Origin of the sequence: Sorangium sp. So ce204 (assembly GCF_051526795.1) — a bacterium.
GTDB lineage: Bacteria > Myxococcota_A > Polyangia > Polyangiales > Polyangiaceae > Sorangium > Sorangium cellulosum_B.
Genome location: NZ_CP150317.1, coordinates 3,835,172 through 3,892,842, shown reverse-complemented (window position 1 = coordinate 3,892,842; position 57,671 = coordinate 3,835,172). Strand labels below are relative to the sequence as shown.

The following is a 57,671-nucleotide window of genomic DNA, read 5'->3' as shown; positions in this document are numbered from 1 at the left end:
ACGAAGTCGACCCGCAGCGCGCGCCGCCCGCCGGCCACGCCCTGCGCGAGCTGCACCCGCTCGCCGGGCCCGAGCTTCGCGAGGATCTCGGGATCGGCGCCGATGGTCGGCACGGGCGGCGACGGCGCGGCGGCGAGATCGAGCGCGGTGAGCGCGGCGAGGAGCTCGGGCGCCGCCGGCAGCACCGGCTTGCCCTCGGCGAGGGCCCGCGCCCGCTCCTCGATGGACCGGAGCCCGCGGAGCAGCACCTCGATCGACGAGGCGGAGAGGCTCCCGGCCGACCGGTCCGCCGCCCGGAGCACGGTCTCCATCGCGTGGGCGAGATCCACAATCGGCTCCACGCCGACCATGGCGGAGAGGCCCTTGATGGTGTGAAGAGCGCGGAAGAGCTCCCGGATCGCCTTGGGGCTCGACTCGCCGCCGCGGAGGGCCGCCTCGGCGGCGAGGAGGTTGGCCGTCGACGCCGAGAGGTGCTCTTCCACCTCGACGAGGTAGCCGGCCACGAACTCGTTCACATCGAGCGCGCCGCCCATCCGGTCATCCGGCGCTGGCGACGCTGTCCTGCAGGAGCGCGCGCACGCTGGCCAGGATGGCGTCGGGGGTGAAGGGCTTCGTCATGAACTCCGACGCCCCCGCGGCGAGCGTGCGGGCGCGGGACTCCTCATCACCCCGGGTCGTCACCACCAGGATCGGCAGGCTCCGCAGCCTGTCTTGACCCCGGATGAACTCGATCACCTCGAGTCCCCCGATATCGGGCATATTCAGGTCGAGCACCACGAGATCGAACGGCCTGAGCGAGAGCGTCTCAATCGCCTCGAGCCCGCTCGCCGCGTGCGCGAACCCGTGCTGCTCTGCACGCAGGCAGGCCACCACCATCTCGCGCATCACCCGGCTGTCATCGACGACGAGGATCTCTGCCACAGCGGTGCTCGACCGAGGGAATAGCCTTTCCGAATGCGGGGTGTCAATCGCGCTTGTGCGTCCGTGCCAGAATCAGGGAACTCCCGTCAGACACGTCCCGAGCCGCGGATGCCGTGCTCGGGCGTCCAGGCGCTGCCCGCACGTCGAGGGACGCCAGCGCGCCAGCGAACGTCGGCGGACGCGAACGCCCTCGCCATGACAGACGTCGATGGAACCCGGCGAGCGCTGGATGATGCGTGGCGCGATGACCAGAAGCGACCTGACGCGCCAGACGCGAACGGAAGCGAACGGAAGCGAACGGAAGCGAACGGAAGCGAACGGCTGCAACCGACGCAGACAGGCAGAAGAGGGCAACAGGGCGCCTTTCATCGTATTAGGCTTGCATCGTCGAGGGCTCTCCCTCAGATGAGACTGGGCGGTAAAGATGCTTGCGGAACCAACGCGTCTCCGCGCCCGTCCCGCCCCGAGAGGCGCCGCCCTGTGGCGATATGCCTCACGGCCCCTGCTGCTCCTGGAGAACCATGAATCGGTCAATGACGATGGACTTCGTGCTCGCCGACGCCGCGCGCGATGCGAACGGCCCGCCCCGGCGCCCGGCGCCGGCCGCGGGGCGAGGCGTCCGGGAGGGGGGTATGGAGCCTCCGCCGAGCGAGCACGCGCAGCGCGGGGCGGTGTGGATCCTCGACGATTCGTTGCTGGAGGCCGAGATGGCCGCGCGCGCCCTCGCGCCGGGGTACGAGGCCCAGGTCTTCACGGACGCCGCCGCGATGCTCGAGCGCGTGGCGGGGGGCGATGTGCCGGATGTCCTCGTGCTCGATCAGGTGATGCCGGGCATGTCCGGCACCGAGATCTGTGGCCTCTTGCGGTCGCGCGCCGCCACGGTCGGGCTCCCGATCCTCATCCTGACCGTGGCCGGGCAGGAGGAGGACCTCGTCGAGGGGCTCACCGCGGGCGCCGACGACTACGTGGTCAAGCCCTGCCCGGCGGCCGCGCTGTCGGCGCGCGTCGGTGCGCTCCTTCGCTCGAAGCGGCTCCGCGAGCGGGCCGAGCGGGCCGAGCGGATCGCGGCGGTGGAGCGCGATCTGCTGCGGGCGCTCATCGAGCAGAGCGGCGACGGCATCATGGCCGCGGACGCGGGCGGGGCGCTCCGCATCTGCAACGGCGAGGCCCAGCGGCAGCACGGGGTGTACGAGAGCGACGCGCGCGACGCGCTCGAGTCGCTCCGGACCCGCGGGCTGCTCGCGCTGGACGGCCGGCCGCTGCGCCCCGACGAGGACCCGCTCCACCGCGCGCTCCGGGGCGAGAAGGTCGAGAACGCGCGCTGGCTCGTCACGCGCCCGGACGGCTCGATCCGCGCCCTCGCCGGGACGGCATCGCCGCTCAGGCACGCCGACGGCTCGCCCGCGGGCGCGGTCCTGATCACCCGCGACGAGACCGACGCGATCGAGGCGGAGCGGGCGCTCCGGGACAGCGAGGAGCGCTATCGCGTGATCATCAGCGCGCTCGAGGAGGGCATCACGCTCCAGGACGAGCGCGGCGTCATCCGCACCGCGAACGCGAGCGCCGAGCGGATCCTGGGCCTGCCCATGGCCCAGCTCGTCGGGTCCACGATGATGGGCCCGTCGTGCCGGCTCGTCCGCGAGGACGGCTCGCCGTTCCCTCTCGAGATGGTCCCCTCGCAGATCGCGCTCCGGACCGGCGCGCCCCAGTCGGGCATCCTGCTCGGGCTGGAGCGGCCGGACGCCTCGGTCCTGTGGCTCTCGGTGAACGCGCAGCCGCTCCGCGGCACCGACGGCTCGGTCGCCGGCGTCGTCTCCTCGTTCTTCGACATCACCGCGCGGAAGCGGGCGGAGGAAGAGCGGCAAGGCCTGCTCGCCGCGGCGGAGTCCGCGCGGCAGGAGGCCGAGGCCGCGAGCCACCTGAAGGACGAGTTCCTCGCGACGATGAGCCACGAGCTCCGCACGCCGCTCACGGCGGTCCTCGGCTGGGTCCGGATGCTGCGCACCGGCAAGCTCCCCGAGGAGCGCCGCGACAAGGCGCTGGAGACGGTGGAGCGCAACGCCCAGGCGCAGGCGCAGCTCATCGACGATCTGCTCGACATCTCGCGCATCATGGCCGGCAAGCTCCGGCTGGACGTCCATCCGATCGAGCTCGTGCCGGTGATCGACGCCGCCATCGAGGTCGTGCGGCCGGCCGCCGACGCCAAGGGGGTGCGGCTCCTGTCGCTCCTCGAGCCCGGCGTGGGCGCCGTCGCGGGCGACGCGGGCCGGCTGCAGCAGGTCGTCTGGAACCTGCTCAACAACGCGGTGAAGTTCACGCCGCGGGGCGGCGTGGTGCGCATCCGGCTCGATCGCGCCGGCGGGTCCGCCGAGATCACCGTGTCCGACACCGGCCAGGGCATCGAGCCCGCGTTCCTGCCTTACGTGTTCGAGCAGTTCCGGCAGGCCGAGAGCGGCACGACCCGCAGGCACGGCGGCCTGGGCCTGGGGCTCACGATCGTGAAGAGCCTCGTGGAGATGCACGGCGGCACGGCCCACGCGCTGAGCGACGGGGAGGGTCGGGGCGCCACGTTCGTCGTCCAGCTGCCGCTCGCGGCGCCGCCGAGCCACGACCGGGGGCGCCGGCTCGCGGCGCTGCCGTCCGCCTCCGCCGGGAGCGACCGCCCGCCCGAGCTCGCGGCGCTGAACGTGCTCGTGGCCGAGGACGAGGACGACACGCGCGAGCTCCTCGTCACGATGCTCGAGCAGTGCGGCGCGCGCGTGACGGCCGTGTCGTCCGCGGCCGAGGCGCTGCTCGCGGTGAAGGCGCTTCAGCCCGACGTGCTCGTGTCCGACGTCGCGATGCCCGGCGAGGACGGCTACGTGCTGATCCGCAAGATCCGCGCGCTCCCGGCGGCGAGCGGGGGGCGGACCCCGGCGATCGCGCTCACCGCCTACGCGCGCACGGAGGATCGCATGCGCGCGTTGCGGGCGGGGTTCAACACCCATGTCCCGAAGCCCATCGAGCCGGCGGAGCTGCTCGCGGTGCTCTCGACCATGTGCGGCACGAGGGCGGGCTCCTAGGTCGCCTGCGGCGTGCGATCGCGCCATCGCGCCATCGCGCCGCTCGCGCGATCGGCTCGGCGCGGCGCGCCGCCGGCTCACCCCCTCCGGCAGCTCCGCTCGATGGTGTCCATCAGCTTCAGCACGTCGAACGGCTTGCTGAGGATCGCGTCCGCGTCGATGCCGGCGCGCTCCGTCGCGCCGCGCGCGGTCATCACCACGGTGGGCGTGGCGGCGAGCGTCGGGTCGCGCTTCTGCTCGGCGCGAAACTGGAACCCATCCATGACGGGCATCATCAGGTCGAGCAGGACGAGCGCGATGGACGAGGGGTCGTCCCGCAGGCATGCGAGGGCCTCGCGCCCGTTCGCGGCGCAGGCGACCGCATACCCCTCCTCTTCCAGGAGCTCGCTCAACGTCCGGCGGATCGCGGCGTCGTCATCGACGATCAGGATGCGCTTGCTGGGACGGCTCATCGTCATGCGCACTCGCTCCCTCCGCAGGGTGACAGCGACCAGGGCGCCACGACTTCGGGCCGGCCCGCGGGGCCCCCTCGCGCCGGGCGCCTCAGGCGCCCTCGAATCCCGGCAGACCCTGCCGGCCCGAGGCCCGAGGGCCGGCGAGCGGCAGGGTCACCTTGAAGGTCGAGCCCTCTCCCAGGACAGAGCTCACCTCGATCGAACCATCCAGCGCTTCGACCACCTGCGTCGTGATGTAGAGCCCCATGCCCAGACCACCATAGTGCCGCGCCGACACGGCGCGCTCGAACCGCCCGAAGATCCGGCCGATGTGCTCCTGCGCGATCCCGATGCCGTGGTCCGCGATCGTCAACGTGGCCATCGAGCCCATCGAGGCGACGGTGATCTCTATCGGGTTTCCCTGACCATACTTGAGCGCGTTCGAGACGAGGTTTTCGACGACCTGCTCGAGCCGCACACGATCCCAGCTCCCTGCGGCGTCGTCCGCCGCGCTCACGGTGACCCGCGAGCCCGCCTCCGCGATCTCGCCGCCCTCCTGGAAGCGAGACACCACCTGCCGGACGATGTCCGACAGCCGGACTTGCTCGAGCTCCAGGGCGAGGCGCCCCGCGGAAATGCGGGAGATGTCGAGGAGGTTCTCGACGAGCCGCCTCAGCCGCTCGCTCTGCCGGCGAACGAGCCCGAGCCGGTCCATGAGCCACGGGAGGCGCTCCCTGTCGGAGCACAGCTCGGGCGCGCGGCGTATCAGGGTCTGGATCTGCAGCGCGAGCGGGGTGAGCGGCGTCTTCAGCTCGTGGGAGGCGATCGAGAGGAACTCGTCCCGCAGCGCGATCGCGCTCTGCGCGTCCCTGTACAGGCGCGCGTTGTCGACCGCGAGCGCGCAGCGGCGCCCGAGCTCCTCCGCCGCCGCGAGGTCCGCCTGGCTGTACCGGCGCTCGGATCGCACGACCATGAAGGTCAGCGTCCCGAAGAGCCGCCCGCGCCGCGCCAGCGGGACGCACATGAACGAGTGCGCACCGATGGCCCGTATCACCCGGAGGTGCTCGTCGTTCTGCGCGATGGCGCGCATCTGCTCGTCCGTGAAGTGCTCGACGAGCACCGACCTCTGCTCGAGGAGCACCTTGGTCGGCGGGTGCTCCGGGTTGCCGTCGAGCCTGGGCGCGAAGCGCTTCGCCTCCTCGGCCACGGCTGCGAGCGAAGGGTCCGAGTGCGCCACGCCCACCCGCCGGAAGGTGCCGTCCTCCTCGTCGAGCGCGTCGACGACGCAGAAGTCGGCGAGGACGGGCACCGCGAGCTGCGCCACCCGCGCGAGCGTCGTGGAATAGTCGAGAGACTCGGCCAGCACCACGCTCGCCGCGTCGAGGAAGCGGGGCAGCTCCTGCGCGCGCTCCCGCTCCGCGGCCTCGACGGCGCGCCGCCGCATCCGCGCCATCTCGATCTGCGTCCGGACGCGGGCGAGGAGCTCGCGCGGCGAGAACGGCTTCACCAGGTAATCGTCCGCCCCCGTGTCGAGGCCCTCGACGACGGCGTCCTCCCCCGCCCGGGCGGACACGAGCACCACAGGGACGCTGCTCGTCCTCGGGTCCGCGCGGAGCTCCCGGAGGAGCTCCACGCCGTCGAGCTCGGGCATCATCACGTCGCTCACCACGAGGTCGGGCGGGCGCGCGAGCGCGGCCGCGAGGGCCGCCCGCCCGTCCGAGACCGCCTCCACGCTCCACCTCGGCGTGAGCAGGTGGACGAGGTACTCGCGCATGTCCGCGTTGTCGTCGGCGACGAGGATCCGGCCCTCTCCGCCGCCCGGGGCGACCTGCACGTGCGCGGCGTCGGCGCGCGGCTCCGGGCCCGCTGGCGCCGCTGCTTCGCGCCCGGGTGACTGGGGTGAAGACCACTGGGACGCCTCGAGCACGTGGAGGCTCGCGCTCGCCGCCGAGGGCGCCGGCTCCCCGGCGGCGACCACGCGCTCCGGCGAGAGGTGCGCGCGGCCCCTCGGGATCGCCACGGTGAACGCGCTCCCCTGCCCCACCGCGCTCGAGGCGCGCAGCGAGCCCCCGTGCGCCTTGACGAGCTCCTGGACGAGGGAGAGCCCGATCCCGGTGCCCTCGATGCTCCGGCCGCGCGCGCCGTGCACGCGGTGGAACCGCTCGAAGATGCGCGGGAGCTCCTCCGAGGGGATCCCGGTGCCGGTGTCGCGCACGGTCAGCGCGACGTGGTCCGGGTGAGCGCGCAGCGAGACCGCGATCTCCCCCTCGAACGTGAACTTGAAGGCGTTCGAGAGCAGGTTCATGACGACCTTCTCCCATTGCGCCGCGTCGACGTAGACGGGCTCGGGCAGCGGCGGGCAGTCCACGACGAGCGAAAGGCCCGCGCCCTCGATCAGCGAGCGGAAGGAGCTCGCGAGCTCCGCCGTAAGCCGCGCGAGATCGGTGGGCACGAACGACGTCTGGAGGCGCCCCGCCTCGATGCGGGAGAAATCGAGCAGCGTGTTCACGAGCCGGAGGAGCCGGAGCGTGCTCCGGTGGGCCGCGGCGAGGCCGTCGCCCGCGAGCGACCTCGCCGGGCTCGACAGCGCGTCCTCGACGCGCCCGAGGATGAGCGTGAGCGGGGTGCGGAACTCGTGGCTCACGTTGGCCACGAACTCCGTCTTGAGGCGGTCGAGCGTCGCGAGCTCGTCCCGGTGCTGCGCCACCTCGCGCTCGAGCCGCCGCTGCTCGGTGACGTCCCGCCCCTCGGCGATCATGAAGACGACCTTGCCCTGCCGATCCTTCACGGGGTTCAGGTTGAAATCGATCGTGATGCGCTTCTCACCTTCGTTCCCCCCGAGGACCTCCACGTCGTACCTGACGAACTCGCCGCGCGCCGCGCGCCGCACAGCGTCCTTCAGGCGCTCCTGGATCTCTGGCGAGCCCTGCCACCAGCGGCACTCCCAGAAGGGCACGCCGTGCACCTCCCTCCGCTCCACGCCGGCGCCGCGGGTCGAGGTATGGTTCGACTCCCAGCTCGTACCGTGGGCGTCGAGCAGGCCGAAGAACTGGAAAGAGCTGTTCATCGCGACCCGCGCCGCGAGGAGCCGCATCAGCCCCGACTCGCGGCCAGGGCTCGCGCGGGCGAGCTCCTGCTTCAGGAGCTCGGTGTCCCAGAGGAGATGTTCTTCGGAGTCGTCCACAGGTCGCACGATCGCAAGGTCTTCCAGGCATTCGATGAAGTCGCGCCCTTCTGCGCGCTCCTCGCTCGACCGCTGTTTCATCCCTTCTCGCATCACGCTCGCGGCTGCTCGAGGCAGAGAACAGCTCATCCTGAAGCGCTTAGTGGAGATCGCCGACCACGCAAGGGCCGAGCGAGAACCGCCTTGAACTTCCACGGGGGGCCCGCGCGTGGATCCGGATCGTTCGAGCGCACGACCACCCCTGCGCGCGCCGCAGCAGCCGATCACCACCGGCTGCTGCTGAGGCAGCAGCCTCCTCCCACCGCTCCTCCAAGGTGATGGCACGGTGATGGTACGGTCACGGCCAAGGCAGAGCTGGCCCGGTTAGTGCATTTGGCCTGGGAGGGCGGAGCGCGCAATGACCGTCAGCTCATGAGGGCGCGCTGGGCGCCCCAGGACATCTCGGTGGAACCCAAGACCTCTCTGCAGCGCGCCCCCGGCGCTCCGGTGCTCCCGGACACGCCCTTTCGGTTCATCATTCACTTCGTCGGTCGTTACCGCGCCTGGTATCTGGCGATGTTCGTGTTCGAGTCCGCCCACGCCTCGTGCGGGATCATGATCCCGTATGCCATCGGGCAGGTCATCCAGGGGGTGACGCAGGCGTCGGGCGCTGGCCGCGCCGTGCTGAGCGGACGGCTGCGCGACGCGCTGGCGCTGTTCGTCGCGCTCATCGCCGGCGAGTTCCTGTTCAGCCGGATCGCCGGCCTCTGCCAGATCCTCGTCGGGCCGTGGCAGCGCCAGAACGTGACCCGCAATCTGTACGCGTACCTCCAGCACCACTCCCATCGTTACTTCAGCAACAACTTCGCCGGGGCGCTCGCCCACCGGATCAGCGAGACGTCGATGGGGGTCTCGCAGACCCTGTGGGCCATCCTCTTCGACTTCTGGCCCATCGCCATCGTCTTCTCGGTCTCGATCGGGCTGCTCTACCGCGCTCACCCGGCGCTCGCCGCGGTCGTCTCGGCCTGGGCGGTGCTGTTCGTCGGCATCTCCTACTGGCTCGCGACCCGGTGTCAGCCCCACGCGGTGCGCGCCGCGTCCGCGCGGAGCGAGACCACAGGCAAGCTCGTCGACTCCGTCACGAACCTCACGAGCGCGCGGCTCTTCGCCCGGTTCGGCTTCGAGCGCGCGTACCTGGACGAGCAGCTCAAGCACGAGCTCAGCGCGGTGCGCAGATCGAACTGGTACTCCGAGCGCGTGCGCTGGTTCCAGTTCGCGTCCGCCGCGCTGCTCAAGGTGGGGACGCTCTACCAGTCGCTCAGGCTCTGGGAGCGCGGCGACATCGGCGTCGCCGAGTTCGTCATGGCGACGAGCCTGTCGCTCCTCATCATCAACGAGGCGCGCAACCTCAGCCGCCGCTTCCTCGAGTTCTTCGAGTTCGTCGGCAACGTCGCGAACGGGGTGAACACCATCGTCCGCTCCCACGAGCTCGTCGACCGCCCCGAGGCCGTCGCCCCGACGCTCGAGCGCGGCCGCATCGAGCTCCGGAACGTGACCTTCGGGTACACGCCCGATCAGCCGATCTTCGAGGGCCTCGACGTGATGATCCCGCGCGGCCAGCGCGTCGGGCTCGTCGGCTTCTCCGGCTCCGGCAAATCCACCTTCGTCAGCCTCATCCTGCGTCTCTACGACATCGACTCCGGTCACATCTTGATCGACGGCGTGGACATCCGAGACATGACGCAGGACGCGCTTCACGCGCAGCTCAGCCTGATCCCGCAGGACCCGAGCCTCTTCCACCGGACGCTCCTCGAGAACATCCGCTATGGCCGGCTGGACGCGACCGACGCAGAGGTGGTCGAGGCCGCGCGGAAGGCGCACGCGCACGAGTTCATCGTGCAGATGAAGGACCAGTACCACTCCATGGTCGGCGAGCGCGGGGTCAAGCTCTCGGGCGGCCAGCGGCAGCGCATCGCCATCGCGCGGGTCATCCTGAAGGACGCGCCGATCCTCCTCCTCGACGAGGCGACCTCGAGCCTCGACTCGATCACCGAGCAGGCCATCCAGGACACGCTGGACGACGTCATGAAGGGGAAGACGGTGCTCGTCGTCGCCCATCGCCTCTCGACCGTCGTGCACCTCGACCGCATCCTGGTGTTCGACGGCGGCCGGATCATCGAGGACGGCACGCACGCCGAGCTGCTCGCGCGAAACGGGGCCTACAAGCGGCTCTGGAGCAAACAGTCGGACGGATTTCTGCCGGAGAGCGCCGCCGAGGCGCCTGCGTCGATGGGGGCGCCGCCGGCCCGCGGCCACGAAGCACCGCGGCTCCAGCCGGCGGCTGACCGCGCCGACGAGCTCCCGCGGGGAGCTCCGCTGAAAGCGTGGGAGGCGCCGCTCGCCTGAGCGGCCGCGAGATCGAGCAGGCCGCGGGCACTCGCGCTCACCGAGCTCAGGCCGAGGCCGGCTCCTCGAGGCCAGCTTTCCCCGACGCGAAGGCGCTCAGGACTGGAGCGCGCCGGCGCCGGAGAGGCGCGCTTACCGGAAGCTCCACGGCTGCGGCTGACCCATGCGGGCGCGGAGGCCCTCCTCCCAGCGGACGAGCCGCGGCGTGAGCCACGCCGTGCCCACGGCCAGGGCGACGCCGGCGACGACGTCGACCGCGTAGTGCCAGCGGAGGAGCATGGTGGAGACGATGATGTTCATGGAGAAGAACGCGGCCACCACGGCGAGCCAGAAGAGGCGCCGGTCGGTGCGGGCGCGGTGGAACGTGTACAGGGCGAACCAGAGCGGCGCGGCCGTGTGCAGGGAGGGAAACACGTCCTTCATCGCGCCTCCGGCCTGCACGACGCTGCTCACGCAGCCCCAGAAGAAGCCGCCGTCCAGCGGCCCCTGATAGAGGTGGCTCAGCGCCTGGATGGGGCCGTACGCAGGGACCGCCATGTAACCGAGCTGGCCAACACAGTAGACGATCGTGGAGCCGACCGCGTACTCCGTCGTCCCCCGGCCTGGGCGGGCGACCCATACCGCCAGCACCATCGAGAGGAAACAGATCAAGAAGTAGCTGAAATAGAAGAACGAGAACCACTCCACGATCGGGCGCGTGTTGAAGCGCTCCATCCAGAGCGCCGGCTCGACGCGGAAGAGGAGGAGATCGAGGTGGAGGAGCTGCGCGTCGACGCTATCGCTCCGGACCGCCGGCAAGAGGGTCCGGAGCGACAGATAGTTGAGTAGGAAGGCGCCGACGAGCGAGAGTCGGTAAAGGACGCTCCGCAGCAAGGGCGCCAGGAACGTCGCGCGGCGCACGAGCACGCAGACGGACACCAGGGCGGCGATGCCCGCCAGATTGCGGTTCATGCACTGCGCTCGCAGCTCCGTCGGCGGCGCGCCAAGCAGGAAGATCGTCGTCAAGGCGAGATAGCCGATGAGGATCGCGTCGTGGAGAGCGAACACGCCGACCAGGCCGCGCAGAGCGTCCTTCAACAGCGCGCCTTCGGGCTCGACGTCGACCAGCCCGCCGGAGCCGGCGACCTCATCGCAGTCCGTCGTGAGCCTCTCTTGCATTCGGGGATGTTCCAGGGATGGCATGGTGCGCTTGGGCTGATGACGCCGGGCCGCTCTCTATCACGTGTTCGCGCGTGGCGTCACCGTGACATCGGTGACGCTCCAGCGACCGGGAGGCGACAGGCGGAGCAACTCGGGGGCCACACGGATGTCGAGTTTTCGACGGGCTGCTTCGCGCCGCTTGACAGCGGTAGGGGCCTCCACGCCCCCGGCATGGCGCTCGTGCGACAGCCCAACCGCCGCCTCGGCGGACCGCGCGCGTGCGAACGCGGCGACGCAGCGGCGCAGGGTCTACGCGTCACCACGACGCTGTCGCGTCCCAGGTTGGGTTGCCGGGCGCCGGACGCGCAGAATCTGCGCGACGGCGGCGCCCTGGATTCGCGGGACGGCTGCGCCCACAACGCCGGTGGGGGATCGGTGATGGCGATCGAGAACGCGCGCCGTCAAGCACGCTGGGCTCCGGAGCTCATCCTCGCGGCGGCCCGGCGGCCGTGACGTCGGCGACGTCGCGAGCGCTGGAGTCGTCCACACGAGAGGGCGCCGTGGATTTCGACCGCGCGGCGCGGACGAGGCGCGATGGCCCGCGCGCTCACGACCGGTGGGGCAGTCTGCCGCGCGGCGGGGCGTCCGCTGGAACGCCGGTCTCGGCCGGGCTGAGCGGCGCTGGACGCAACGCGACGGGATCGGCGCTCCGCACGTCGGCGCAGAAACCGCGTCTTCCCCGGGCGCGCGCGGAGGATCGCGGTCACCTCACCCTGCTGGAGCGCACCCGGGACGCTCCCGAGCGCTCACGAGAATCCACGGAGGCCCCCGTTGGATCCGCGCCGATGACGTCGCGTGGCGATGGATCCCTCTTCATGGCACTCACGTTGCAATCCCCCGGAGGAGCCGACATCGTTCAGCGACGATCCCACAGGGCACCACGCCTGGGTCACCCCGTGAGGGCGCTGAAGCGATGCGCCCCGACACCAAGGAGACGACTCATGGCACAGCAACACGGTCAGAGCAGCAGTCGTGGGTTCGCCGCGATGGACCAGAAGCAGCAACGCGCGATCGCGAGCATGGGCGGCAAGGCCGCGCACGAGAAGGGCACGGCCCACGAGTTCAGCTCCGAGGAGGCCCGCGCGGCCGGCCGCAAGGGCGGCGCGAGCGTGAGCCAGAATCGCGAGCACATGGCCGCGATCGGCCGCAAGGGCGGCGCGGCCGTGAGCCAGAACCGCGGACACATGGCGCAGATCGGCCGCAAGGGCGGCGAGTCGCGCGGCGACGGACAGAGCGGCGCGCCGGGGGAGAGCGAGCGCGAGGACGAGCAGGGCAGCAGCGCCGCACAGCACGCCGACGCCGTCGGGCCGCGCCACGAGACGAACTGAGCAGCGCTGCGGCACATCGCCGCCGGTGATCGGGCGCGCGGGGGTGCCTGCGCGCCCGGTCGTCCGTCACGGCGACAGGGTGACGAGGAAGACGTCGCCGTTGCTGCGATCGCCCACAGGCGCGCTGTGCTCGACGGCGGGGAGGCCGCCGCCGAGCTCGATCCGCTCGCCGTGGAAGAGGCCAGCGGCAACGGTGTTCCCGCTGCCGGTGACGGCCTGGGCCGTCGAGAAGCAGAAGACCCCATCGCGGTAGACGTCGGACCAGAGCTCCTCGGAGAAGTCCGGACTGAGCTTCGCGACGAACGCGTCGCCCGACTCGGGCGGCACGATTTCCACGGGCGCCCCGCCGAGCTCGAGCGCCTCGGTGAAGTAACCGCTCAGCACGTGGTTGCCCCAGGGGTCCTGCGAGAAGCCCCAGACGAACTCGTCGCCCGCGGACGGGAGCCCACGGGCGGCGAGCGGCTCACCGGTCTCTGCGTCGAGCCGGGCCAGGTAGAGGTCGTAATCCCCGACGGCGGCGCGCTCGATGTCCGTGGGCCCGACGCGGAACGGAGCGCTGTAGTTGCCGAGGATGACCGGATGGCCGTCGAGCCCGAGGCTGATGAACTTGGCGAACTGCTCGCCGGCGGCGCCCAGCGACCGGCCCCAGACGAGGCTGCCCGATGCGAGATCGAACCGCAGGACGAGCCCATCGATGCCGTGGATCGGCTCGTCGTCGCGCGAGCCGTCGACGGCGCTCTCCACGACGTGGCCGTCGATCTCGAGCTTTCCGCCGAAGGCGCCGGCCGCGTAGAGGGCCGACCCGCCGACCGCGATGCTGCGGAAGCGCTGCCAGCTCTCCGCGGACCCGAACCGCCGGCTCCAGAGGTGGCCGCCGCCGGCGTCGAGCTTCGCGACGACGACGTTGGGACCGCCGCTCCCCTCGAGCGCGGTCCCGGGCGCCTCGCTGAAATTGATGCTGCCGTCGACCATGCCGAGGACGATGATCTCGCCCGCCTCGGTGACGGCCACGGCCGTGGCGCCCTGGTCGAGCTCGCCGCCAAAGCGCTTGCTGAAGAGGTGGTTGCCGTCGCCGTCGAGCTTGGCGACGAAGAGGTCCTTCCCACCGGCGCTCACGAGCTCCGTGCTCGCGTCCGCGCCGAAGTTGAGGGTTCCCTCGAACTCCCCGGCGATGACGACGTTGCCGATCGAATCCGTGGCCACCGCGAACGCGACCTGATCGGACTTGCCCCCGAAACGCCTGCTCCAGACGTGGCCTCCCGCCGCGTCGAGCTTCACGACGAAGAGGTCGAGACCACCGTCGCTCGCGAGGGCGTCCGCCTCGCCACCGAAGTTGATCGCCGTCTCGAAGCCGCCGACCAGGACGACGTTGTCGTGCGGATCCGCCGCGATCGCCTCGATTCGCTCGTTCTTCGCCTCGCCGGCGCCGAGCCCCCACAGGGCATCTCCGAGGAACGCCGGAGGCTCGCCGCCGCCACTGCCGCCCGCGCCGCCACTGCCGCCCGCGCCCCCCACTCCACCTGATGCACCGGCGCCCGCTTCGCCACCTTGCCCCCCCGCGCCTCCGACTCCACCGCTGCCACCGGCGCCTCCGACTCCACCGCTGCCACCGGCGCCTCCGACTCCACCGCTGCCACCGGCGCCTCCGACCCCGCCTTGCCCCCCGGCCCCCCCTTCACCGCCTTGCCCGCCGCCGCCTCCGGCCCCGCCCTGCCCGGCGACGCCGCCTTCGCCGCCTTGCCCGCCGCCGCCTCCGACGCCGCTCGTCGACGAGGTGACGCCGTCCTCAGGCTCCGAGTCGCAGCCGTTGCAGCCCAGGGGAAGTCCCATGCTCGTCAGAAGAGCAATCCGAGCCACGTTCGTCACGAAGTGCGCTTTCATCCATCCTCCATGTGTCGACGAAGAGCCCGAGCCGCGGGCGCTCGGTGGAGCCAAGGCCGGTCCGGCACCCCCTCGCTGTGGGCTGTCGAACGTCCTCAATCTGCTGTGTCGTGGACGTCAAGTACGCGTGCGCGCGGATCGAATCAAGCAGCTGTCGCGGCGAATTCGTGGCAACGATCGGCTATCCCTGGATCCGCCGGTAACGACGCGTCCCGCCTGGACGGCGCGCCTCGCCTGGACGGGGCTCCCCGCTGACCAACCGTTCTCTTGCACACGGCCCGCGATGGCCTCGGACGCGCGCCGCGCGCGTCGCAGGTTTGCTTCATCGTGGCAGAATGCCCCACCGCGAGCCCCGCGGCACGTCCACCATACAAGCCGCGCCGGGCTTCGGTGGGCGCGGTACGCGATCTGCATCATCCCGCGAGTCGCGCGCGAACGAAGAGCGCCGCCGGCGCGCGTCCCCCCGCGCGCGCCGGCGGCGCGGCGGCCATGGAGACCGCATCCAGGGCCTCTGGCGCGGCGGATCATCACGCCTCCCGGACGGCGGACCCCACGACCGATCACCGAGACGAAGCGCCGGGCCAAAGCGCTCGGCGTCCAGACGCGGAGCGCCTATGACGGAGCGAGCCTACGACAAGAACACCGCCTGGACCCACGCCGTCATCCCTCCGATGACCCCCCTCGCGACCGACCACGAGGCGGACGTGTGCGTCGTCGGCGCGGGGATCGCCGGGCTGACGACGGCGTATCTCCTCGCGAAGGCCGGCAAACGCGTCGTCGTCCTCGACAACGGCGCCATCGGCGGGGGCGAGTCCGGGCTCACCACCGCGCACATCACGCACGCGCTCGACCGGCGCTGGGCCTCGCTCGCGAAGCTGCACGGCAAAGGCCGCCTGCGCCTCGCCGCAAGGAGCCACACGGCGGCCATCGAGACGATCGAGCGGATCGTCGCGGAAGAGCAGATCGACTGCGACTTCCGGCGCGTCCACGGCTATCTCTTCACAGCCCCGGGATCGCCCCCGGCCACCCTCCGGGACGAGATCGAGGCCGCGCACCGCGCCGGGCTCGGCTCGACCCATTACGTCGACCGCGCGCCGCTGCTCGATTTCGATACGGGGCCCGCGGTCCGCTTCCCCGATCAGGCGCAGTTCCATATCCGCAGGTACCTCGCGGGGCTCGCGCGGGCGATCGAGCGCGACGGCGGCAGGCTCTACACACTCGCGCACGTGGTCGACGTCGACGAGGACACCGTGCCTCACGGGGTGGTCGTCAAGACGGCGCGCGGGCACCGGGTGATCGCCAGCGAGGCCGTGCTCGCCACGAACTCCCCCTTCCTTCCGCGCATCGCCGTGCACCTGAAGCAAGCGGGTTACCGGACCTACGTCGTCGGCCTGCGCATTCCGCGGGGCGCCGTCCCACCGGGGCTCTACTGGGACACGGCCGAGCCGTTCCATTACGTCCGCCTCGCCAACATCAACGGCGCGGACGACCCGGACGAGGTGCTCCTCGTGGGAGGAGAGGACCACAAGACCGGACAGGCCAGCGACGCGGATCAGCGCCACGCGCGGCTCGAGGCGTGGGCGAGAGAGCGCTTCACGCAGGCCGGCGAGGTGCTGCACCGCTGGTCCGGCGAGGTGATGGAGACGGTCGACGGCCTCGCGTACATCGGTCGCATCAAGAAGGGATCGAGGATCCTCATCTCCACGGGCGACTGTGGCAACGGCATGACGCACGGGACGATCGCGGGCCTCGTGATCTCCGACCTCGTGCAGGGCCGCGAGAGCCGGATGGCGTCGCTCTTCGATCCCACCCGCGTCAACCTGAGCCTGGCCGCCGTTTCCGAGTACGCGAAGGAGAACCTCAATGTCGCGTGCCAGTACGCCTCGTGGCTCGGCAAGGGCGATGTCCCTGACGTGGCGCAGATCGCGCCCGGCGCCGGCGCCGTCGTGCGCAGGGGCCTGAAGAAGCTCGCCGTCTACCGCGATCCGCAAGGGCAGATCCACGAGATGTCGGCCATGTGTACCCACCTCGGCGGCGTGGTCTCGTGGAACTCCGCGGAGCGCAGCTGGGACTGTCGCTGTCACGGCGCACGCTTCGACGCCATGGGCCGCGTCCTCCGAGGCCCGGCGACGGCCGATCTCACGCCGATCGCGCCGAGCGAGGCGCCTCTCGGCGCCGGAGGATCGGTCTCGCCGCCGAGGGAGCGGGAGGGGGTCGCCGGCCAGCCGGCGGCCGTGCCCTTGCCCCAGAGTCGCCCGGCCACGTGAACGGAGCGAGTCGCGAGCGCCAACAACCGATGAGCGCAATGGGCGTGGATCGACGTGATCGACGCGATCGACGCCATACGCGATGCGCATGCCATGTCCCCATGAGCACGATGCGCGCGCGCTGGCGTAGTTGACCCCCGCGCGAGCGGCGTGCGATCATGATCGAGTAGTCCGGGGCTGTCCCGGACGGCTTGGTGATGAGATGAAATTGTTGCGCCCCCGTGCCTCCCGCGCCGCAGGCATAGCCCTGGCTGTCCTCTCGGTCGCCGGGTCGCTTCCGGCGCGGGCCGAGCCCTCGGCGGCCGATCGGCAGACCGCGCGGACGCTCCTCATCGAGGGGCGCAAGAAGCGCGACGCGGGGGACGTCGCCGGCGCCCGCGATGATTTCCAGGCGGCCCATGCGCTCGTGCGCGCCCCAACGACGGGGCTCGATCTCGCGCGCGCCGACGAGGCGCTCGGTCTCCTGATCGAGGCCCGGGAGACGGCCTACGAGGTCGTCCACCTGCCCCTCGGGAGCGACGAGCCGCCGGTGTTCACGCAGGCGCGGGCGGCCGCCGCGGCGATGGTCGAGCAGCTCGAGGCGCGCATCCCGTCGCTCCAGCTCCGGATCGAGGGCCCGGCGCTGGACCAGCTCGAGGCGCGCGTGGACGGCCAGCCGATCCCCCGCGCGGCGCTCCCCTACCCGCGCAAGCTCAACCCCGGTCGCCACGAGGTGGTGGTGACGGCGCCTGGCTTCCAGACGGCGCGGCGGGAGGTCACGCTGAAGCAGGCGGAGCGCGCGCCGGTGGAGGTCCGCATCCGCCTCGTACCGGGGCAGTCGACCGCGCCGAAGGCAGGCGCCGCCGCAGGTGGGAGCATGGGCGCAGACGTGGGCGGAGGTCAGCTACCGCCCGCGGACGCGCCGGCGGAGCCCCGCGCGCCCGTGCCGCTGTGGGCATGGACGGCGGGCGGCGTGGGGCTCGCGGCGCTTGCGGGGAGCGCGGTGTTCGCTGCCGACCACATGGCCGCGCGGGCTCGGGTCGAGGACGAGTGCCCCGGGTCCGTCTGCGATCGGGGCGTCCACGACTTCGAGAGCATGGAGGCGCTCCGGGCGCGGTGGAACCGCAGCCTGGGGCTGTCGGTGACGCTCGGCGCGGTCGGCCTCGCGGGCGTGGGCGCGGCGCTGGGCGGCATCCTCCTGCGGCCCATGGCGGGCGGCGAGCAGGCGTCGTCGCTCGTGCCGATCGCGACGCCCACAACACAGGGCGTGGTGTGGCAGGGGGTGTTCTGATGAGGGTACGGCGGTTCTACCCGGCGACAGCCGGCGCACCCGGCGTCGTGATGGTCGGCGCTGCGGCGCTCGGCGCTGCGGTGCTCGGCTGCGCGCCCGAGCTCAGCCTGTCGACCCCTGTGGGGGCCGGCGGCGAGGGCGGCGGCGCGCCGCAGTCGGGCGGCGAGGTGCAGTGGGCGCGCGCGCTCGGGGGCGACGGGGAGCGTGCAGGGGCGAGCGTGGCCGTCGCCGACGACCGCACCGCGGCGCTCCTTGGCAGGCTCACGAAGGCGGAGGACGTGGCCCTCGACGACGAGAGCGTGACCCCGATCGGCGAGGAGAACGTCTTCTGGGCGCGGCTCTCGGCGAGCGACGGGTCGGGGCTCGGGCTGAAGCGCTTCGGTGCGTTCGATCCGCAGACGGTGAACGCGCTGGTGCCGGACGGGAACGAGGGTCTCCTGGTCGCGGGCGAGTTCTCCGGCACGCTGGAGTTCGGCGGCGAGCCGCGGACGAGCGCCGGCGGGCGAGACGGCTACGTCGCGAGGCTCGACGCGGCGGGGCAGGAGCTGTGGCTGCAGCCGCTCGGGGGCATCGGCTTCCAGGCGGCGACGAGCGTCGCGGCGGCGCCGGATCGCCTCGTCGTGGCCGGCCGCTTCTCGGGCGCGCTGCACGTCGGCAAGAACCGGCTCGAGAGCGCCGGAGGCAGCGACGTGTTCCTGGCGAGCTTCAACGACGACGGCGTGCTGCTCTGGAGCCAGCGGTTCGGCGACGGCTTCGATCAGCAGGCCCGCGCCGTGGCGATGGACGCGCGCGGCAACGCGATCGTGATCGGAGATTTCGCCGGCACGCTCGATCTGGGCGGCGATCCGCTGGAGAGCGCCGGGGATTTCGACGTGTTCGTGGCGAGCTTCGGCCCGTTCGGCGGGCACCAGTGGAGCAAGCGCTTCGGCGACGCGGGGCCGCAGCGGGCCAGGGCGGTCGCGGTGGACGGGGCGGGCAACGTGATCGTGGGCGGGGAGTTCGGCGCGACGATCGATCTCGGCGGGGGCCCTCGGGCGGCCGGGGAGCACCAGGCGGTGTTCGTGGCCAAGCTCGATCCGGAGGGCGAGCACATCTATAGCCGGGTGATCGGCGAGGACGGCGCGTCGCTGGGGCAGCTCCTCGTCGACGGCGCGGGGGACGTGGTCGTCGCGGGGGGGTTCCGCGGAGACACGACGCTGGCGGACGGGTCGGTGACGAGCGCGGGGGACGACGACGTGTTCGTCGCCAAGCTCGATCCGGAGGGCGGCTACCGGTGGAGCCACCGCTTCGGCGGCGCTGGCGCGGACCGGGCGACGGGCGTGGCCATCGATCGCGACAGGCAGGTCTACGTGACCGGCGCGTTCACCGGGAGGGTGACGTTCGGGGAAAAGCGGATCGAGGGAGGCGAGGGCACGGACGTGTTCGTGACCAAGCTGTCGCCATGAAGGCCATGAAGGATGGAGGCGCGATGAAACGTGCGGGGACGAGGGGCGTGCGGTCGCGCGGGCGACGGTTCTCTGTGGGGCTCGTGGCGGGCCTGTTCGGGCTGATCCTGCCAGCGACCGGCTGGGCGGAGGACCCCGACACCGATCTGGATGGGGTCGTGGATCCCCTGGACAACTGCGTGCAGACCCAGAATCCGGACCAGGCGGATGCCGATAGCGATGCACTCGGCGATGCGTGCGACAACTGCCCGTCCGCTGCCAATCGGGATCAGCGGGATTCGGATTCCGACGGCGTCGGCGACGCGTGCGACAACTGTCCTGTCGCGATGAACGCGGACCAGTCGGATGCGGAGGAGGACGGCACCGGCGACGCCTGTGACGACGATGACGACGACGACGGTGTCCTGGATGCCGACGACAACTGTCCTTTCACGGCGAACGACGATCAGGTGGACTCCGATCGAGACGGCACCGGCGACGTCTGTCAGGCCGGGGACGACGACGGCGACGGCATCGACAACGACGTCGACAACTGCCCCGACGTCCCGAACTCGCTCCAGCAGGACAGAGACGACGACAAGATCGGCGATCTCTGCGACAACTGCCCTGCCGCGCGCAACCCGAACCAGGAGGACAGCGACGGCAACGGCATCGGCGACTTCTGCGAGCCCGACATCGACGCCGACGGCGACGGGCTGCGCAACGCAGAGGACAACTGTCCTGTGGATCAGAACCCTGGCCAGGAGAACGCGGACGGGGACAGCCTCGGGGACGCCTGCGATCCCGACAGCGACGACGACGGCGTGGTCGACGTGGAGGACAACTGCGCCGTCGTGCCCAATCTGTTCCAGGAAGATACGGACGGCGACGGCACCGGCGATGCCTGCGAGGACGACGACGACAACGACGGCGTCGTGGACGCAGAGGACGACTGCCCGCACGTGCCCAACCAGGATCAGGCCGACGGCGACGGGGACGGCCGCGGCGACGCCTGCGACCTCGGGGCCGACGTCGACGGCGACCGCGACGGCATACCGGACGAGACGGACAACTGCCCGCACGTGCCGAACCCCGACCAGACGGACGCCGACGGCAACGACGTGGGCAACGCTTGCGAGGACGTGGACGGAGATGGCCTGAGCGACGCGGCGGACAACTGCGACGAGGAGCACAACCCCGATCAGGCCGACAGCGACGGCGACGGTCAGGGCGACGCGTGCGAGGAAGACGACGACAACGACGGCGTCCCGGACGAGCAGGACAACTGCCCCTCCGTCCCCAACGCGGATCAGGCCGACAACGACGAGGACGATCAAGGCGACGCCTGCGACGTCGATGACGCGGACGACGACAACGACGGCGTCCCGGACGGCGACGACAACTGCCCGCTCGCGGCCAACGCGGATCAGGGGGATGGCGACGCCGACGGGGTCGGCGACGCCTGCGACGACAGCGGCGGCGCGGGCAGCGGCGGCGGGTCCACGGAGCCGGAGGTCTCGTCCGGGCTCGTCTGCGCGATGCAGCGAGGCGAGCGCGGCGGCGCGCTCGTCGGCCTCGTGGGGCTCCTCGCCGGCGCGCTGGGCCTGGGCGCCCGCAGGCGGCGCGATCACGCGGCGTGACCGCCGCTGCGCGCGGCCCTCGCGCAGCGGCCACGCGATCCCATGAGAGCGACGAGCGTGCCCGCTCGGTTGCCAGCTGAAAGAGAAGAGACAACTGCGAGCACAACGTGGGTTATCACCCCACGACCCCACGCCGGTTTCACGATGGCTCCGCGTTTTTTTCGCGACGGGTCATTTTTCTGAGCCGTGACCTGACCGCGGCGGAACTGCTCCGGATGAACGCGCCGGTAGTCCCGCTCCGCAGCGCGCGCTGCGGACGGGAGCGCCTGAGCCACCTCTGGAGACACCATGCGCCTAGCTCTCTCTCTCTCGTTGGTGACCGCCCTGTTTGGACTCACCCTCAGCGCCGGCTGTAGCGACAGCACCGTTGACGGCGCCGCCCCGTCCGGCGGCGCGGGAGGAGGCGACGCCGCGAGCGGCGGCGGCAGCGCGAGCGGCGGCGGCAGCGCGAGCGGCGGCGGCAGCGCGAGCGGCGGCGGCAGCGCGAGCGGCGGAGGGGCCGGCACCGGCGCTGCGGGCGGAGGCATGGCGACCCCGACGAGCATCGTCGAGTGCCAGGGCAAGACGTACGCGTGCGGGGATCTCGTCGACAACGACGACGATGGGCTCCTCGACGCGCAGGATCCGGACTGCCTCGGCCCGTGCGACAACACCGAGGGCAGCTACTACGGCGGGATCCCCGGCCAGGCGGGGCCGGCGTGCACCGTCGACTGTTATTTCGACCAGGACTCCGGCTCCGGCAACGACGATTGCCACTGGAACCACAAGTGCGATGAGCACGAGGTCGCGCCCGGGTTTCACCCGGAGTCCAGCAACGGGACGATGTGCGCCTATGACAGCGGGGCCTCGACGCCGGGCGCCGACGGCAAGAGCTGCAGCGATCTCAACGACGAGCAGTCCGATACGTGCCATAGGACCTGCGGTCCGCTCACGCCGAACGGCTGCGACTGCTTCGGCTGCTGCGAGCTCCCGGCGGGCGGCGGCAAGTACGTCTGGCTCGGCTCCGACGCCGATGGCACCGGTGAAGGCTCCTGCTCGCGCGGCAACGAGTCCGACCCGACCCGCTGCGAGCCCTGCACGCCCGTGGATGCTTGCCTGAACGAGTGCGGCCGCTGCGAGCTGTGCCTTGGCAAGGACACGCTGCCAGACGACTGCTTCGAGTCCGGCACCGGCGCCGGGGGTGGCGGAGCTGGTGGCGGAGCCGCGACAGGCGGCGGCGGAGACGCGACCGGCAGCGGCGGCGGGCCCACCGGCGAGCCCCAAGGCCAGTGCGCGGCGGGGATCCAGCCGTGCGGGCTCTCCGGCCAGGAGCCTTGTGCCGCAGGCTACTACTGCATCACCGGCTGCTGCCAGGTCATCTTGAACTAGCCCTACGCTTTCCCGGGTTCTCCCTGGATTCGAGGACAGGGATTGAACCATGAAAGACACAGAAGAACCGGAGGGAGGTGTTCCCCCTGCTCGGTGCCCGCCGCGCCTGCGTGATTCACTGTCCCTGCTCGGAGCGACGACAGGATCGCGGGCCGCGGCGCTGGCCGCTCACGAGCTGAGAAGCTGAGCTTGCAGCGACGAGACGTGGTTTGAAAGGAGACGAGTCGATGGTGATGCGCTCGATGTCTGTTGGGATGCTGTGCGCCTTGATGGGGATGGGATGCGGCGGCGACGACGAGGGTCAGCCGCAGAGCTGCTCGGTGGCCGCGCAGACAGGGTGCGCCGCCTCGCAGGTGTGCGAGGAGGTGGAGGGCGCCGAGCCCGCTTGCTTCGAGCCGGTGATCCTGAGGGGGCGCGTCTACGACTCGCTCGACGACAAGGCCATCGCGGGCGCGCGCGTGCTCGCCCGGGATCCGAGCGACGCGGTGATCTCCCGGGTGGCGGTCACCGGGGCCGACGGGACGTATGAGCTCGTCGTGCCCGCGCGGCGCGACGCGAGCGGCGCTCCGATCGAGGTCGACATCACGCTGCGCGCCGACGCGCAGGCGTACGAGACGTTCCCGAAGGCGCCGCGGGTCGCGCTGCCCATCGACCTCTCCACCGCGGCGGGCAAGCCGCCCGCGATCGAGTCGGCGGCGACGGAGATCTCGCTGTTGCCGCTCTCGGACAGCGAGGGGCTCGGTTCCATCTCCGGGGTCGTCCACGCCGACCAGCCCGGCGGGGCGCTGCTGGTCGCGGGCGGCGCCACCGGCGCGGCCGATCTCGACGGCAGCTACACCATCTACAACGTGGCCGCGGGCGACGTCACGGTGAAGGGTTATGCCGCCGACCTCGCGCTCGACACGGCGAGCGCGACGGTCAGCGCCGGCAAGGAGACGACGGGCGTGGATCTCCACGCGACCGGAGACGCCACGGCGGTGGTGAGCGGCAAGGTCGAGATCGTGAATGCTCCAGGGGGGAGCGCGACCTCGGTCATCCTCGTCGTGGCCGATACCTTTGACGAGGCGGCCGCGCGCGGCGAGGCCCCGCGAGGGCTCCGGCAAGGCAACGTCACCGGAGAGTTCTCGATCGCCGGCGTGCCCGATGGCGATTACGTGGTCCTCGCCGCCTTCGAGGACGACGCGCTCGTGCGGGATCCTGACACGTCGATTGGCGGGACCGAGATCGTGCGCATCACGGTCTCCGGCCAGGATCTGCCCGTCGCGGAGTCGTTCAAGGTGACGGGCGCGCTCGCCGTGGTCTCGCCCGGCGCGAGCACGCTGGAGGAGGTCAGCGGGACACCGACGTTCGTCTTCGAGGACGACTCCAGCGAAGATCTGTACGAGGTACGGTTGTTCGACGCGCTCGGCGCCAAGATCTGGGAGGACCTGGAGGTGCCCAGGGTGTCGGGGAGCGAGAACGTCTCCGTCGAGTACGACGGTCCCGCGCTGATCCCGGGGATGATCTACCAGTTCAGGACCACCTCGAAGAAGGACGGCGCGCCCATCTCGCAGACCGAGGATCTGAAGGGGGTCTTCGTCTACAGGTGATCGAGGGGCGCGCGGGCGCCGCCGTCAGCAGCGACGGCGGCGGGCGCGGCGCGCGCTGCCGAGCGCCACGAGGACGCCGCACAGCGCGAGCGCGCGGGCCGCTCCTGACGCGCGCTCGGTCTCACCGCCGATGACGGCATACGCGCAGCTGACGCCCAAACAACAGCAGCAGTGGACCGGGGGCGCTCCTCCCTCGGATTGGCCCCCTCCCCCTTCCCCACCCCCACCCGCCGCATCTCGGCCACCGCCGACCCCTGTGCCGCCCGCCCCGCCGGCATCGGTGGAGCAATCGCCGCCCGCGCCGTCGCCCCTGCCTCCGGCGCCCTCGGCCGGTCCTCCGGCGTCGCCGCCACCGCCTGCGCCGCTGCCGCCTGCGCCGCCGCCGCCAGCTCCGTTGTCGCCTGCGCCGCTGCCGCCCACGCCGCTGCCGCCCACGCCTGCTGCGATCCCTCCGCCGTCGTCGCCTCCGCCCCCTCCCGCGGTGGCGCTGTTCGGCGTGTTCCGGCAGCCAAAGAAGGGATGGCATTCGTCCGTGGTCGTCGGATCCCCGTCGTCGCAGTCGAGCGGGATGTCGTTCAGACAGAGTCCCTGGAAGCACACCTCGCTGCCATTGCAGACATCGAAATCATCGCAGCTGGCGCCGTCCGGCAGGCTCACGTCCGCGGGACAGCTCCCTGCGCCGTCGCAATACTCCCCGGGATCGCACAGCGAGGTCGCGATGCGGCAGATCGTGGTCGGCGGCTCGGCCGTGCACAGAGCCGAGCAGCAATCCCCGTTGCGCAGGTTGCCGTCGTCGCACTGCTCGCCGAGCCCGAGCTCGCCATCGCCGCAGACGGCGGGCCTCACCGTGAGCACCGTCGGATCGGCCGCGCCGGCGAACAGGGGCTCGTCGGTCATCGCGCTCGACTCGTTGACGCCGTCCGAGTCCGCGTCGAAGAAGAGCGTACCCTGGTTCGTGATGACGAGTCCATCGGTCAGGGGACGCAGGATCGCTTCCATCGTGAGCACCACCCACTCCCCCGGCTCGACCTCGCCGTCCCAGCCCACCGTGTTGGTGGCGGGATCGGCCGAGACCGCGCCCTTGTCCGCGGACGCGCCTTCCAGCAGGAGCTCGGGCGGGAGCACGTCCACGAACTCGAACCCTGCGTTGTCGTGCTGCACGCGCCCCCCCGTGTTGCTGATGAGCGCCGTATAGGCGAGATCCTCGCGGGGGATGCGCTCGCCGAGGACCGTGAGATAGCCGATCAAGCGCGCCGGCACGGAGACGTCGATGCGCACGCCGCTCTCGTTGTTTTCCGGCGCTGGATCGTGCTCGCTCGAGCTCACCTTCGCCGTGCTCTCGATCTCCTCGTCGACCGTGGGCGGCGGGAGCGTGGGCGCGACCATGGTGACCGCGATCGACGAGCTCTCCCGTGCGGCGAGCGAGGCGCGCCGGCACACGAGCTCTCCGCCGGCCAGCTCGCACGTCCAGCCGGTCCCCGAGGCGCTGGCGAGGCTCGCCCCGGCGGGCAGCACGGACGACACGACGACGTCGCTCGCATCGCCCGGCCCCTCGTTGGCGACGTCGATCGTCATCGTGAGCTGCGCGCCCGGCGATACAGGATCCGGCGCGGCCGTCTGGGTGATGGCCAGATCCGCCCCGCAGGCGCCGGACACGATCGGCGCCGCCGCGAACACGATGTTGTCGACCGCGACGCCGCACGGCCCGGGGCGCCCGATATCCGTGCAGACCCGGCTGTCGTCCTGCGTGTAGTCGAAGCGGAGCCTCACGGTCCGCCCGCGCAGCCCCGCGCCAGGGAAGCGGATCGACACGCGCTTTCTCCCGCTGGAGCTGCCGGACCATACCGCGTTATCCTCCAGGTAGTCCGGGTCGTCGCGGGCTGGAAGGTGCTTTGGGAAGTGGTGGCTCCCGCCGGTGACGATCCGCTCTGCGAACGCCTCCGCGAGCACCGCCCGGGGCGCGGCGCCGGCCGTGAGATCCTCCACGCGCAGCGTCAGACCGTCGAACGCCTGGATGAGCTTTTGCGGATCGTCCTCCAGCTCGTAGGTGAGATCGAAGTCGAGCGTGACGTGGGAGTTTCCGGAGCTCTCCGGGATGGTCACGGCGGGCGACACCAGCGCGACGAGCGACGTCGCCGCCTCCTCGTCGTGAGATGCCGCGTTGTTTCCGGGCGTCAGCGTCTGCGCGACGGTCCACGGCGAGGCGGAGGCCGTCCCGCCGGCGCGCACCGACTGCCAGCCGGAGGGCAGCGCTGGCGCGCTCGCTGCGTCGAAATCCTCGCGGAGGAGGACCTCCGCGGCGCCCGGCGAGCCCGTCTCGAGCTGGATCGGCAGCTCGATGGTGCCCTGAGCCGAGCTCACCGTGAGCGTCAGATCGATCGGCGTTCCCGGAACGAAGTCCCGGGCCGTCCTGAGGACGAACGGCGCGTCGCCGGCGACGGTGCGAAGGGGCCCGATATCCGGGTAGAGCGCGCTCGCCCTCACGAGGGTCACGGAGGGCGTCTCCGTCGACAGCGCGGCGGTGATCCGGGAGACGGTCGTCCTGCCGGAGATCGGGTTGGCGAGGTAGTTCTCGAGGTAGACGCCGACGTCGACGAGCTCCCCCGGATCGACGCGCTCGTTCGCGAGGGCGCCGCACGCGGTGTCCGCGATCCGGGCGCCGGCCGCGCGCAGCGGCGGGACGCGGGCGAGCTCGTCGAGGATGTCGAGGTGGACGTTGGGCGCGATCAGGGAGGTCGACGACGGCTGCCCCTCGTCGAACCGCGGCGGGGTGGCCGTCATGCTGAAGACGCTGTAGAGCTCACCGGCGAGCGCGACGCCGCCGATGCGGTCGCCGAGGTTCTGCCGGGAGGCGTCGTTGCCGTGGCCCGCGTGAAAGGGGCGGTCCGAGATCGGCGCCGGCGGGCTGAAGGAGGCGCCTTGATCGCTCGACGCGGTGTGGAGGATCTCGGTCAGGTCGCCCGAGCTGTCGACATCCTGGTCGTAGTAGACGACGTGCGCGGTGCCGGTCGTTCGGTCGACGGCCACGAAGGGGAAGAACTGGGCCCGATCGCGCCCTGGATTGCTGTTGAGGAGGACGGCGGGGCCTGCGGTGCACTGCTCCGTGAAGGAGCGCAGGGCGATGTCCCCTGTGCCGTGGGCGCCGCTCCGCTGGTAGACGACGTAGACCTGCCGCGTGGCCTGGTCGACGTCGATCGACGGGGCGCTCCTTCCGTGGTCGACGCCGAGGATCTGGTCTTCCGTGGGGTAGCTGGCCTCGTCGAGGAGGGTGAGCGGCTCCCAGGTGAGGCCTCCGTCGGTCGACCGGCGGCAACCGAGGTTGCGCAGCGAGGTCCCCGGCTCGATGGCGCGAAAGACGGCGTAGACGACCGAGTCCCTGTCGGTCGCGCCTGGGAGGATGCGCGCGCTCGGCCCGTCGAGATCGCCGCCGGCGGGCGCCTGCGCGATCGTGGCCGCGGGCGACCAGGTCTGGCCGAGATCGTCGGAGTGGCTGTAGAGGATCCTCGGAGGCGCTCCGTCGCGCTGAACCCAGGTAACGGAGAGGCGCCCTGTCGCCGGGTTGACGTCGATGGAGGCCTGCTCGGCGCTCTCCCCCGCGACGAACGCGGGGGTCACCTCGACCGGCGCGGACCACGAGGAGCCGGCCGTGCCGCTGCCGGGGTTCGAGGCATGGAGGCAGAGGCCCTGGAGGCCATCGGCGGGGCGAACGTAGGTGGAGGAGCTGACGAACACGTCGCGGGTCGGATCGTGGACGACGCGCGGGGCGCCGAGCACCTGGCCGCCGGCGACCGAGGGCAGCACCCCCGCGCCGCTCGGACCGGGGACCTCCGCGAAGGATCTCCCGCCGTCGGCGGAGCGCGCAACGCCGGACAGGCTGATCGGATGCGCGAGGGCGCCGCGCGGATCGGTGTAAGTCGCGACGAGGATGCTCGCGTCCGCGTTGGCGGCGATCGCGGCCTGGTGCTGAGCGCCCAGCGCATCGACCGCGTGCACGGTGCGGTCGGCGCTCGCGACGGCCGCGAGCCGAGCTGCGCCGAGCGCCTCCGGTTCGTCGCTGCCACAACCGGCGCCGGCGGTGAGGAGCCCCCCGCTGAGCAACCAAGCGACCGTGCGTCGCGCGCGCATAACACCTCCGAAAGGAGATAGATGCCGCGAGCTCGCAGGACGTGCCGATTTCCCCGACATTGCGGGGCCTGTCCGGCGAACGGGCGCGATGTGCTGGGGTCGGTCTCTCACGACGCCAGCGCAAGCCCCGCGCCACGCGAGGGATGCGCCCGGCGCGAAGGCGCGCGTCGACGCGCTTTCCCTTTCTTCCCGGCCGGCGAGCCGTGTGCCAGGAAGCCGGTGCGTCGGGCGCGGAGCGTCCTGCGAGCGCCCTCGGGCCGGCAGGCGCCTGGACGGACGGCTCAGGCGCGGCGCCCGGGGTCGCCGCGGTCGCGGCTCGCCTGGGAGGCGGGCGGCTCGGGTGGACGGGCGGGGAGCACGAGGTCCGCGAGACGGCGTGCCGCGGCGAAGGCCACCTCCGCATCTCCGACGGGGCCCTCACCCGGGTTGGCGAGGCCCTCACCCGCGGAACCCTCACCCAGGTTGGGATCGGGATCCTCACCCGCGGGATCCTCACCCGGGTTGAGTGCGAGTGCGAGTGGGAGTGGGGGTGGGAGTGGTGGGGGGGTACCACCCGGGACTCCACTCATACTGGAATAAGCCAGAACCGAAGGAGTTTCCCCGGACGAAACCTCACCCAGGTTGGCGCGCCCGCTCAGCGCGAGCATCGCGATGCCATGGAGGCCCGCGAAGAGCACGTAGGTATCCTCCTCCGGCCGCCTGCTGCCGAGATGGCGCAAGAGCTCGACGAATGAGCTCCAAAGAGGGCGCGCGAGCCGCAGGCGCCCCTGTTCGCGCAGGCGGGCGCGGTCGAAGCGGCGCTCAGCCATCAGCCAGTACAGGTCCGGATGGCACAGCGCAAACTCGACGTACCCGACGGCAAGCGACCGCGCATCGGCGCCAGCGCGCGCCCGCGCGTCGAGGCGCTCCGCGAGCCGCCGCCACCCGAGGCCATCGACGCGAATGAGGAATCCGTCGAGCGAGCCGAAGTGGTGATACAGCACCATCGTCGTCTGGCCCAGGAATGCGGCGATCTTGCGGGCCGTCAGATCGTCCCGCGTCAGCCGTCCCTCGCAGAGCGCCATGAACACGCGCTCCACCGGCTCATCGGCACCCATCACACCCATGCCCACCATCCTGCCACGTCCGCGCCTCGCCCGTTGACGCCACCAGGATAACATTGTTATCCTTGGTCATGGGATGGCTGCTTCGCAACGCAACGTCGGTCTCCGGGGCGCAGCGCGGGGGCCGCTGGCTGGTAGGGTTGGCGCTTGCGGGGGCGTGCACGTCGCGACCGCCGACGGCGGACGACGCGCCTGCAGGGCCGTACGCGGTCGTGGACGGGTGGCCGCGTGTCCCTGACGGGATGGTGTTCGGCCCAGCGCTTGATGTGGCGGTTGACGCGCGAGGGCGCGTGCTGGTGAGCCATGCGGCCGGGCGCACGTCAGGGAACGACACGCCGATCCGCGAACCCACGATCTTGGTCTTCGATCCAGAGACGGGCGAGCTGCTCGACGCGTGGGGCGAAGGGCTGTTCTTCTATCCGCACGGGATCGAGGTGGATCGCAACGACTTCGTCTGGGTGACGGACTCCGAGCAGAACCGGGTGTTCAAGCTGACGGCGGAGGGGGATGTGGTCATGACCCTCGGCGAGGCGCCATGAAGGGCATCGGTGTGTGGATCCTCGTCCTGCTGGCGGATATCGGGTGCGCGACGAGCCCCGAGCAGCTCGACCGGCCCACCAACGTGGCCTTCGGCCTGGACGGCGACATCTACGTGGCCGACGGCTACAACCATGCGCGGATCGCGCGCTTCTCCGAGGACGGCAGGTTCGTCATGGAGTGGGGTGAGAAGGGCTTCGGGCCGGGGCAACTCGACACGCCTCACGGCATCGTCACCGACGATGAGGGGCGCGTCTACGTGGCGGACCGGGAGAACGCGCGTGTTCAGGTCTTCAGCGCGAACGGCCACTACCTGGCGCAGTGGAAGAGCGCAGCGCTGGGGCGACCGTGGGCGATCGCCTTCGGACCCGACGGGCACATCTACGTTGTAGACGGAGGCGATCAGGATCCAGAGCGGCCGCGGGGGCATGTGCTGCGGATGAGCCTCGACGGGAAGATCGTGGACCGGTGGAGCACATCGGGGGACGGTCCCGGGGAGATCGACTGGGGACACGGGATCGCCGTTGGGCACGACGGCAGCGTCTACGTCACCAGCCTGAGGGGTCGCGGCGTGCAGAAGTTCCGGAGGACGAAGTGAGAAGGAGAGCGCGCGGGCTCGCGCTCACAGTCACCGTGGTTGCCTCGGTCGGGGCGGCGCCGAGCTGGGCACAGACGACGGGGGACATTCCGTCGCGACCAGGCGGCCGCGGTCACGTTGCGCTGTACGGCATTTTTACAGCATCGCCGCAGAGCCGGGCCGTGGCTACGATTCATGTCGCGCCGCAGGTGGCGGCTGGCGTTCGCCTGAACAGCTGGCTGCTCGCAACCACGGACGTCACGTCGGCCTGGACTACGTTTCGGATCGAGGGCGAGGCGCGGCGCTCGTCGTTTCGCTTCGGAAATCCGTTCGTGACCGTGCAGGGGGCGCTTATCGAGGAGCGAAACCGCTCGATCTATGCCGGGGTCGGGGTTGCACCGCCGGTGACGACGTTCCCTGGCACCATCCCGAAGAATACGGAGGCCGAGTACAACTACGCGGTAGCTACGGCGGCCCGCGGATTCGCGGATTACTGGATGTGGGCACCGAACGCGATCCCGATCGCGCTGTTGCTCCGCAGCCGGGCGGAGCTGTCCATGCCGGTGATCGTTGGCGCTGAGCTGGATCCAGCCGTGCTCGTTTCCGTGAACTCCAACCCGTCGCGGCTGGCGGTCCTGGCCGCCGCTCACGCGGGCTTGCGGATGGGTCCGCTGACACCCGGAGTGCGAGTGCAGATGCTCGCGCAGTCGGCGCCGCTCGCCGGGCGAGATTTCTCACAATGGGCAGCAATCTTGTATACGAACATCGAAATTGAGCCGGTGTTCTTCGTGCGCTCCCAGGTTGCCGTCAACCTGGATGCGCCATCCGGGCTGGCCGGGCAGCGAGGGGCGACTACGTGGGGGGTATCGCTGGGAGGCGGCGTCCACCTTTAGAATTGTTGAGCTATTTCTTTGGTTCTGTTACCGGCCCACGATGCATCGCCAGCATCTCCTCCATGGCCTTCGCAGCAGCCGCCGCCTGCCTACCGAGCCACATTGCGACGTCGCGCTCGTCGCGGCGATGTCGCGCTCGACTGACGTTGCGCTCCGCACACGCTCTGCTCTGCCCTCCGACCTGATCACTGGGTGGCGCAGGTGGCGAAGAGGATGACGGCCGCCACCTCCTCGATCACCCAAATCCTCAAAGATCAGCCGATTTCGAGTCTGGCACGGCGCTTGATATACCCGTCAGGCATGAGCCAGCCTCGTGCGATCGTCCCCGGCGCTACGTATCTTCTCACCCGCCGTGTGCTGCGAAGGCATTTTCTCTTCCGCCCCGATTCCGCGATCACACGGCTCGTGATCTATACCCTGGCGGTCTCTGCCCATCGCTATGGCATCCTCGTACACGCCCTTTGCGTGATGTCCACGCACATTCATATCGTTGTCACAGACACACATGGTGAACTCCCACGATTTTTGCAGAGATTCCATCGGCTTGTCGCTCTCGGGACCAAGATCTTGCGCGCGTGGGAGGGGCCGGTGTGGGACGATCGAGCAACGAGCGTGGTACGGCTAGCAACACGGGACGCTCTGGTGGACAAGATCGCTTACACCCTCGCAAATCCGGTCGCTGCTGGTCTCGTACCGCATGCACATGAGTGGCCAGGAGCCAAGGTGCTCGTCGGCGACATCGGCTGCGGGGTGCTGCGCGCCCAACGCCCTGAAATATACTTCAATCCACAGAACCCCGAATGGCCAACCGACGTAGCACTTGCGATCACGCTTCCACCGTCGATCAGCGATTCCAATGCCGACAAATTTCGTCGCGAGATCACAGGACGGATCGAGCTGCACGAGAGACAGGCTCACGCTTCCCTACAGCGACAAAGGCTTGGCTTCCTCGGGGCTGCGCGCGCGAGAAACATTTCTCCGTACAAGCGAGCAACGAGCATCGAACCAATTCGCGATCTAAATCCAACATTCGCAGTCGGCCGCCGGCAGGCAGACGCAAAGAACGCCGCCATCGCGGCCGTCCAAGCCTTTCGCATCGCATACCGATATTCGATCAATCAATGGCGTGCAGGTGTGCGCAGCGTAACTTTCCCTGCGGGCACGTGGTGGATGCGCGTGTTCCACGGGGTCACCGTCAACGACGGCGAGCCTGCGGCCGCATAGACGCAGGACCAGCACATTGTCGACACGATTAAATTAAGATCGGAAACCGGGAGTATCAGTTCGCCCGTCGCACAACACGATCGACGCCTGGATACAGCGTTGCTGCAGGGGACGGGAGGGACCAAGCGCTCGATCTCCTTCAAGGCTCGATTCATGCGCAACAACGGACAATTCGGCTGGCCGGAAGGCGTACTGGCTCGCCAGTTCGGGTTTGCTCGAAGCTGCCAGGCTCGGCGTGCACAGAGTCCGAGCGGTCGAAATGTCTGCGTGGAGTGGAGTCGAGAGTCTACATCACCATCGTGACGAGAGGTGATTCGGGGCCGGGACCGAGCTGGCGTGCGCGTCGCGTAGCGCCCCCGCCACGACGTCCACGAGATACGCTCCCAGCACGGTGGGGTTGCGTCCCCTGCCGCAGCACGGTGGGGTTGTGCCCCCCGTGGCACGAACCACCGCGTGGCACGAACCACGGTCGGGTCGAGACCGCGGGTCGAATCGCGCCGCCTATGCTAGACCGCGCTGCGCCGATGCCCCCCGAGCGCTCCCTCACTTCCACCTCGAGCTCCCCGCTCAGCGCCACGATCGCCGAGCTCTCAGGCCACGTCGACGACAGCGCCTCGAACGATACCGCTACCAGCGGCCCGCCCGCCTCCACGCCGGCCGACTTCGAGCCGCTCTCGTCGCTCGACCTCCCGGCAGACCGCCGGGTCGTCACGCCCCGTGAGCTCGCCGCAGAGCTCGCCGCGACGCCGCCTGGCACCCGTCATGTCACAGGCTCGGCCGGCTCGGCCGGCGCCCTCGTCATCCGTCGCCTCGTCGCGGCCGCCGCCGGGCGCCGGATCATCGCCCTCACCCCCGACGTCGACAGCGCCCGCGCTCTGGCGGCCGATACCTCGTTCCTGCTCGTCGATCGGGACGCCGATGACGCCGAGGCCGCCGGCTCGACCACGTTCGGCCGCGTCCTTCTCTACCTGCCGAACGAGGCCAGCCCTTACGCGGATGTCAACCCGGACCGCCGGGGCGCCCAGACCCGCCTCGCCACGCTCTTCCACCTCGGCATGGACCTTCCCTGGTCGGTCCTCGTCTGCCCCATCACCGCGCTCGTCCGCAAGGTCGTACCCAGGGACGAGATCACCGAACACGCCGAGCTCGTCATCGCCGAGCAGGAGATGGATCGCGATGCGCTCTCGGCCCGCCTCGGTGCATCGGGCTACGTCCGCAGCCCCCTCGTGGAAGACCCCGGCACCTTCGCCGTCCGCGGCGCCCTCCTCGATGTCTGGGCGCCCTCCGCCGAGCTGCCGGTGCGCATCGACTTTTATGGAGACATGGTCGCATCGATCAAGACCTTCAACCCCGACGACCAGCGCACGGTCGCCGATGTGAAGGAGGTCTGGATCCCGCCGGCGCGCGAGGCGATCCTCACGCCTGCCAATGTCGAGCGGGCCCGCCAGCGGGTACGCGCCGCGTGTGACGTCATCGACTTCCCCTCGACCAAGGCGCGCGCGCTGGTCGACGACGTCGCGAGCGGCCGCGCCTTCTTCGGGGCCGAAGGCTACTTGCCTGCCTTCATCGACCTCGCCTCCCTCACGTCGTACCTGCCCGACGACGCGCTCATCCTCCTTGAGGACCCGTCCTCCGTCACCGCCGCCGTGCGAAACGAGCTCGGTCGCGCCGCGGCCGATCGGAGCCACAAGGACCGTGAGCCGCACTTCCCGCTGGCCTCCTTCTACGAGGACGAGGCGCACGTTGCCTCGTGGCTCGACGCGCGTGCCGTGCTTGCCCTGCACCGCACCGGGGTTGAGGGTGCTGTGGAAAACCGGAACTCGCTGGAGCGCTTCGAGGTCGTCCCTGAGGACGTCCCGTCGCTCGCGACGCGCGACCAATCGGACCTCGAGCGCGCCATCAAGACGGCTCGCGCGTCACGCGGCAAGCACGGCGCTCTCGACCCGCTCGTTCGTCGCGTGATCGCCTGGCAAGAAGCAGGCCTACGAGTGCTTATCGCTGCACGCGCGCAGACCCAGGTTGAGCGCCTCGTCGCCCTGCTCCGCCATCGCGACGTGCGGGTGAAGGCCAACCTGGGTCCGTTCGACCCCGCGTTCTTCGATGGCAGCAGCTCCGCCTCTCCGCGCGACACAGCCCTCGTCGTCACGGGCTCTCTTGCGCGCGGCGTCATCGCTCCTGCCGAGGGGCTCGCGCTGGTCACGGAGGAGGAAATCTTCGGTGCCCGCGCTCACCGCCGCGCCGCGCGCGCCGCCGCCTCCTCCACGAAGCCGTCGCAGGCCTTCCTTGAGGACCTCCGCAACCTCGGCGTCGGCGACTACGTTGTCCACGTAGAGCACGGTATCGGGCGTTACCTTGGCCTCGTCCACAAGCAGGTCGGCTCAACCACGGTCGATCTCATCGCCGTCGAGTACGCCGGCGGCGACAAGCTCTACCTCCCAGTCTACCGCCTGAACCAAATCCAGAAATTCAGCGGCGGCGAAGGCGCCCCCAAGCTCGACCGGCTCGGTGGGCAGACGTTCGCCAAGACAAAGGCGCGGGTCGAGAAGAGCGTCCGCAAGATGGCCGACGAGCTCCTCCGCCTCTACGCCGAGCGCCGCGCCGCCACGGCGGAGCCCGTTCCACCGCCGGACGACGATTACCGCGCCTTCGAAGCGACTTTCCCCTTCGACGAGACGCCCGACCAGGCCCGGGCGATCACCGAGGTTACGGCCGACCTCGAGTCCGGCCGTCCGATGGACCGCCTCGTCTGCGGCGATGTCGGGTTCGGAAAGACCGAGGTTGCCATCCGCGCCGCCTTCCGCGCCGCAAACGCCGGCAGGCAGGTCGCCGTCCTCTGCCCAACCACGGTGCTCGCGCAGCAGCACTACCTCAGCTTCCGATCCCGGATGGCCTCCTATCCCATCGAGGTCCGCGTCATGTCCCGCTTCCAGACCAAGCAGGAGCAGGACGAGGTCTCCCGCGGCCTCCGCGACGGCAGCGTCGACGTCGTGATCGGCACCCACCGCCTCCTCTCCAAGGACGTCCACTTCAAGCGGCTCGGCCTCCTCGTCGTCGACGAGGAGCAGCGCTTTGGCGTCACCCACAAGGAGCGCATCAAGGCGCTCAAGACCAACGTCGACGTCCTCACGCTCTCGGCCACCCCCATCCCCCGCACCCTCCAGATGGCGGTCTCCGGCCTCCGCGACATGTCGATCATCACGACCCCCCCGGTCGATCGCCGCGCCATCCGCACCGTGGTGACCCGCCACGACGAGGCCGTCCTCCGCGAGGCCGTCCTCCGCGAGCTCGGCCGCGGCGGCCAGGTGTTCTACGTCTACAACCGCGTCGAGGGCCTCTACGAGCGCGCCGCCCGCCTCGCCGAGCTCGTCCCGAGCGCCCGCATCTGCGTCGCCCACGGCCAGATGAGCGAGCAGAACCTCGAGCAGGCGATGCTCGACTTCGTCGAGGGGCGCTACGACGTCCTCTGCGCCACCGCCATCATCGAGAGCGGCCTCGACATCCCCCGCGCCAACACGATCCTCATCGACCGCGCCGACATGTTCGGCCTCTCGCAGCTCTACCAGCTGCGCGGCCGCGTCGGCCGCTCCAAGGAGCGCGCTTACTGCTACCTCATCGTCCCGCCCCCGAACGCCATGACCGACGAGGCCCGCGCCCGCATCGAGGCCCTCGAGCGCCACACCGAGCTCGGCTCCGGCTTCCAGATCGCCTCGCTCGACCTGGAGCTGCGCGGCTCCGGCGACCTCCTCGGCGCCGAGCAGAGCGGCACCGTCGCCCAGGTTGGCTTCGAGCTCTTCTGCCAGATGCTCGACGAGGCCGTCCACGAGCTGCGCGGCGAACCCGTGGTCCACGACGTCGACACCGAGCTCTCCTTCGACGCCGACGCACTTCTGCCAGAAGAGTACATTTCCGATGTAGGCGTACGCCTCTCCCTCTACAAGCGGCTCGCCGGTGCCGCCTCGACCGAGGACGTGCAGGACCTCGCGGTCGAGATGGAGGATCGCTTCGGCGCGCCTCCGCTCGAGGCGCGCCGGTTCGTGCACCTCATGCGGCTCAAGACCGAGCTGCGCCGGCTGAAGGCGCTCGCATGCGAGGCGAGCGCCAAGGGCGTGACGCTGCACTTGCGCGAGGACACCCCGCTCGATCATGCCAAGGTGCTCAAGCTGGTCCAGCCGAAGGCCTCACCCTACCGGCTCTCGCCCGACATGCGCCTCACCCGCCGAGCCAAGGAGGGCGAAGCCTTCACGAGCGGTCTGGAGGCGACCGACAAGCTCCTCAGCGAGCTCGCCGGCTGTCTCAAGGAGGGCAGTGATCTCGCCTAGCGTGAGTGCCCACGCCATCGTCGCGCCCGCTGGAGCGCGCGGCCGAGGCGACGCGCCGCTCCGGCGGTGATAGCCTCCCTTGAGCGGAGGGACGGATGATCGATCGCCCGGATCGCGAGCGGCTCGCGGCGCTCCAGCAGAGCGTCATGACATGCTGGTACAGCCCCTTCCAGCTGGCCCGCTCCGCGCTCGACATGACCGTCTCCCGCCTGATGGGCGCGCGCGGCGATTTCCGCCTCCTCGAGGCGATCGCGGGGCCGCAGCCGCCCTTCGACTATGCCGTCCGAAACGGCGTCATGCGCGACGAGCTCTGGATCGACTACGTGGCGGACACAGGCGATGGCTTCAACCCCACCTACGCGATCGCGAGCCTCCTCGCGCGGCCGGGCCTCTCGCTGGGCGGCCGGGAGACGAGGCGCGGAGAGGTGCTCATCATGGGCGGCGACCAGGTCTACCCCTCGGCCACGCGTCAGGCGTACTGGACGCGGCTCGTCGAGCCCTACGCGGCCGCGCTCCCGAAGGCCGATGTGACGGATCCGCCGCACCTGTTCGCCATCCCCGGCAACCACGACTGGTACGACGGGCTGATGAGCTTCATGCGCCTCTTCGGCCAGAAACGCACGCTCGGCGCCTGGAAGACGTTCCAGTCGCGGAGCTACTTCGCGCTGAAGCTGCCCCACGGCTTCTGGCTGCTCGGCGTCGACATCCAGCTCGAGTCCGACATCGACCAGCCGCAGATCGAGTATTTCTGCAAGCTGGCGACGCACGACATGCGCGACGGCGATCGCGTGATCCTCTGCACCGCCGAGCCCGACTGGGTGAAGGGCGCCATCTACAACCCAGAGCTCCAGAGCAACCTCGCCTTCTTCGAGAAGCAGCTCGCCGACGCGCGGCCCGGGGTCGAGATCGTCGCGCGCATCGCCGGGGATCTGCACCACTATCGCCGCCACGAGTCCGCGGACGGCCGGCAGAACGTCATCGCCGGCGGCGGCGGCGCGTTCCTCCACCCGACCCACGGCGAGCCGGTCACCGTGGTCCGCTCCGGCGCAGGCGCCGACCAGCGCCCTTATACGTTGCGCGCCTCGTTCCCGTCAGAGTCGGAGTCGCGCCGGCTCGCCTGGCGCAACCTCTCGTTCGCCCGGCACAACCTCGGCTTCTGGCCTGCCGCCGCCTTCGTCTACATGCTCTCCTCCCTGACGCTGCCCCGTCCCGGGCCGGGGGCCGTGGGGTGGGTCCTCGTCGTCGTGCTCGTGTTCATCGTCTTCACGGACACCTACAAGACCTGGTATCGCCGGTTCGCGGGCTCGCTCCACGCGCTCGCGCACCTCGGGGCGGCGCTCGGGCTCGCGCACCTCGGCGGCGCGCTGCTCGGCGTCGACGTCCGGGACCTCCCGTCCATGTCCATGTGGAGCCTCCTCGGCGTGACGCTCTTCGTCGGCGCCACCGGCGCCGCTGTCGGGTCGACGATCATGGGCGTCTATCTCCTGATCTCGCTCAACGTCGCGCGGCGGCACGGCAACGAAGCGTTCTCGGCGCTCCGGATCCAGGACTACAAGAACTTCTTGCGGATTCACGTCCACCGCGACGGCCTCACCCTCTATCCCGTCGGGCTGAGGAAGGTGCCGCGCGCGTGGAAGGTGGCCGACGATCGCAAGCCCGGCGAGCCGCGCTTCATCCCCGCCCGCGGCGCCCTGGCGCCGGAGCTCATCGAGGAGCCCATCACCATCCCGACCGCGCGGCAGCCACGCCGGACCGGCCAACTCACGGTCGACGCGGCGGGCGCCGGGCACCGCGAGTGCCCCTCGGGCGAGCGGCGGAGTCGCCCCCCCGCAGCGGGCGCCACGGCGGGAGCTGGCGCGCCCGAGCCGTAGAGGCAGACCGGAGCCCTGGCGATCGTTCCTTCTCCATGAGGCAGTTCCTCCATGAGGCAGTTCGCCTCAGCCGGGACATTCTGCCTTCGCGCTGGCAGGCACAACCACATCCGGGCGGTCGAATCGTGGAAGCGGTCGACCGCAGAAGGATCCTTGCGCGCCGAGCTCGCCGCGCGCTCCTGCGCGCGCGAACGTGAGGTCAGCGGGCGCAGCGAGGTTTTCTGGCGCGAGCCGGCTGCGCTCAGGGCGACGCGGCGGCGCTGGGCAGCCTCGGCGGAGCGGCCCTGGGACAGATCTCGCGCAGCTCGCCGGGGGGCGAGAGCGGATCGGGGCCTTCCCTGGGGCAGGAGCTCGGGCCATTCGCGATGGCGTCCTGACCACGGTCCTCCGGGGTCCATTCGCGGTTGATGCTGGGCGCGTTCGCGAGCCCCTCTGCGCAGGCCGCGGAGGCGGCGAGGAGCAGCGCGAGCGCGGCGCGCATCGAGGAGCGGCCAAGAGAGCGTTTCATAGGCACATCTCATCTCCCCGCGGCGCCGGCGCTGGCGGCGCCGGTCCACGGAAGCTGTCGGGGGTTCCCGTCTCTCGTCTCTCGTCTCTCGTCTCGCGACGTGAATCACGGTCCGTGCCAGGTCGAGGTTGCCGGACCGTTCGGGATGCCGGACCGCCCGCCACGGCCGCCATCGGCCGCCTCGAGCGGCGGCCGAGCCGGGCGCGGCAACGGCGACCACAAGTTCCGGTGACGACGTGCGCATGGCTTGCGCCCCCACGCAAATGCCCCAGGTGGTGGGCGGTGGGGTCCGAGCGGAGCGGGATCCCGGAAGGAGTGTCGATCATGGCGAGAGACGTCATCGAGGTGCTCAACGACCTCATCCAGCTCGATCGCGACGCGATCGCCGCTTACGACCGCGCCATCGAGGCGTGCGAGCACGCTCATACCAAGGAGAGGCTCGCGAGCTTCAGGGACGATCACGCGCGTCACGTGGTGGATCTGACCGCGCATGTGACGTCGCTCGGCGGCATCGCGGCGCAGACCCGCGACCTCAAGGGCAAGCTCATCGAGGGGTTCACGGCGATCACGAGCATGGGAGACCAGAGCGCGCTCCTCGCCATGCGCGGCAACGAGGAGCTCACGAACCGGCAATACCAGGCGGCGCTGGACGAGTCGCTCACGGCCGAGGCGCGCGCGATCGTCGAGCGCAACTACACCGATGAGCAGCGGCACCTCGCGTGGATCAAGGACGCGCTGTCAAGGAAGGTCTGGGAAAAAGCCGCCTAGTGGGCGGTCGGCCCGCGGCGGTGGTGAGTACGATCGGAAGCAGATTCTACGGTTGGGGGTAATATGAAATCGAATCGGTCCATCCAGCTCGCGCTCGCCATGGGAGCGCTCGCGGTCGTGCCGGCGCTCGCGGCGGCACAGACGGGCGGCACGGGCTCGCCGCAGCAACGCGAACCGGGCTCGCCGCAGCAACGCGAACCGGGCTCGCCGCAGCAACGCGAACCGGGCTCGCCGGGAGCGGCGCAGGGCGGCGCACAGCATCAGGGCGACAAGCCCAGCGCGAGCGGCGCACAGCGCACGCAGCAGCAACAGGGGCAGAGTCAGAAGAAACAGGCGATGAATCTCCAGGAGCAGATCTCGTTCCCGGTCGAGGAAGGCTGCACCTACACGGCCTCCGTCAAAGGTCGGATCGATCCCGTCGCGGCGGGCAAGTCGCAGCAGCCGTCGGGCGGCCAGACCGGCAGCGGCAACCTGGGACGGGGCAGCGGCGCGGGTGCGCAGGGCCAGACCGACGGCAGCCAGGCCCAGGCCCATGCCGGCGGCGCTCAAGGCGGCAGCCAGGCCCACGAAGGCGCCCAGGCCGGCAGGGCTCAAGCGGGCGGCCAGACCGGGCCAGGTGCTGACTATCGCGAAGGTCAGGAGAAGGTGAAGCCCAACCTCACCGTCGCCGCCAGCGTCAGCTGCCCGAACGCGGTCGATCTCAAGGTCTCGGACACGCTGAAGACGGACAAGGCCATCAGCCGCTCGGAGCTCGAGGAGATGATCTCGCGTCGAACGAGCATCGCGACCGAGAAGGGCGGCCGCTTCTGCATGTACGTGCCGCAGTTCGAGCTGACGCGCGACAAGCTGAGCGGAAAGGGCATCGCCCAGCTCTGCCGCGTGCCCGCGGCGGGCGAGAAGGGCGGCGCGCCGTAAACGCCGGAGGAGGGAGACGGCGATCCTGAGGGCGTGCGCCCTCAGGATCGCCCGGCGATCGCGCCGCTGCGCCGGAGGCGCGCCGGCTCAGGGGGTCGGCGTGGGCAGCGGGCAGGAGTTCAGCCTGCCGATGACGAAGGGCCGCACCGGGACGGTCGTGCTCGTGATCGGGTAATAATTGCCAGCTGAAACCGAGGTGACGCTCCAGGTGTGGCCCACGGGGACTCCCGAGGTATCGGTATAGATGCGCATGTAGCCCGTCCCCGGACCTGCGACGAAGTCGCTGCACGTGCTCGTCCACCGGCTGTCACGCCAGGTGGTGCTGCATCCGTGGACCGAGCTGGTGGAGTCGGCGATCGGCAGCGCCCACTGGATCGTGTTCTCGTACTTCGGGTTGAGGGCCGTCGTGAGCTGCACCGCCGGGCCCGTGATGATCACGGTGTGCCCGCCGTATGCGGTCTGCACGCCGCCTGCCACCATCTTGTTGATGACGAGCACGTCACCCGCAGCGACGTTCGAGATGTTCGAGATCAGCGAGACGATGGCCCCGGACTTGGTGAACTCGGTATAGTACTTCTCCGAGCTCGGGCTCGTCGAACCCCAGTAGTAGGACAGATTGGCCTCGTCGTTCACCGCGTCCACGATCGGGTCCGGGTCGGACCAGAACTCCTCTTTCTGAACGTTCGTGAGGAAGACAGCCCCGACCGCCGACGGCGTACCGGCGGTGATGAAGTCGAGCGCTCCGCTGGATAGCAGCGAGCACGCATCGGCCGGGGCAGCGCCGAGCGCGACGAAAGAAGCAGCAGCAGACACCATCAGAAAGCGAACCGCATTGCTGAGCATGAAGTACCTCGGTTGACGGTTACCACGTTGCCGTTCCGCAGGCCGAGCAGATTCGGTTGAGGAGGTCGATCGTGTACAGCAAGAGAATCGCACCTGGTCGCGTCGAGCCTAGCATCCAGTGTTTACTTCCAAAGCACGGCATTCGTCAACACACTTCGAGCACATTATCCATCGATTCAATCACTTTTCTGTGTTCATGTAGGACACGAGAGTTCTTCAGACGGCACTGCCGGATACTGTCCACCGCGTGATGGTGACCTGAAGTCATCGAATCAGTCATCGCACGCATCGCACGCATCGCACGCATCGCACGCATCGCGCGCATCTCGCGGCTGACGCTGCGCGCCAGCGGCCGTGAAGGGTTACCTGGTGACATATCGCCCTGAAAACTGGTCTGAGTGGAATCCAGCAACACGCCAAGCGCTGAGCGCCGGGGGATCGATGGGGCCGCGACGGCGACCGCTGGAGGGGAATGTCGCGGACCGGGTGAGACGGCGCATGCTGGGGACGCCGCGAGGCGGCTCGATACAAGCCGCCTCGCCCCGCTCGCCCGTCCGGACGGAGCCCCTCAGTACGGCATCTCATCCAGCGCAGGCACCTCCGGCGGCCGCCCCCGCGCGCCGTTCTTGCCGAGCCGCGCGGTGGTCGGCACCCCCGTCCCGGGCTGCGTCGCCTCGCCGTCGTCCTCCAGCCCCGGCGGCGGCTGCGCCAGGGCCCGGCGGCCGGTGAAGCGGAGGTCCCGCGCGATCACCTCGGTGCGGTAGCGGCGGATCCCGTCCTTCTCGTAGCTCGACGTGCGCAGCCCGCCCTCGATCAGCACGCCGTCGCCCTTGGTCAGCACCTTCGCGAGCGCCTCGGCGCGCGGCCCCCAGAACACGATGTTGTGCCACTCGGTGCGCTCCTTGGGCTCCTTGTTCTTGTCGACGAACGACTCGTTCGTCGCCATGCGGAGCTGGAGCACCGGCGTGCCGTTGCCCGTGTAGCGCAGCTCCGGATCCGCGCCGAGGTTGCCCATGAGAATCACCTTGTTCAGCCCTTCGTTCATGATGTGCTCCTGTGCTTGGTTGTCGTCATTTGCTGTCATTTGCTGTCGTTTGCTGTCGTTTGCTGTCGTTTGCTGTCGTTTGCTGTCGTTTGCTATCGCCAACTAGCGTTTACTATCGTTTGCCGTCGTCTCGGTCGTCTCCGCCGTCTTCTCTCGTTGACTTCCTTGTCACCTTGCCTGCCGTGCTGCGTCGCTCCTCGTGAGGCGCCGTGTCGTCGTGGAATACGAGGAGCGGGTCCGGCGGCGCCCGTTCGCCGGACTCGCCCTCTCACCGGTCTCGCTCAGGAATCCATCGCCGCGCCGCCCCCGGGCCGCGCCGGCGCCGCCGCGTCGACGGCGGCGCGGAGCGACGAGGCGAGCGTCGGCTTGCCGATCAGCGCCTCGCGGGCGCGCTCCCTCCCCTGCCCGATGTGCTCGCCCGCGAACGACAGGTGCGCGCCGCTCTTCTCCACGACCCCGAGCTGGCAGGCGAAGTCGATGAGATCCGCCGCGCCGTCGATGCCCGCTCCCCACCGGATGTCGAACTCGGCTTCTCTGAACGGAGGAGCCATCTTGTTCTTGACCACCTTGACGCGCGTCCTGCTTCCAATGGCCTCGTCGCTCACCTTCACCGGCCCCACCCGGCGCACGTCGAGCCGCACGCTCGCGTAGAACTTGAGCGCGTTGCCGCCGGTCGTCACCTCGGGATTGCCGAAGACGACGCCGATCTTCTGCCGGAGCTGGTTGATGAAGATGAGCGTGGTGTCGGTGCGGTGGCATATGCCCGTGAGCTTCCGCAGCGCCTGGCTCATCAGCCGCGCCTGGAGGCCCATGTGCGAATCGCCCATGTCCCCCTCGATCTCGGCCTTGGGCGTGAGCGCAGCCACCGAGTCGACGACGATCACGTCGACGGCGCTCGAGCGCGCGAGCATCTCGACGATCTCGAGCGCCTGCTCGCCGTTGTCCGGCTGCGAGACGAGCAGCCTGTCGATGTCGACGCCGACCGAGCGCGCGTACGTGACGTCGAACGCGTGCTCGGCGTCGATGAACGCGGCGACGCCGCCCGCGCGCTGCGCCTCCCGCATCGCGTGCAACGTGAGCGTGGTCTTGCCCGACGACTCCGGGCCATAGATCTCCACGATGCGCCCGCGCGGGTATCCCCCGATCCCCAGCGCCGCGTCGAGCGACAGGGATCCGGTCCGGATCAGGCCGATGTCCCGGGTCTCGTTCTCGTCGTTCAATGACATGATCGCCCCCTTCCCGAACTGCTTCTCGATGGTGCCGACGACGGTCTTCACGGTGCGGAGCTTCTCAGCGATCTCGGTCATCATCTCGGTCTCTCCTCTTCGACGTGCGTTCGTTGCTTGTTGCGGTTCAACTGCTGCGTGCTGAACGTGCGCGCCCCCGAGCGCGCAGACAGACGATCCAGCGCGGCCGTCGGGGCGGCCGCGATCGCGCCCGCATCGCTGCGGGCGCGGTGGTCCTTGGCCCTCTGGCGAGCTCAGGCGCCCGCGGCGGTGGTGGCGGGCGCCGGCCCGCAGGCGGCCTCGCGGTCGAACAGCCGCGCGCCGATCGCCTCGGCCACGTGCGCTGCCCGCACGACAGAGCTCCTGTCCATGTCGGCGAGCGTGCGGGCGACCCGCAGCACCTTGGTGTACGCCCGCGCCGAGAGGCCGAGCCGCTCCACGGCCGACGCGAGCACGCGCGCGCCGGTCACGTCCGGCATGGCGACGCGCGCGAGATCGCGCGGGCCGAGCTCGGCGTTGTGCGTCGCCGCGACCTCCCCCGCCTCGAAGCGCGCGCGCTGCGCGGCCCGGGCCTCGACAACGCGCGCCCGCACCGCCGCGGAGCTCTCGGGCGCGTCGAGCGGCGATCGGCCGTCGGCGAGCGGCGCGCACAGGTGAGCGACGTCGACGGGCGGCAAGGAGATGTGAAGATCGATGCGATCGAGCAGCGGCCCGCTCAGCCGCGCGCGGTAGGCGCGGACGCGATCGAGGGAGCAGGCGCAGCGATTGCCGCGGTCGCCATGGAAGCCGCACGGACAGGGGTTGATGGCGGCCACCAGGATCGGACGCGCCGGGAACACGACGCGGGCGCGGGCGCGGCAAAGGGCGACCGTGCCCTCTTCGAGCGGCTCGCGGAGCGCCTCGAGGACGCCGCGGCGGAACTCGAGCAGCTCGTCGAGGAACAGGCATCCATGGTGGGCCAGGGAGACCTCGCCGGGGCGGATGGGATCCCCGCCGCCGACGAGGCCAGCTGCGCTGACGGTGTGGTGCGGGGCGCGGAACGGGCGAATCGCGACGAGGCCCCTGTCCGGGGAGAGCAGCCCGGCGACGGAGTGGATCGCGGTGATATCGAGCGCCTCGTCGTAGGACATCGGCGGCAAGACCGTTGGCAGGCGCCGAGCGATCATGGTCTTTCCGCTGCCTGGCGGGCCAACCATGATCAGGTTGTGTCCCCCGGAAGCGGCAATCTCGAGGGCGCGGCGCGCCCCGTGCTGGCCACGGACCTCAGCGAGATCCACCGCTGAAGCGCTCGGCTCTGCGTCGATCGCGGCCATGGTCCCCGCGCCCGGAAGGGGCTTGTTGCCGCGGAGGTGCGCGACGACCTGGCCGAGGTGCTCCGCGATGAGGACGTCGATACCTGCCACGCTCGCCGCTTCGCGCGCGTTGCCCTGGGGCACGATCGCGCGCGTGACGCCCCGCGCCGCCGCGCCGCGCAGCGCGGGCAGGACGCCGCGTACGGGGCGCACCGCGCCGCTCAACGAGAGCTCGCCGAGCAGGCCAATCCGGTCGAGCCCCTCGGCGGGCACCTTGCCGAGGGCCGCGAGCGCGGCGATCGCGATGGCGAGGTCGTACGCGCCGCCGCTCTTCTTGAGGTCTGCCGGGGCGAGGTTCACGGTGATCACGTATTCGTCGAGCTCGATGCCCAGCTGCTGGAGCGCGGCGCGGACGCGCACGCGGCTCTCGCGGACGCTCGCCTCGGCGAGGCCCACCATCTGGAAGAACGACGGACCGCGGCCCGAGTCGACCTCCACCCGGATGGGGTGCGCGTCGAGCCCGAGCAGAGAGAACGTGAGCGCCGTGGCCTGCATGCCGGAGCCTTTTCGCGAAAGGCGTGCCAGGCGGAGAGGGCGGCGAACGCAGGGGAATTCGTGGCGGGAGGGGTGGCGGACGCGGCGGAGGAGGTGGCGGCCGCCAGAGGCTCGGCACGCGTGCCCGGAACTCCCGCCGTCGCGCCTGGCAGGCGCGCGCGAGATCCATCATTGACATGGGCGCGCCAGGAGCACAGGGATGGATCCGAGCCGGAACGGATGCGCTGCCATGGCGCCCCGGCGGAGGAGATCCGACGAGGCGCAGCGGCCCTGGCCTCCCGGCCCAGCGGCCTTGACCGCCCGGCCCAGCGGCACGGGTGGCTCGACCCGTCCAGGAAGACGTGCTCATGCGTGTTGCCAGCGACATCGGCGGGACGTTCACCGACCTCGTCGCCTTCGATGAGGACACAGGGGAGCTCTCGCTGGCCAAGGGCCCCACCACACCGGACGATCTCACGCGCGGCGTCCTGGAGACCCTCGATCCAGCACGGATCGAGGCCGCCCGGATACGGGCTTTCATCCACGGCACCACCTTGATCATCAACGCCCTCACCGAGCGCAAAGGCGCGCGCACTGGGCTGCTCACGACGCGGGGCTTTCGCGACGTGCTGGAGATCGGCCGGGCCAACCGGCCGGACATCTACAACTTCTCCTTCCGCAAGCCCGAGCCCTTCGTCCCCCGACATCTCCGCCTTGAGGTCACGGAGCGGATGGACCACAAGGGCGAGGCGCTCACGCCCCTGGACGAGGACGGCGTCCGGCGCGGCGTCCGCGCGCTCCTCGACCGGGGCGCCCGCGCGATCGCCATCTGCTTCCTGCACGCCTACCGGAACCCGGCCCACGAGCGCCGCGCCGCCGAGATCGCACGGACGGAGGCCCCCTCCACGCCGGTGAGCGCGTCGTCCGAGATCACGCGGGAGTGGCGCGAGTACGAACGCACGAGCACCGCAGTGCTGAACGCCTATGTCCAGCCGCTCGCCGCCGCGTACCTGAGCGGCCTGGAGAGCAGCCTGACCGGGCTCGGCGCGGCGGGCACATCGCTCCATGTCATGCAGTCGAGCGGCGGCATCACCACGTTTCCCGACGCGCGCGCCGCGCCCATCCGCCTCGTCGAGTCCGGGCCTGCGGGCAGCGTGCTCGGCGCCATCGCCCTCGGGCAGCTCCTCGGAGAGCACGACATCATCTCCCTCGACATCGGGGGCACGACCGCCAAATGCGCTGTCCTCCAGGGCGGAGAGGCGCGCGTCACCACCGAGTACAAGGTGGAGTGGACCCCGACGTCCCCCGGATACCCCCTCATGATCCCGGTGGTCGACATCGCGGAGATCGGCGCCGGCGGCGGCTCCATCGCCCGCATCGACGACGCCGGACGGCTAGAGGTCGGCCCGCGGTCGGCAGGCGCCGTGCCGGGGCCGGCCTGCTACGGTCGAGGAGGAGAGGAGCCGACCACCACCGACGCGAACCTCCTTTGCGGCCGCATCAACCCCGCGTACTTCCTCGGCGGTCGGATCCCGCTCGACGTGCAGGCCGCCCGCAGGGCGATCCGCCGCATCGCCGCGCAGTGCGGCGTCACTGAGCCCGAGGCCGCCCGGGGGATCCTCCGCCTCGCGAACGCGATCACGGAGGGCTTGCTCAGGCGCATGACCCTCCGCCGCGGGCACGATCCGCGGGAGTTCGCGCTTATCGCTTTCGGAGGCGGCGGCTCCATGCACGCCTCGGCCCTGGCGCGCGGCCTCCGGATCCGGCGGGTCGTCATCCCTGTCGCGCCGGCGCATTTCTCGGCCTGGGGCATGCTCATGGCCGATATGCGGGCCGACATCGTCCGAACCGCGATGGTGCGCGCCCAGCCGTCGCAGACGACCGCGCTCGCCGCGCTCCTCCAGGAGCTCGAGCACGAGAGCAGCGCCCGCGTCTGCCGGGGAGGGATCGACCCGGCCCGCGTCTCCACGCGCCGCTTCGCCGAGCTGCGTTATGCAGGCCAGGAGCATACGGTCAAGGTCCCCCTCCCCGCCGGCGCGCTGGATAGCACCGCCCTGGAAGAAACCATCGAGCGCTTCCACGCGCTCCACGAGCAGCACTACACGTTCCGCCTGGACGCGGCGGTGGAGATCGTGAGCCTCCACGTCGCAGCCCTCGGCGCCGTGGACAGGCCGCGCGCGGCGCGGCTCGAGCGCTCGCCGCCGGATCCCGCGCCCGCGCGCAAAGGCGCCCGCGCCGTCGACTTCGACGAGCTCGGTATCCTGCAGAGCCCCCTTTACGAGCGTGCTCGCCTGAGGCCCGGCATGCACGTCGATGGACCGGCCGTCGTCGAGGAGCCGGCCGCGTCGACGGTCCTGTTTCCGGGAGATCGCCTCACGGTCCACGAGCAGGGCAGCCTCCTCATCGACATCGACGCCCCCGCCGCCGGGTGAGGCGCGGCCGACCCCTGAACCGACGGAGCTGTCATGAGCACGACGACGAGGATCGATCCCTTCACGCTCGAGATCATCAAGAACGAGCTCATCGCCGCTGGTGACGAGATGTTCCACGCGCTGCAGCGGACCGCCATGAGCCCCATCATCTACGAGGTCCTCGACTACGCCGCCGGGCTCACGGACGCGCGCGGAGACCTCCTCACCCAGGGCAACGGGGTCGCCGACTTCATCGGCGCGCTGAGCTTCGCCGTGGCCCACGTCCTCAACAAGCTCGGCAGAGAGCGCCTGGCGAACGGCGATATCGTCATCCTGAACGATCCCTACGCGGGCGGCGGCACGCACCTGTCCGATGTCGCGCTGATCATGCCGATCTTCCATGAGGGCGAGCTCGTCGCCTTCGCCGTGGACAAGGCGCACTGGACCGAGGTGGGCGGCAAGGACCCGGGCTCATGGACCACGGACGCGACCGACGTGTTCCAGGAAGGGCTCCAGTTCCCGGGCATCAAGCTCTTCGAGGCCGGCAAGCCCGACGAGGGGCTCCTCGAGCTCATCCGGGCCAACGTGCGCACGCCCGACGCGACGCTCGGCGACCTGTACGCCTGCGTGGGCGCGCTGCGCGTGGGCGAGCGGGCGCTGCACCGCATCCTCCGCAAGTTCGGCAAGGGCACCGTCCTCCGCGCCATGCAGGAGCTCCTCGGCGAGGGAGAGCGCAGGGCTCGCCTGGAGCTGGCGAGGCTCCCCCGCGGGACGTACGACGCGACCGACTTCATCGACGACGACGGCATCGGGAACGGCCCGTTCGAGGTGCGGGTGAAGGTGACGATCGACGACAGCTTCCTCTGCGATTTCACAGGGACGAGCGCGCAGGTGCCGGGGCCGATCAACTGCGGCCGCACCGGCCTGCATTCGGCGGTACGCCAGGCCTGGAAGGCGATCACCGATCCTCTGCTCCCGACCAATGAAGGCGTGTTCCGACCGGTCCAGATCGTGTGCCCTCCGGGGACGATCTTCACGGCGGAAAGGCCGGCCCCCGTCTCCACCTACTGGGAGACGATGCAGTACGCGACCGAGCTCGTCTGGAAGGCCCTGGCGCACCTCGCCCCGCGTCGCCTGACCGCCGGACATTTCCTCTCCGTCTGCGGTACGATCATCCATGGCATCCACCCCGACGATGGAACTCCCTTTCTCCTCGTCGAGCCACAGGCGGGCGGCTGGGGGGCGGGCGCGGACAAGGACGGCGAGAACGGCCTCGTCTGCGCCGGCGACGGCGAGACCTACATGATCCCCGTCGAGATCTGCGAGACCCGCTATGGGCTCCGCGTCGAGCAGTACGCGCTGGATATCGTGGACGGCGGGGCGGGAGAGCGCCGCGGCGGGCGGGGCCTCGTGCGCGATTACCGCATCACGTCGGCGTGGGCTACGGTGACCGCGACCTTCGGTCGGCATCGATTCCCGCCGTGGGGGCTGAACGGCGGCCACCAGGGCTCGCCCAACTACCTGGAGTTCGTGCACGAGGACGGCAGCCGGAGAGCGATGGGCAAGTGCGCCCGTCACCTCCTCAAGCGGGGTGAGCTGTGCCGGCTCCACACGGGCACGGGCGGCGGGTACGGCGATCCCGCGCGGCGGAGCCGCGCGCGCGTGCTCGACGATCTGCGCTGCGGCTACATCACCGAGGAGCAGGCCAGGCGCGATTACGGCCTGCGCGACGCGGAGGAGCCGGCGCCTTCGCCCCTCCGCTCCGACAAGGCATGAACCCGCGGCTTCAGGCGGAGGTGACTGCTCATGCGCATGGGGATCGACGTCGGCGGGACCAACACCGACGCCGTCATGATGGACGGCGCGGAGGTCGTGGCGAAGGTCAAGGTGCCGACCACGGCCGACGTGAGCGGCGGTGTCCTGGAGGCTGTGAGCCGCCTCTTGGAACGAGCGCGGGTGCCGGTCGGCCAGATCCGCGGCGTCATGCTCGGCACCACCCATTTCACGAATGCGCTCGTGGAGCGCCGCCGGCTGCAGGAGGTCGCGGCGGTGCGGCTCGGACTGCCGGCGACCGCGGCGCTGCCGCCGATGGTGGACTGGCCTTGCGATCTGCGCAGGGCGCTTGGCGACCACGGGTTTCTGGCCCATGGAGGTCACGAGTTCGACGGTCGCCGGCTGTCGCCCGTCGAGGCCGGCGAGCTGCGCCGCATCGCCCGGGAGATCGGCCGGAGAGGCCTCCGCTCCGTCGCGATCGCCAGCGTCTTTTCACCCGTCAACCCCGAGGCCGAGCTCGAGGCCGCGGCGATCCTGCGGGAGGTGCTGCCGGACGCCTCCCTCAGCCTGTCGCACGAGATCGGCCGGATGGGGCTCCTCGAGCGGGAGAACGCCGCCATTTTGAACGCCTGCCTCAAGGACGTTTCGACGACGACGATCCGAGCGTTCCACGATGCCTTGGCGCAGGCCGGCGTCTTGGCGCCGCTCTATCTCACCCAGAACGATGGCACCCTGATGAGCTCCGACCGGGCGGAGCGCTATCCGGCCTTCACCTTGTGCTCGGGCCCCACGAACTCGATGCGCGGCGCCGCTTTCCTCACGGGCCTCGCGGACGCGATGGTGGTCGATATCGGCGGCACCACCACCGACGTGGGCGCGCTGCGCCGCGGGCTGCCGCGCGAAGCGTCGATGACGCTGCGGGTGGCTGGCGTGCGCTGCAACTTCCGCATGCCCGACGTCCTGTCCATCGGGCTCGGCGGCGGAAGCCATGTGCTCGACGGACCTCTCCGGATCGGGCCGCGAAGCACCGGCCACGAGCTGACGCAGCGAGCGCTGGTGTTCGGGGGCGACACGCTGACCGCCACGGACATCGCCGTGGCCGCAGGGTGCGCTGTCATTGGCGACCGCGCGAAAGTCGCGCACCTGGCAGACGAGCTCGTCGCGCGCGCGGCGCTGCGGATCCACGAGATGGTCGAGGCCGCCATCGATCGGGGCAAGCCCGCGGCGGCGGACGTTCCGGTCGTCCTGGTAGGCGGGGGCTCCTCGCTGATTTGCAGGCCGCTCCAGGGGACCTCCGAGATCGTCAGGCCTCGGCACGCCGAGGTCGCCAACGCGGTCGGCGCCGCCATCGCGCACGTGTCCGGCGAGGTGGACCGGGTCGTCAACCTGGAGAGCCGATCCCGGGACGACGCGCTGGCAGAGGCGCAGGCGGAGGCGATCGCGAAGGCCTCGGCCGCAGGCGCTGACCCGGCCAGCATCCACCTCCTCGACATCGAGGAGGTGCCGCTCGCCTACCTGCCGTCCAACGCGACCCGGATCCGGGTCAAGGCGATCGGCGATCTGCGGAACGGGTGAGGAGGCTGGGATGGGATTCGTGCTGGAGCGCAAGGACCTGCCCGACCTGTCCCTCGGCGCCGCCTTCCTGGGCACGGGCGGCGGCGGAGATACCTATATCGGCCGGCTGATGCTCGAGCGCGTGATGGAGGGAGGGCGCCGCGTGGAGATCGTCCACCTCGCGGAGGTGGGAGACGGAGATTACGTGATCCCTACGGCGATGATGGGCGCTCCGACCTGCCTCATCGAGAAGATACCGCGCGGCGACGAGAACGCGCTCTCGCTGCGCCGCCTGGAGGCATTCCTCGGCGTCCGGGCGACATGCACCATGCCCGCCGAGGCGGGCGGGATGAACTCGACCGTGCCGCTCATCGTGGGAGCGCAGCTCGGGCTGCCGGTCGTGGACGCCGACGGAATGGGCCGCGCCTTTCCCAACATGTACCAGGTGACATTTCATGTCCACGGCGTCCCCGGAACGCCGATGGCCATCACGGACGAGCACGGCGACACGGTGATCCTCACGGCCTGCGACAACTTCAAGATGGAGTGGATCTCCCGCGGCATCACGATCCGCATGGGAGGCTGCGCGCACACCGCCGAGTACCCCATGGATGGGCCGACGGTGCGGCGAGCGGCCATCGGCGGCACCCTGGGCGTCTGCCTGGCGCTCGGGAAGGCGATCCGGGAGGCGAACGAGCAGCACAGAGATCCGTTCGATCGCCTCGTCGGTGCCCTCCGAGAGACGCCCTACCGTCACGGCCGCGTCCTCTGGACTGGCAAGGTGATCGAGGTCTACCGCCGCACTACGGAGGGCTTCGCCAGGGGCTGGGTGCAACTCCAGGACACCGAGGGCTCCGGGGAGACGCTGGAGGTGCTGATCCAGAACGAGAATCTGGTCGCCCGCGTCGGGACGCGCGTCCTGTGCAGCGTGCCTGATCTCGTGTGCATCCTGGATCGCGAGACCGCGGAGCCGATCACCACGGAGGCGCTGCGCTACGGGCAGCAGGTGAAGGTCATCGGCGTGGCGGCGCCGCCGCTCCTGCGCACACCCGAGGCGCTGGAGGTCTTCGGGCCCCGCGCCTTCGGCATCGATCTCGATTTCGTCCCCCTCGAGGAGAGCGAGCCGTGAGCGCGCGCGATGGACCCGAGACACGCGAGACGCCGCGCGCGGGCCAGCACCACGGCCGCGCGGCCACGGCCCGGGCGCGGCGCTGGGCCGCGATCGGGCGCGACGACTTCCCCCTTGCCCGGGTGCCCGAGGCCGCGCGCTACCCGTGGTGGAGCGTCGCCGTCCAGCGGTTCGGCGAGCTCTCCGCGCTGTCGCAGCTCCTCCTCGGCGCCACGCTCGGCTTCCACATGACCTTCTGGGGCGCCTTCTGGGCGATAACGCTGGGTGTCGTCCTCCTGGAGGTCGTCGCGGTGCTCACCGGAATCGCCGGCCAGCGAGAGGGCCTGTCCACGTATGTCCTCGCCCAGTGGACCGGCCTGGGACGCCACGGCTCGTCTCTGTTCGGCCTGTGCACGGCGGTGAGCCTGGTCGGGTGGTTCGGTGTCCAGAACGCCATCTTCGCCAAGGGCCTCGCGGCGCTCGCCGGCACGCAGGTGCCGCTGTGGGTCTATTGCGTCCTCACCGGGGCGGCCGTCACGTTGATCGTGATCTACGGGTTCAGCTCGATGGCCTGGACCTCGTACATCACGGTTCCGCTCTTCCTCGCCCTCAGCGCCTGGGCCATCCGGAGCGCCCTCGCCCGGCACGAGCTGGCCGACCTCCTATCGATGCCTCCACCAGGAGAGCCCATGAGCATCGCAGCCGGCGCGACGCTGGTGGCCGGCGGGTTCATCGTGGGCGCGGTCCTCACCCCGGACATGACCCGCTACAACCGTTCGGCGGCCGACGTGGTAAAGCAAACGCTCGTCGGCGTGACTCTCGGCGAGTACACGATCGGCCTCACCGGCGTGCTCCTGGCGCACGCCGTCCAGAGCGCGGATGTCGTCCACATCGTGACGACGGAGGTCGGGGTCGCTGGCGCGGCGATCCTCGTAACGGCCACGTTGAAGATCAACGACTGGAATCTGTACTCGGCCTCCCTCGCCCTGGTGAACACGGTCCATCAGACGACGAACCGACACGTCCCGCGGAGCGCGATGACGCTCGCGGTGGGTACGGCGGGGACGGCGCTCTCGATCGCCGGGATCCTGGAGCACCTCATCGGATTTCTCACGCTGCTCGGGATCGCTTTCCCGCCTATCGCCGGCATCATGATCGCCGAATACTACGTCGTGCGCCGACATCGCGCGGTGCTCGAGCGCACCCGGTCCGCCGGCTCGCTTCCCGCGCAGGTGGAACCCCCGAGTCTTCGACCGCTCCTCGCCTGGGCAGGCGGCGTGGCGGCGGGATATCTCATCGACGCCGGCATCCCGGCCATCAACGCGCTCCTGGGCGGCTTGCTCGCCCACGTCACGCTGAATCGGGGGAAAGCGGCTTCATGAAGAGCGCCGCCCGCCGCAGCTACTCGGGCGCGCGATACCTCGCCACGACGATCGTGATGTCGTCGTCCGGGCTCGGGCACCACCCCTCGACCTCCTCGAGGATCCGGTCGCGGATCACGCCGACAGGCTCCGTCTGGACGGCCTCGATGACGGCGCAGAGCCGCTCCAGACCGAACTGCTCGTGATGGGCGTTCCGCGCCTCGGTCACGCCATCGCTGTAGAGCACGAGCACATCCCCATCGCCAAGGTAGAGCTCGGCATCCCGCGTCAGCGCGCCGATCTCGGGCAGCGCGCCGATCCAGACGCCTGAGCTCGGAATGCACCCGCAGCGCCGCGTCCGCGCCGAGCACACGACCAGGTCGTCGTGCGCGCCCGCGAACGTCACGCGCCCGTTGCGCTCGTACCGGAGCAAGAGGAGCGTCGCGTGCTCGTCGCGCTCCAGACGATCGCGGACGTTCTTGTAGATCGCCTTGTTGAGCGCCGTGATGACCTTCGCCGGGCTCGCGGCCGGGTCGTTGCACGTGAGCGCCGATACCATGCTCTGGATCATCAGCATGATGAGACCCGCCGCGAGCCCGTGCCCCGCGACGTCGCCGATCCCCAGCCACCCGCCCCCGTTCGCCGGGATCACATCGTAGTAATCACCGCCGACCTCGGCCGCCGGCTTCATGACCGCGCAGAGGTCGAGCCCCTCGATAGAGAGCTGCTTCGGCACCAGCGTGGTCTGGATGCGCGCCGCGACCTGGCTCTCCTGACGGACCCGCTCCTGCTCCAGCCGCTCGCGCAGCTCCACCTCCCGGACGACCTGCCGGTGCAGCGCCGCGGCCTTGACCGCGGAGCCGAGCTGGAGGCGCAGCACCTCGTACATCATCCCGCTGGCGCGGTGGTCGAGCACCGCGACGCCGAACCTCTCCTCGTCGCCGAACGCGACCGGAAGCACGATCCTGCTGATGCGCTCGTCGGCGTCCAGGAAGCCCGGGGGCGCGAGGAGGTGCGCCGGGAAGCTCACGGCCGGCACCTCCACCTCGTGGCCGTCCTCCATCACGAACAGCGGCTTCATCGTGGCGTGCTGAGCGTCGTCGTACAGCGACACGGCGACGTCCGAGAACCGCATCCTCGGCAGCTCCGACGCCAATAGCCCCTTGAGCACGGGCAGGCTCAAGCACGCGGAGAAGCCCCGCGCGCCGTAGGTGACATCGATCGCGGCGAGCTCGACGTTCAGCCGCTGCTCCCCCTCGACGTGCACGCACTCGCTCCCGATCAGGATGCGCGCAGCGTGCCAGAGCTGCTCCAGCGCTGCGTCGCCGCCCACGGGCGACCCCTGTACCCGCGATCGCAAGAGCGATATCACCGCCTGGAACTCCTCGAGGAGCACGCCCTCGCGCCTCGCCCCGTCGAGGAGCGCCTGGAGCGCGCGCAGGAAGCGCCCCTCGTCGCCCGCGAGCTCCGCCTCCATCGCGGCGAGCAGGTCGCCCGCCCAGCCGTCGAGGGCGCCCCTCGGGATCGCCACGCTGCTGGCGAGCGCGCGCTCCAACGACGCCCGCTGATCCGCGATGGGGCGCGGAAAGCCGCGCACCGAGGGGACCGGCTGAAGGAACGTGTCGCCCGCGCGGTACCCGCAGCCGCAGGACTCGCGCTGCGTGAGCTCCACACGCGCGAGCTGCAGCGCCTCGACAGCCTCACCGTCGATCATGCGGAGGACCGTGCTCACGGCCATCCCCCCGAGCCGCTCGATCGGCTGGCGCACCGTCGTCAACGACGGCTTCGTGAAGCGAGCGATGCCGACGTCATCGAACCCGCAAACGAGGACGTCTTCCGGGATGCGGCGTCCCTCGGCCTTGAGCACCTCGATCGCCCCGAGCGCCATCCTGTCGTTGGCCGCCACCACGGCGTCGAACGCCACCCCGCGCGCCAGGAGCTCGCGCATCGCCGCGCGCCCCGTCGGGATCGTGAACCCACCGAACACGAGGAGGCGCTCGTCGCAAGGGAGCGCCCGCGCCGCAAGCGCCCTCCGGTACCCGCCGGCGCGCAGCGCGGCCTCCTCGCTGCTGCTCGGGCCGCCGATGTACGCGATGCGCCGGCACCCGTGCTCGTCCGCCATGTGCCCGACCGATATCTCGCTCCCGAGGGCGTTGTCGACCATCAGGCTCGGCACACCGTCGATCGCGGTCCCGATGCTGCACACCGGCAGCGGCGCGAAGGACCGGCAGAACGATCGCATGACCTCCATGCCGCCGTAAGGGGAGAGCGTCGACGAGGCGACGATGACGCCGTCGGCGGTCTCAGGGCCGATGAGGTGATAGAAGGTTCCCCGGTCGGCCACCTCCGGCCGGCGAGCCATGGCCGGGTCGCTGAACGCCGTCAGCAGGTTGACGTCGTGCGCCGCGGCGCCGCGCTCGATCCCGGCGCGCAGCTCGGACTGGTAGTCGCCAACGACATTGTCGATCAGAAACGCGAGCGTCCGACGCTTCCTCGTCATGGCCTCGGGCTCTCGATCATGCATCCGCGATCGAGACCAGCTCCGGGCATATGCGATCCAGGGGCTTCAGGCTCCGACGCTGCCATGTGCGCCGCGCGTCCGTGACGAACCGTATCCTGCATTTGAGGCCATGGCCCATCAGGCCGCAGATGAAGCCGACGAACGCCTTGAGGCAGCTCGAGCTCATGAAGCGCAGGTCGCGCACGTCGAACTCGACGGTGCTCACCGAGAGGCGCATCACCTCGCCCTCCAGCGCCTTGACGTACCTGCTGAGCGGCGGAGATGCCGCCATGTCCCCCGTGCCGGTGAGCTTGACGCTGAGGGTGTCGTCCCTCAAGGCTGGCTCGATCCCGAAGCTGTCGGTGACGACAGGATCCACGCTCAAGCAGCTCATCTCTTCTCCATCTCTCGACCGAGCGCGCGACGACCGTCGGCTCGGTCCTCTGGATGCCGCAGCCGACGGCCGGTGTGATGGTCGATGCGAGCTCTCCACACTACGACGTAGTCGCGCCGGATCCAATCCCTTCCCGCGAGCCGCGCGGGGTGCTCTCGGCACGCGCCATGCGCCATGCGTGAGCGCGGGTAGCCAGGGGAAGACGCGCACGATGCGGCGTCGCACGGTGAGCACCGCAACATTTCGCGAAGAGGCTCTCGATGCAGAGCGCGCCCGCTCGATCGCGGCATCCCGGCTCGGAGCGCGGGATGCCTCCGGATTCGTGTGGATGTCGTCCGGGCGCGTGGCGCCTCGCAGGGCAGGCGCAGGGAAGCGCGTCGGCGGTCGCGCGTCGCGCCGGCGTGGTTTCAGAGCGCGCTGACGAGCGGCCCGGCGTCGCCTTCGAGCCATTGCTCGGAGATCATGATGCTCGTCGAGAGCCCGGTCTGGAAGCGGTATCCTTCCTCGATCGAGAGGATCTCGATGACCCTCCTGTCGCCGATCCGGACGGGGAAGATCACCGAGACGCTCGACGGAAAGGAACCGTCCTCGTCGGCCCTGTGCTCGCCGACCGAGACAAACTCGCCTCCGGCCCCAGCGCCGAGCGGCCTCACGGCGACCACCGACGGAACGCTGCAATCGATCCGCAGCCACTCGCGCTGCCGGCGCGCCTTGCACGCGCCGCCCCTCGCGACGCGCGCGAGCGACACCTGCTCCGCGGCGTCCCACTCGGCCGCTGCCGGCCGCGCCGTTCGCTCGGGGGGCGGCGGCGTCGCCTCGAGCGCGCGCTTCTGCGGC

At 70.5% G+C, this 57,671-nt stretch carries 40 protein-coding genes (2 of these 40 running past the window's edge); 23 read left to right on the top strand and 17 right to left on the bottom strand.

The window, feature by feature from the left end; genetic code table 11:
• A protein-coding gene (locus tag WMF22_RS14630; protein WP_438036119.1) for a chemotaxis protein CheA crosses the window boundary here: on the bottom strand, window positions 1-533 show its 5' end (the start). It extends 1,678 nt beyond the left edge of the window; only the first 533 of its 2,211 coding nucleotides appear in the window; its start codon is at window positions 531-533; the stop codon falls past the left edge of the window.
• A gap of 4 nt (window positions 534-537) precedes the next feature.
• Window positions 538-921 (bottom strand): response regulator transcription factor, encoded by a 384-nt coding sequence (locus tag WMF22_RS14625; RefSeq protein ID WP_437717625.1) that lies wholly within the window; start codon window positions 919-921, stop codon window positions 538-540.
• Window positions 922-1,454: 533 nt separating this feature from the next.
• On the opposite strand from WMF22_RS14625, the gene WMF22_RS14620 reads away from it, so the two are divergent.
• The gene (locus WMF22_RS14620) at window positions 1,455-3,983 is read left to right on the top strand and encodes a hybrid sensor histidine kinase/response regulator (RefSeq protein ID WP_438036118.1); all 2,529 of its coding nucleotides are present in this window, start codon (window positions 1,455-1,457) and stop codon (window positions 3,981-3,983) included.
• A gap of 77 nt (window positions 3,984-4,060) precedes the next feature.
• Here WMF22_RS14620 and WMF22_RS14615 read toward each other — a convergent pair whose 3' ends face one another.
• The gene (locus WMF22_RS14615; RefSeq protein ID WP_437299693.1) at window positions 4,061-4,441 is read right to left on the bottom strand and encodes a response regulator; all 381 of its coding nucleotides are present in this window, start codon (window positions 4,439-4,441) and stop codon (window positions 4,061-4,063) included.
• An 85-nt stretch (window positions 4,442-4,526) separates the two neighbouring features.
• On the bottom strand, window positions 4,527-7,682 hold the full coding sequence (locus WMF22_RS14610) for an ATP-binding protein (protein ID WP_438036117.1): 3,156 nt from the start codon (window positions 7,680-7,682) through the stop codon (window positions 4,527-4,529).
• Window positions 7,683-8,012: 330 nt separating this feature from the next.
• Here WMF22_RS14610 and WMF22_RS14605 point away from each other — a divergent pair, with 330 nt between their 5' ends.
• Window positions 8,013-9,986, top strand: a complete 1,974-nt coding sequence (locus WMF22_RS14605) for an ABC transporter ATP-binding protein (RefSeq protein ID WP_438036116.1) — start codon at window positions 8,013-8,015, stop codon at window positions 9,984-9,986.
• Window positions 9,987-10,118: 132 nt separating this feature from the next.
• Here WMF22_RS14605 and WMF22_RS14600 read toward each other — a convergent pair whose 3' ends face one another.
• A complete protein-coding gene (locus tag WMF22_RS14600) occupies window positions 10,119-11,144 on the bottom strand; it encodes a phosphatase PAP2 family protein (protein ID WP_438036115.1) in 1,026 nt (341 codons plus the stop codon).
• 213 nt (window positions 11,145-11,357) lie between these two features.
• Between WMF22_RS14600 and WMF22_RS14595 the strand changes: the two genes are divergently transcribed.
• A complete protein-coding gene (locus tag WMF22_RS14595) occupies window positions 11,358-11,639 on the top strand; it encodes a hypothetical protein (RefSeq protein WP_438036114.1) in 282 nt (93 codons plus the stop codon).
• Window positions 11,640-12,127: 488 nt separating this feature from the next.
• Window positions 12,128-12,514, top strand: a complete 387-nt coding sequence (locus tag WMF22_RS14590) for a KGG domain-containing protein (protein ID WP_437299688.1) — start codon at window positions 12,128-12,130, stop codon at window positions 12,512-12,514.
• Window positions 12,515-12,580: 66 nt separating this feature from the next.
• On the opposite strand, the gene WMF22_RS14585 is transcribed toward WMF22_RS14590, so the two are convergent.
• Window positions 12,581-14,395, bottom strand: coding sequence for a PE-PGRS family protein (locus WMF22_RS14585; RefSeq protein WP_438036113.1), 1,815 nt, complete (start codon window positions 14,393-14,395; stop codon window positions 12,581-12,583).
• Window positions 14,396-15,009: 614 nt separating this feature from the next.
• Here WMF22_RS14585 and WMF22_RS14580 point away from each other — a divergent pair.
• From WMF22_RS14580 to WMF22_RS14555, 6 genes are all read left to right on the top strand, one after another.
• Window positions 15,010-16,662: an FAD-dependent oxidoreductase gene (locus tag WMF22_RS14580; RefSeq protein WP_438036112.1), complete on the top strand. Its 1,653-nt coding sequence runs from the start codon at window positions 15,010-15,012 to the stop codon at window positions 16,660-16,662.
• A 202-nt stretch (window positions 16,663-16,864) separates the two neighbouring features.
• A complete protein-coding gene (locus tag WMF22_RS14575) occupies window positions 16,865-17,932 on the top strand; it encodes a PEGA domain-containing protein (RefSeq protein ID WP_438036111.1) in 1,068 nt (355 codons plus the stop codon).
• The gene (locus WMF22_RS14570) at window positions 17,932-19,377 is read left to right on the top strand and encodes an SBBP repeat-containing protein (RefSeq protein WP_437299684.1); all 1,446 of its coding nucleotides are present in this window, start codon (window positions 17,932-17,934) and stop codon (window positions 19,375-19,377) included. Before WMF22_RS14575 ends, WMF22_RS14570 begins: the two co-directional genes overlap by 1 nt.
• Window positions 19,378-19,400: 23 nt before the next feature.
• Window positions 19,401-20,996, top strand: coding sequence for a thrombospondin type 3 repeat-containing protein (locus WMF22_RS14565; protein WP_438036110.1), 1,596 nt, complete (start codon window positions 19,401-19,403; stop codon window positions 20,994-20,996).
• 288 nt (window positions 20,997-21,284) lie between these two features.
• Window positions 21,285-22,364, top strand: a complete 1,080-nt coding sequence (locus tag WMF22_RS14560; RefSeq protein ID WP_437299682.1) for a hypothetical protein — start codon at window positions 21,285-21,287, stop codon at window positions 22,362-22,364.
• A gap of 227 nt (window positions 22,365-22,591) precedes the next feature.
• Window positions 22,592-23,953, top strand: coding sequence for a hypothetical protein (locus WMF22_RS14555; protein ID WP_438036109.1), 1,362 nt, complete (start codon window positions 22,592-22,594; stop codon window positions 23,951-23,953).
• Between the two features lie 24 nt (window positions 23,954-23,977).
• Here the strand turns inward: WMF22_RS14555 and WMF22_RS14550 are convergent, their stop codons facing one another.
• Window positions 23,978-28,078 carry a hypothetical protein gene (locus WMF22_RS14550; RefSeq protein ID WP_438036108.1) on the bottom strand — a complete coding sequence of 1,367 codons (4,101 nt, stop codon included), beginning with the start codon at window positions 28,076-28,078 and terminating at the stop codon, window positions 23,978-23,980.
• A gap of 281 nt (window positions 28,079-28,359) precedes the next feature.
• A complete protein-coding gene (locus WMF22_RS14545; protein WP_438036107.1) occupies window positions 28,360-29,184 on the bottom strand; it encodes a TetR/AcrR family transcriptional regulator in 825 nt (274 codons plus the stop codon).
• Window positions 29,185-29,471: 287 nt separating this feature from the next.
• Here WMF22_RS14545 and WMF22_RS14540 point away from each other — a divergent pair, with 287 nt between their 5' ends.
• From WMF22_RS14540 to WMF22_RS14515, 6 genes are all read left to right on the top strand, one after another.
• The gene (locus tag WMF22_RS14540; protein ID WP_438036106.1) at window positions 29,472-29,720 is read left to right on the top strand and encodes a hypothetical protein; all 249 of its coding nucleotides are present in this window, start codon (window positions 29,472-29,474) and stop codon (window positions 29,718-29,720) included.
• On the top strand, window positions 29,717-30,316 hold the full coding sequence (locus tag WMF22_RS14535) for a 6-bladed beta-propeller (RefSeq protein ID WP_438036105.1): 600 nt from the start codon (window positions 29,717-29,719) through the stop codon (window positions 30,314-30,316). Before WMF22_RS14540 ends, WMF22_RS14535 begins: the two co-directional genes overlap by 4 nt.
• 161 nt (window positions 30,317-30,477) lie before the next feature.
• Window positions 30,478-31,188: a hypothetical protein gene (locus WMF22_RS14530; RefSeq protein WP_438036104.1), complete on the top strand. Its 711-nt coding sequence runs from the start codon at window positions 30,478-30,480 to the stop codon at window positions 31,186-31,188.
• Window positions 31,189-31,488: 300 nt separating this feature from the next.
• A complete protein-coding gene (locus WMF22_RS14525) occupies window positions 31,489-32,412 on the top strand; it encodes a transposase (RefSeq protein WP_438037257.1) in 924 nt (307 codons plus the stop codon).
• 503 nt (window positions 32,413-32,915) lie between these two features.
• On the top strand, window positions 32,916-36,731 hold the full coding sequence (gene mfd / locus WMF22_RS14520; protein ID WP_438036103.1) for a transcription-repair coupling factor: 3,816 nt from the start codon (window positions 32,916-32,918) through the stop codon (window positions 36,729-36,731).
• A 95-nt stretch (window positions 36,732-36,826) separates the two neighbouring features.
• On the top strand, window positions 36,827-38,602 hold the full coding sequence (locus WMF22_RS14515) for a metallophosphoesterase (RefSeq protein WP_438036102.1): 1,776 nt from the start codon (window positions 36,827-36,829) through the stop codon (window positions 38,600-38,602).
• A 241-nt stretch (window positions 38,603-38,843) separates the two neighbouring features.
• Here the strand turns inward: WMF22_RS14515 and WMF22_RS14510 are convergent, their stop codons facing one another.
• The gene (locus WMF22_RS14510; protein ID WP_437299673.1) at window positions 38,844-39,110 is read right to left on the bottom strand and encodes a hypothetical protein; all 267 of its coding nucleotides are present in this window, start codon (window positions 39,108-39,110) and stop codon (window positions 38,844-38,846) included.
• 324 nt (window positions 39,111-39,434) lie between these two features.
• On the opposite strand from WMF22_RS14510, the gene WMF22_RS14505 reads away from it, so the two are divergent.
• Both WMF22_RS14505 and WMF22_RS14500 read left to right on the top strand, forming a co-directional pair.
• On the top strand, window positions 39,435-39,878 hold the full coding sequence (locus WMF22_RS14505; RefSeq protein WP_438036101.1) for a ferritin-like domain-containing protein: 444 nt from the start codon (window positions 39,435-39,437) through the stop codon (window positions 39,876-39,878).
• A 63-nt stretch (window positions 39,879-39,941) separates the two neighbouring features.
• Window positions 39,942-40,793, top strand: coding sequence for a hypothetical protein (locus WMF22_RS14500; protein WP_438036100.1), 852 nt, complete (start codon window positions 39,942-39,944; stop codon window positions 40,791-40,793).
• An 87-nt stretch (window positions 40,794-40,880) separates the two neighbouring features.
• On the opposite strand, the gene WMF22_RS14495 is transcribed toward WMF22_RS14500, so the two are convergent.
• The 5 genes from WMF22_RS14495 to WMF22_RS14475 form a co-directional block, all read right to left on the bottom strand.
• Entirely contained in the window at window positions 40,881-41,609 is a 729-nt protein-coding gene (locus WMF22_RS14495) for a hypothetical protein (RefSeq protein ID WP_438036099.1), read from the bottom strand.
• Window positions 41,610-41,781: 172 nt separating this feature from the next.
• Window positions 41,782-42,051: a hypothetical protein gene (locus tag WMF22_RS14490; RefSeq protein ID WP_438036098.1), complete on the bottom strand. Its 270-nt coding sequence runs from the start codon at window positions 42,049-42,051 to the stop codon at window positions 41,782-41,784.
• A gap of 153 nt (window positions 42,052-42,204) precedes the next feature.
• Window positions 42,205-42,681 carry a single-stranded DNA-binding protein gene (locus WMF22_RS14485; RefSeq protein ID WP_437299668.1) on the bottom strand — a complete coding sequence of 159 codons (477 nt, stop codon included), beginning with the start codon at window positions 42,679-42,681 and terminating at the stop codon, window positions 42,205-42,207.
• A 281-nt stretch (window positions 42,682-42,962) separates the two neighbouring features.
• Entirely contained in the window at window positions 42,963-43,991 is a 1,029-nt protein-coding gene (gene recA / locus WMF22_RS14480; RefSeq protein ID WP_437299667.1) for a recombinase RecA, read from the bottom strand.
• Between the two features lie 170 nt (window positions 43,992-44,161).
• A complete protein-coding gene (locus WMF22_RS14475) occupies window positions 44,162-45,754 on the bottom strand; it encodes a YifB family Mg chelatase-like AAA ATPase (protein WP_438036097.1) in 1,593 nt (530 codons plus the stop codon).
• 347 nt (window positions 45,755-46,101) lie between these two features.
• On the opposite strand from WMF22_RS14475, the gene WMF22_RS14470 reads away from it, so the two are divergent.
• Genes WMF22_RS14470 through WMF22_RS14450 form a run of 5 tightly spaced genes read left to right on the top strand, consistent with a single transcriptional unit; the run spans window position 46,102 to window position 53,961 of the window.
• A complete protein-coding gene (locus WMF22_RS14470) occupies window positions 46,102-48,165 on the top strand; it encodes a hydantoinase/oxoprolinase family protein (RefSeq protein WP_438036096.1) in 2,064 nt (687 codons plus the stop codon).
• A gap of 33 nt (window positions 48,166-48,198) precedes the next feature.
• Entirely contained in the window at window positions 48,199-49,920 is a 1,722-nt protein-coding gene (locus WMF22_RS14465) for a hydantoinase B/oxoprolinase family protein (RefSeq protein ID WP_437299664.1), read from the top strand.
• Window positions 49,921-49,950: 30 nt separating this feature from the next.
• Window positions 49,951-51,492, top strand: coding sequence for a hydantoinase/oxoprolinase N-terminal domain-containing protein (locus tag WMF22_RS14460; RefSeq protein WP_438036095.1), 1,542 nt, complete (start codon window positions 49,951-49,953; stop codon window positions 51,490-51,492).
• A gap of 10 nt (window positions 51,493-51,502) precedes the next feature.
• The gene (locus WMF22_RS14455; RefSeq protein WP_438036094.1) at window positions 51,503-52,600 is read left to right on the top strand and encodes a DUF917 domain-containing protein; all 1,098 of its coding nucleotides are present in this window, start codon (window positions 51,503-51,505) and stop codon (window positions 52,598-52,600) included.
• Window positions 52,597-53,961, top strand: coding sequence for a purine-cytosine permease family protein (locus WMF22_RS14450; protein ID WP_438036093.1), 1,365 nt, complete (start codon window positions 52,597-52,599; stop codon window positions 53,959-53,961). Before WMF22_RS14455 ends, WMF22_RS14450 begins: the two co-directional genes overlap by 4 nt.
• Window positions 53,962-53,980: 19 nt before the next feature.
• Here WMF22_RS14450 and WMF22_RS14445 read toward each other — a convergent pair whose 3' ends face one another.
• The 3 genes from WMF22_RS14445 to WMF22_RS14435 form a co-directional block, all read right to left on the bottom strand.
• Entirely contained in the window at window positions 53,981-56,440 is a 2,460-nt protein-coding gene (locus tag WMF22_RS14445; RefSeq protein WP_438036092.1) for a SpoIIE family protein phosphatase, read from the bottom strand.
• Between the two features lie 16 nt (window positions 56,441-56,456).
• The gene (locus tag WMF22_RS14440; RefSeq protein ID WP_437299659.1) at window positions 56,457-56,834 is read right to left on the bottom strand and encodes a hypothetical protein; all 378 of its coding nucleotides are present in this window, start codon (window positions 56,832-56,834) and stop codon (window positions 56,457-56,459) included.
• Window positions 56,835-57,241: 407 nt separating this feature from the next.
• A protein-coding gene (locus tag WMF22_RS14435; protein WP_437299658.1) for a hypothetical protein crosses the window boundary here: on the bottom strand, window positions 57,242-57,671 show its 3' portion. Its footprint extends 155 nt past the window's final position; 430 of the gene's 585 nt are visible here — the last part of the coding sequence; the start codon falls outside the window, past its right edge — the gene reads right to left on this strand; its stop codon occupies window positions 57,242-57,244.

Bases quoted from the DNA above. Each gene is read 5' to 3' on its own strand.
- WMF22_RS14610 (WP_438036117.1), bottom strand. From the start codon at position 7,682: ATGAAACAGCGGTCGAGCGAGGAGCGCGCAGAAGGGCGCGACTTCATC.
- WMF22_RS14565 (WP_438036110.1), top strand. From the start codon at position 19,401: ATGAAACGTGCGGGGACGAGGGGCGTGCGGTCGCGCGGGCGACGGTTC.
- WMF22_RS14590 (WP_437299688.1), top strand. From the start codon at position 12,128: ATGGCACAGCAACACGGTCAGAGCAGCAGTCGTGGGTTCGCCGCGATG.
- WMF22_RS14570 (WP_437299684.1), top strand. From the start codon at position 17,932: ATGAGGGTACGGCGGTTCTACCCGGCGACAGCCGGCGCACCCGGCGTC.
- WMF22_RS14475 (WP_438036097.1), bottom strand. From the start codon at position 45,754: ATGCAGGCCACGGCGCTCACGTTCTCTCTGCTCGGGCTCGACGCGCAC.
- WMF22_RS14535 (WP_438036105.1), top strand. From the start codon at position 29,717: ATGAAGGGCATCGGTGTGTGGATCCTCGTCCTGCTGGCGGATATCGGG.
- WMF22_RS14460 (WP_438036095.1), top strand. From the start codon at position 49,951: ATGCGCATGGGGATCGACGTCGGCGGGACCAACACCGACGCCGTCATG.
- WMF22_RS14470 (WP_438036096.1), top strand. From the start codon at position 46,102: ATGCGTGTTGCCAGCGACATCGGCGGGACGTTCACCGACCTCGTCGCC.
- WMF22_RS14545 (WP_438036107.1), bottom strand. From the start codon at position 29,184: ATGGGTGTGATGGGTGCCGATGAGCCGGTGGAGCGCGTGTTCATGGCG.
- WMF22_RS14615 (WP_437299693.1), bottom strand. From the start codon at position 4,441: ATGACGATGAGCCGTCCCAGCAAGCGCATCCTGATCGTCGATGACGAC.
- WMF22_RS14595 (WP_438036114.1), top strand. From the start codon at position 11,358: ATGGCGCTCGTGCGACAGCCCAACCGCCGCCTCGGCGGACCGCGCGCG.
- WMF22_RS14605 (WP_438036116.1), top strand. From the start codon at position 8,013: ATGAGGGCGCGCTGGGCGCCCCAGGACATCTCGGTGGAACCCAAGACC.
- WMF22_RS14500 (WP_438036100.1), top strand. From the start codon at position 39,942: ATGAAATCGAATCGGTCCATCCAGCTCGCGCTCGCCATGGGAGCGCTC.
- WMF22_RS14550 (WP_438036108.1), bottom strand. From the start codon at position 28,078: ATGCGCGCGCGACGCACGGTCGCTTGGTTGCTCAGCGGGGGGCTCCTC.
- WMF22_RS14465 (WP_437299664.1), top strand. From the start codon at position 48,199: ATGAGCACGACGACGAGGATCGATCCCTTCACGCTCGAGATCATCAAG.
- WMF22_RS14580 (WP_438036112.1), top strand. From the start codon at position 15,010: ATGACGGAGCGAGCCTACGACAAGAACACCGCCTGGACCCACGCCGTC.
- WMF22_RS14495 (WP_438036099.1), bottom strand. From the start codon at position 41,609: ATGGTGTCTGCTGCTGCTTCTTTCGTCGCGCTCGGCGCTGCCCCGGCC.
- WMF22_RS14455 (WP_438036094.1), top strand. From the start codon at position 51,503: ATGGGATTCGTGCTGGAGCGCAAGGACCTGCCCGACCTGTCCCTCGGC.
- WMF22_RS14485 (WP_437299668.1), bottom strand. From the start codon at position 42,681: ATGAACGAAGGGCTGAACAAGGTGATTCTCATGGGCAACCTCGGCGCG.
- WMF22_RS14575 (WP_438036111.1), top strand. From the start codon at position 16,865: ATGAAATTGTTGCGCCCCCGTGCCTCCCGCGCCGCAGGCATAGCCCTG.
- WMF22_RS14505 (WP_438036101.1), top strand. From the start codon at position 39,435: ATGGCGAGAGACGTCATCGAGGTGCTCAACGACCTCATCCAGCTCGAT.
- WMF22_RS14510 (WP_437299673.1), bottom strand. From the start codon at position 39,110: ATGAAACGCTCTCTTGGCCGCTCCTCGATGCGCGCCGCGCTCGCGCTG.
- WMF22_RS14525 (WP_438037257.1), top strand. From the start codon at position 31,489: ATGAGCCAGCCTCGTGCGATCGTCCCCGGCGCTACGTATCTTCTCACC.
- mfd (WP_438036103.1), top strand. From the start codon at position 32,916: ATGCTAGACCGCGCTGCGCCGATGCCCCCCGAGCGCTCCCTCACTTCC.
- WMF22_RS14515 (WP_438036102.1), top strand. From the start codon at position 36,827: ATGATCGATCGCCCGGATCGCGAGCGGCTCGCGGCGCTCCAGCAGAGC.
- WMF22_RS14585 (WP_438036113.1), bottom strand. From the start codon at position 14,395: ATGAAAGCGCACTTCGTGACGAACGTGGCTCGGATTGCTCTTCTGACG.
- WMF22_RS14555 (WP_438036109.1), top strand. From the start codon at position 22,592: ATGGTGATGCGCTCGATGTCTGTTGGGATGCTGTGCGCCTTGATGGGG.
- WMF22_RS14440 (WP_437299659.1), bottom strand. From the start codon at position 56,834: ATGAGCTGCTTGAGCGTGGATCCTGTCGTCACCGACAGCTTCGGGATC.
- WMF22_RS14560 (WP_437299682.1), top strand. From the start codon at position 21,285: ATGCGCCTAGCTCTCTCTCTCTCGTTGGTGACCGCCCTGTTTGGACTC.
- WMF22_RS14445 (WP_438036092.1), bottom strand. From the start codon at position 56,440: ATGACGAGGAAGCGTCGGACGCTCGCGTTTCTGATCGACAATGTCGTT.
- WMF22_RS14620 (WP_438036118.1), top strand. From the start codon at position 1,455: ATGACGATGGACTTCGTGCTCGCCGACGCCGCGCGCGATGCGAACGGC.
- WMF22_RS14600 (WP_438036115.1), bottom strand. From the start codon at position 11,144: ATGCAAGAGAGGCTCACGACGGACTGCGATGAGGTCGCCGGCTCCGGC.
- recA (WP_437299667.1), bottom strand. From the start codon at position 43,991: ATGATGACCGAGATCGCTGAGAAGCTCCGCACCGTGAAGACCGTCGTC.